Here is a 54,991-nt window from a genome sequence, read left to right on the forward strand (position 1 = left end):
GATGGTAGTGTGGGGTCTCCCCATGCGAGAGTAGGTCATCGTCAGGCACTTATTCCGAGAAAACCCCGAGTTCACTGAACTCGGGGTTTTTTCATGTCTGGACCTCGGAAGGGCCAGTCGGCCTTGCCGACGCTAGCGATATGGTCGTCGGCCGGGGGTGAGGCAATGGAGAGGGTCAGAGCTTGGGAGTCGGGAGTCCGCCGATAGATGATAACGAGGTGGGTGTTACGATTTCCGGGTCCTGCCCCCATCCGCTAGAATGTCTCATTTCCCGTCAGGGGCATTAGCATGACCATCGGTGACCTGATCCGACTGCTGAGCGATGGCGAGTTTCATTCCGGCGAGCAACTGGGGGTGCAGCTGGGCGTGTCGCGTGCGGCAGTATGGAAGCAGCTGCAGAAACTGGAGTCCCTGGGCATTCCCATGGAAGCGGTGAAGGGGCAAGGCTATCGCCTGGTCGAGCGCCTGGAGCTGCTCGATGGGAGCGCCATCGTGTCAGGCCTCTCGCGGGAGGCTCGCCCACATCTCACGCAGCTGTTCGTCGAGGAGACCCTGCCATCCAGCAATGCCTACCTGCGCGAGCGCTTCGCCCAGGGGGCAGGACATGGTGAGGTATGTCTGGTGGAGCAGCAGAGCGAGGGGCGAGGCCGTCGGGGTCGTGCCTGGGTGACGCCCTGGGGCCGCACCCTGATGCTCTCTATCGGTTGGCGGGTAGAGGCCGGTGTGGCGTCCCTCGAGGGGTTGAGCCTGGCGCTGGGGGTGGCTCTCGCCAGAGTGCTGGAGCGTCACGGGGCCAGGCCTCAGCTCAAATGGCCTAATGACGTCTTGCTGGAGGGCCGTGACGGCTCGCTCGGCAAACTGGCGGGAATTCTGGTCGAGATCAGTGGTGATGCCGCCGGTCCCTGCGAGGTAGTCGTCGGTATGGGTATTAATGTCGATCTGCCCCTGGTGTTTCGTGAGAGCATCGACCAGGACGTCGCCGCGGTCCATGATCAGGCGCCGGGGCTCTCGCGCAATGGCCTGGCTGTGGAATTGCTGGATGAACTGCTGCCGCTGCTGGCGAACTTCGAGCAACAGGGTTTCGCCGCCTGGAAAGATGACTGGAACGCCCGACATGCCTACGCTGGCTGCGAGGTGGACATCCTTCAGCGGGGAGATCGCGAGACGGCGGTCGCCGGGGACGTTGATAGTGCCGGTAACCTCTGGGTACGACAGGGAGAGCGGCAGTTGCGACTTGCCGGCGGCGAAATCAGCGTGCGGAGACGGGCATGATCCTGGATCTGGATATCGGCAACACCCTGTCGAAGTGGCGACTCAAGGATGCCGACAGCAGCGAGATTCGCTCTCGAGGGGCGGTCTGGACTCGAGAGGAGTGGAGGCCGGGTGCCGATATCCCCGATCTCGACGTGGTTGAGGCGGTGCGCATCTCAAGCGTGGCACGCAAGGCGGTACTGGAGGAAACGGTGGGGTTGTTGCGCCGGCGGGTCGGCACCGTCCATGTGGCCCGTCCTGCCCATGAGGCCCTGGGTGTCTCCAATGGCTACGAGGAACCCGGCAAGCTCGGTGTGGATCGCTGGATGGGCGTCTTGGCGGGCTACCAGCTGGCGGGAGGCTGTTGTGCGGTGGATTGCGGCAGCGCCATTACCATCGACTTCGTGCTGCCCGGCGGGCGGCATCTCGGGGGCTATATTATCCCTGGGCTACGCCTGATGAAGGAGAGCCTCAAGCTGGGCACTCGCAACGTGGCCATCGATCCGGACAGCGAGGCCGAAGAGCTGCTCGAGCCGGGAAGGCGCACCGTCGAGGCGGTCAATCATGGCATCTATATGGCGGCGGTCAGCGCGGTCAATCGCATCTACAGCGAGGTGTGCGACCAGCAGGATGTTGCGCTGCCGATGCTGATGACCGGCGGTGACGCCCGGGTGGTGTCGCGGGGCATCCAGGTGCCCCATGCGGTCTGGCCGGACATGGTCTACGGCGGACTCGAGGCCTGCTTCCCGTTGACGGCGTCGGAGCGGGCGGGGCGCTTGTCTGGGGCGCCTCGAGTGCCTTCTCCAGTTGCGATGGAAAAGATACGTGCCGCGCTTGCATTCTCGATGCTGCTTTGACAGAATGCGCCGCGTTCCGGCGGTGAAAGGCGTCACGCCCGATCAAGATGCTGAGAAAACAGAGACTTGACACCGGAATCAAAGGCGGTAGAATACATCGCCAGTTGGAGGGGTTCCCGAGTGGCCAAAGGGAGCAGACTGTAAATCTGCCGCGAAAGCTTCGAAGGTTCGAATCCTTCCCCCTCCACCAGGTTCAGCTGCACCCGACGCGTCGGGTGCGAGCAGCAAGAGTGGATCGGCGGGCATAGTTCAATGGTAGAACCTCAGCCTTCCAAGCTGATGATGCGGGTTCGATCCCCGCTGCCCGCTCCAGGTATCGGTCGATGATACCAGCGTTTGTGCTCATGTAGCTCAGGGGTAGAGCACACCCTTGGTAAGGGTGAGGTCGACGGTTCAAATCCGTCCATGAGCTCCATGTCGAGAAGGCGAGCCACGGCTCGCCTTTTCTTTTTCTGCCCTTGGCGATGTTGTGTCGCAGGGGGGTTGTCAGGCGGAAAGGGTTTGGCTATCATAGCGCCCGCTGTCGTGAAGGCTGCCTGCAAAGGGCGGTCACGGAAGCAGATACAGGCCAGTAGCTCAATTGGCAGAGCAGCGGTCTCCAAAACCGCAGGTTGGGGGTTCGATTCCCTCCTGGCCTGCCAGTCTTCCCCAGGCTGGTGATATTTCATATACTTTAATGTTTCGATTGCCGTACCCTGAGGAGTCCCGTTTTCATGAAGCATAACGCCGAGGTGCAGGAGTCGCGCCACGACGGACTCAAGTGGGCGGTTATCGTCACTTTGCTGGTCCTTGCCGTGGTCGGCAATACCTATTTTGCGGATCAGGCACTTCTCTATCGTGTGCTCGGTGTCGTCGTGCTCAGTGCGGCGGCGGCACTGGTGGCGCTGACCACGACCAAGGGTCGTGATCTGCTTGAGCTCGCCAGGAGTGCGAAGAAGGAAATTCAGCGCGTCGTATGGCCGACACGCCCCGAGACCGTGCAGACCACCGCCATCGTGCTGGTGGCCGTGCTGGTGGTCGGGTTGATGCTGTGGCTGATCGACACCCTTCTTGGCTGGGCGATGTCCGGCGTCATCGGTTAGGAGTTTTCATGTCCAAGCGTTGGTATGTCATCCACGCCTACTCCGGCTTCGAGAAGCATGTCATGCGCTCGCTCACCGAGCGCGTGAAGATGTACGGCATGGAGGATCGCTTCGGCGAGATCCTGGTGCCGACCGAAGAAGTCGTCGAGGTGCGTGACGGCAAGCGTCGCAAGAGCGAGCGCAAGTTCTATCCCGGCTACGTGCTGGTCGAGATGGAGATGGATGACGAGACCTGGCACCTGGTCAATGAGACACCGCGCGTCATGGGTTTCATCGGCGGAACCAAGGAAAAGCCTGCGCCCATCTCCCAGCGTGAAGCGGACGCAATCCTCAGTCGGGTGAAGGACGGTACCGAGAAGCCGCGGCCCAAGACGCTGTTCGAGCCGGGCCAGTCGGTTCGCGTTGTCGACGGGCCCTTCGCAGACTTCAACGGGGTCGTCGAGGAGGTCAACTATGACAAGAGCCGCGTTCAGGTCAGTGTATTGATCTTCGGGCGTTCCACGCCTGTCGAGCTGGAGTTTGCCCAGGTCGAGAAGGAGTAAGCCTCCGACCTCACTGTTTTCGTGACGGCCGCCTGCGGGTGGTCGTGTAACCCGGGGAGCCGAAAGGCGCTACTACCCAACTGGAGTCCATCATGGCCAAGAAAGTACAGGCTTACATCAAGCTGCAGGTGGCAGCTGGCAAGGCCAACCCGAGTCCCCCCGTGGGCCCCGCGCTGGGTCAGCACGGTGTCAACATCATGGAGTTCTGCAAGGCGTTCAACGCCGCGACCCAGGACATCGAGCCGGGTCTGCCGACGCCCGTGGTCATCACCGTCTATTCCGACCGCAGCTTCACCTTCATCACCAAGACCCCGCCCGCGGCGGTCCTGCTGAAGAAGGCGGCTGGCATCAAGTCCGGCTCCGGCGAGCCGAACAAGAACAAGGTCGGTACGGTGACCCGCGAGCAGCTCGAGGAAATCGCCAAGACCAAGGAGCCGGATCTGACGGCTGCCGACCTCGACGCCGCGGTGCGTACCATTGCCGGTAGCGCCCGCAGCATGGGCCTGAACGTGGAGGGTCTCTGATCATGGCCAAGCTTACCAAGCGCGCACAGCAGATTCGCGAGAAGGTTGACGCCAACAAGGCCTACTCCCTCGACGAGGCCGTGGCCCTGCTCTCTGAGCTGTCCACCGTCAAGTTCAAGGAGTCCCTGGACGTCGCCATCAACCTGGGCGTCGACCCGCGGAAATCCGACCAGGTCGTGCGTGGCGCCACCGTCATGCCCAACGGTACCGGCAAGGACGTGCGTGTCGCCGTCTTTACCCAGGGTGCCAACGCCGATGCTGCCAAGGAAGCCGGTGCCGACATCGTCGGCATGGACGACCTGGCCGAGCAGGTCAAGAAGGGCCAGCTCGACTTCGACGTGGTCATCGCCTCGCCGGACGCCATGCGCGTCGTCGGCCAGCTGGGTCAGATCCTCGGTCCGCGCGGCCTGATGCCGAACCCCAAGGTCGGCACCGTAACTGCTGACGTCGCCACCGCGGTCAAGAATGCCAAGGCCGGTCAGGTGCGCTTCCGTACCGACAAGAACGGCATCATTCATACTACTCTTGGCAAGGTCGACTTCGATGCTGCCGCCATCCAGGGCAACCTGGAGGCGCTGGTCGCCGACCTCAAGAAGCTCAAGCCGAGCACGTCCAAGGGTATCTATCTGAAGAAGGTCACCCTGTCCACGACCATGGGGCCGGGTCTGACCATCGATCATTCCGCCCTGGCCTGATAGGGCGACGATCGAGACGATTGCAGGAACTTTGCGGTCCCCATGCCGGGCTATCCTCGCCGGCGGGGCACCGTCAAAGACCGCAGGTGCCGCTCCTCTCCGGAAGAGCAGCTTAATCTTCCCCCGGGAAGGCCTGCGCAGATGGTGTTGCCGCCAGATTTCTGGTGAGCACCATCACCCAGGACTCCCGACCTCCGGTCGGGAGAGATGGTAACCACCGGAATCCTCATGCGAGGTTCCGGCACGAAGGAGTGATCACTGTGCCACTAGCACTCGAAGGCAAGAAGGCAATCGTTGCCGAGGTCAGTGAAGCGGCCAAGGATGCGCTCTCCGTCGTAGTTGCCGACTCTCGTGGCGTCGCGGTCAGCGCGATGACCGACCTGCGCAAGCAGGCCCGCGAGAATGGCGTGCAGATCCGTGTTGTCCGCAACACCCTGGCACGCCGCGCCCTGTCCGGAACTCCCTGGGAGATTCTGGACGAGACCTTCTCCGGTCCGACCATGCTGGCCTTCTCCTATGAGCATCCGGGTGCTGCCGCCCGTCTGTTCAAGGAGTTCGCCAAGGGTCAGAAGGAGTTTGAGGTCAAGGCGCTGGCCTACGAAGGTGAGCTGATCCCGGCAAGCGACATCGACCGTCTGGCAACTCTGCCGACTTACGATGAGGCGATCGCCAAGCTGATGTCCGTCATGAAGGAAGCTTCTGCCGGCAAGCTGGTCCGTACCCTCGCTGCGCTGCGTGACCAGAAGCAGCAAGAGGCCGCCTGAACGGCGAACTCCTGCTCTCAGCCTGAATCGAACATTGAATCCCCGAGCCATCGCGATGCCGAGGCTCCCGCAAAGTTAGGAATCTAGACAATGGCACTGACCAAAGAAGACATCATCAACGCCGTCGCCGACATGTCCGTGATGGAAGTGGCAGAGCTGATCGAGGCCATGGAAGAGAAGTTCGGTGTCTCTGCTGCCGCTGCCGTCGTGGCCGGCCCGGGTGGCGGTGAAGCCGCTGCCGAGGAAGAGCAGACCGAATTCGACCTGGTGCTGACCGGCGCTGGCGACAAGAAGGTCAACGTGATCAAGGCCGTCCGCGAGATCACGGGCCTGGGCCTGAAGGAAGCCAAGGGTGCCGTCGACGGCGCTCCGGCAACCATCAAGGAAGCCATGTCCAAGGACGACGCCGAAGCAGCGAAGAAGAAGCTGGAAGAAGCCGGCGCGAGCGTGGAGCTCAAGTAACCCTTGTGCCCATGGCTTCACGCGCTGCGTAAGCTTCCACGGCTGGTGGCGGGTCACCCGCTGCCGGCCTTTTTCTGTTGTCACTAGACGGTTGCCCTCGGGCCACCGCTAGCCGAATTTCGACGGCGAGCCTCCTGATGGAAGCTTGCCGTCAGCGCCTGACGGAGCCGCGTACCCGTCGGGTGACGCCGACACGCATCGGTCACCCATGGTGAACAAGCTGGGGAATACAGATGGCTTACTCATACACTGAGAAAAAACGCATCCGCAAGGATTTCGGCAAACTGCCCCAAGTGATGGATGTGCCTTACCTGCTGGCCATCCAGCTTGATTCCTACTACGAGTTTCTCCAGCAGGATCGCTCACCCGAAGAACGCCTGGAGATCGGCCTGCACGCCGCCTTCAAGTCGGTCTTCCCGATCGCGAGCTTCTCTGGCAATGCCGCCCTGGAGTATGTCAGCTACCGTTTCGGCACGCCGGCCTTCGATGTCAAGGAGTGCCAGCTGCGTGGCGTCACCTATTCGGCCCCCCTGCGCGTCAAGGTCCGCCTGATCATCTACGACAAGGAGTCGTCCAACAAGGCGATCAAGGACATCAAGGAGCAGGAAGTCTACATGGGGGAGATCCCCCTGATGACCGAGAACGGTACCTTCGTCATCAATGGTACCGAGCGGGTCATCGTCTCCCAGTTGCACCGTTCGCCCGGCGTGTTCTTCGACCACGACAAGGGCAAGAGTCACTCGTCCGGCAAACTGCTCTACTCTGCCCGCGTGATTCCCTACCGCGGTTCCTGGCTCGACTTCGAGTTCGATCCCAAGGACAGCGTCTTCGTGCGCATCGACCGTCGTCGCAAGCTGCCCGCCTCGGTGCTGCTGCGCGCCCTGGGGATGAGTGCCGAGGAGATCCTTGGCGAGTTCTTCGACATCAGCACCTTTCACATCGAGAAGGAAGGTTTTGCCGTCGAGCTGGTGCCGTCACGCCTGCGTGGAGAGACCGCCACTTTCGACATCAAGGATGGTGACGGCAACGTCATCGTCGAGGAGGGGCGTCGGGTCACCCAGAAGCATATCCGCCAGCTGGAGAAGGCCGGCCTCGAGCGCCTCGACGTGCCGATGGACTACCTGTTCGGCAAGACCCTGGCCAAGGATCAGGTCGACCCGAACACCGGTGAACTGATCTGCCCCTGCAACACCGAGGTCACTCCGGAACTGCTGGAGAAGATCGGCCAGGCCGGCATCACCACCCTCGAGACCCTCTATACCAACGATCTCGACTGTGGTCCCTTCATCTCCGATACCCTCAAGCTGGATACCACCGGGTCCCGCCTCGAGGCGCTGGTCGAGATCTACCGCATGATGCGTCCCGGCGAGCCGCCCACCAAGGAGGCCGCCGAGACACTGTTCAACAACCTGTTCTTCAGCGAGGACCGCTACGACCTGTCGGGCGTCGGTCGCATGAAGTTCAACCGCCGCCTGCGTCGTGACAGCGACACCGGCTCTGGCGTTCTCGACAAGCGCGACATCCTCGATGTGCTCAGCGAGATGATCGCCATCCGCAACGGCTTCGGCGACGTCGACGACATCGACCACCTGGGCAACCGCCGCATCCGCTGCGTCGGTGAGATGGCCGAGAATCAGTTCCGTGTTGGCCTGGTGCGCGTCGAGCGCGCCGTCAAGGAGCGCCTCTCCATGGCCGAGAGCGAAGGCCTGATGCCCCAGGACCTGATCAACGCCAAGCCGGTCGCGGCGGCGGTCAAGGAGTTCTTCGGGTCCAGCCAGCTCTCGCAGTTCATGGACCAGAACAACCCGCTCTCCGAGGTCACCCACAAGCGTCGTGTCTCCGCGCTCGGCCCGGGCGGCCTGACCCGCGAGCGGGCCGGTTTCGAGGTGCGCGACGTTCACGCCACCCACTACGGCCGCCTCTGCCCGATCGAGACGCCGGAAGGCCCGAACATCGGCCTGATCAACTCGCTGGCCACCTACAGTCACACCAACAGCTATGGCTTCCTCGAGACGCCATATCGCAAGGTAGTGGATGCTCAGGTGACCGACGACGTGGTGCACCTCTCGGCTATTGAAGAGGGTGACTTCGTCATCGCCCAGGCGTCCGCGACGGTGGACGAGTCAGGCAAGCTGGTCGACGACCTGGTGCAGGTACGCCATCGTGGCGAAACCACCTTCATGCGCCCCGAGCAGGTGACCCTGATGGACGTGTCGCCGCGCCAGGTAGTCTCCGTGGCGGCGGCACTGATCCCGTTCCTCGAGCACGATGACGCCAACCGCGCCCTGATGGGGGCGAACATGCAGCGCCAGGCGGTGCCGACCCTGCGCGCCGACAAGCCTCTGGTGGGCACCGGCATGGAGCGCTTCGTGGCCCGCGATTCCGGTGTCTGCGAGGTGGCTCGTCGTGGCGGGCTGATCGACTCGGTCGACGCCAAGCGCATCGTGGTGCGGGTCAGCGAGGACGAGATCATCGGCGGCGAAGCCGGCGTCGACATCTACAACCTGACCAAGTACCTGCGTTCGAACCAGAATACCTGCCAGAACCAGCGCCCGATCGTGCGTCCCGGTGACCGGGTGAGTCGCGGCGACATCCTGGCCGATGGTCCCTCCGTGGACATGGGCGACCTGGCCCTGGGCCAGAACATGCGCATCGCCTTCATGCCCTGGAACGGCTACAACTTCGAGGACTCCATCCTGCTCTCCGAGCGGGCGGTCCAGGAAGATCGCTTCACCACCATCCACATCCAGGAGCTGACCTGCGTCTCCCGCGACACCAAGCTGGGGTCGGAGGAGATCACCTCCGACATCCCCAACGTCGGCGAGTCGGCGCTGGGCAAGCTGGACGAGGCCGGTGTGGTCTACATCGGGGCCGAGGTGGGCGCCGGTGATATCCTGGTCGGCAAGGTCACTCCCAAGGGCGAGACCCAGCTGACGCCGGAAGAGAAGCTGCTGCGCGCGATCTTCGGCGAGAAGGCCTCCGACGTGAAGGATACCTCCCTGCGTGCCCCCACCGGCATGAAGGGAACCGTCATCGACGTCCAGGTCTTCACTCGTGACGGCGTGGAGAAGGATTCCCGTGCGCTTTCCATCGAGCAGATGCAGCTCGACGAGGTCCGCAAGGACCTCCAGGAGACCTACCGCATCGCCGAGGACGCCACCTTCGAGCGCCTGAAGCGCACCCTCTCCGGTCAGGCCGTCAATGGCGGCCCTAAGTTGAAGAAGGGCGACGTGCTCTCCGACAGCTACCTCGAGGAGCTGCCGCGTCAGCAGTGGTTCAAGCTGCGCATGCAGGACGAGACGTTCAACGAGTTGCTGGCCCAGGCCGACGAACAGCTCGAGAACCGTCGCAAGGAGATGGACGAGCGGTTCGAGGACAAGAAGCGCAAGCTCACCCAGGGCGACGACCTGGCGCCGGGCGTGCTGAAGATCGTCAAAGTCTACCTGGCGATCAAGCGCCGCCTGCAGCCGGGCGACAAGATGGCCGGCCGTCACGGCAACAAGGGCGTCATCTCGGCGATCATGCCCATCGAGGACATGCCCTTCGACGACAACGGCGAGCCCATCGATGTGGTCCTCAATCCGCTGGGCGTTCCGTCGCGGATGAACGTCGGTCAGATCCTCGAGACTCACCTGGGCATGGCGGCCCGTGGTCTAGGGGTCAAGATCGAGCACATGTTACGCGACGCCCGCGAGCAGCAGGTCGGCCAGATTCGCGACTTCCTGGGGCAGGTCTACAACTCCACCCAGGGGACCCGCGTCGAGGATCTCGACTCGCTCTCCGATGAAGAGGTGATCGCCTTGGCGAAGAACCTCAAGGGTGGCGTGCCGATGTCAACGCCGGTGTTCGATGGCGCCCAGGAGGGCGAGATCAAGCACCTGCTGCGCCTCGCCGACCTGCCGGACTCCGGCCAGATGGCGCTGTATGACGGGCGTACCGGCGATGCCTTCGACCGTCCGGTGACGGTGGGTTACATGTACATGCTCAAGCTCAACCACCTGGTGGATGACAAGATGCATGCGCGTTCCACCGGGTCCTATTCGCTGGTCACCCAGCAGCCGCTGGGCGGCAAGGCGCAGTTCGGGGGTCAGCGTTTCGGGGAGATGGAGGTCTGGGCCCTGGAGGCCTACGGCGCGGCCTACACGCTCCAGGAGATGCTCACCGTCAAGTCCGACGACGTGGAGGGTCGCACCAAGATGTACAAGAGCATCGTGGACGGCGACCACACCATGCAGGCGGGCATGCCGGAATCCTTCAATGTGCTGGTGAAGGAAATCCGCTCGCTGGGCATCGATATCGAGCTGGAAAGCTGAGGCTGCACCGCCTGCGCTTCACAGAATGACGGTCCGCGGGGGCGGCAACGCCCCCGCCCATGACAACTCCGCAACGGAGCCGACCCCATGAAAGATTTGGTGAAAGTCCTCAAATCGCAGTCGCAGTCCGAAGAGTTCGACGCGATCAAGATCACGCTGGCGTCGCCGGACATGATTCGCAGCTGGTCCTACGGCGAGGTCAAGAAGCCGGAGACCATCAACTACCGCACCTTCAAGCCGGAGCGGGATGGCCTGTTCTGCGCCAAGATCTTTGGCCCGGTGAAGGACTACGAGTGCCTGTGCGGCAAGTACAAGCGCATGAAGCACCGCGGCATCATCTGCGAGAAGTGCGGCGTCGAGGTGACCAAGGCCGCGGTGCGCCGCGAGCGCATGGGCCACATCGAACTGGCGAGCCCGGTCGCGCACATCTGGTTCCTCAAGTCGCTGCCGTCACGCATCGGCATGTTCCTGGACATGACGCTGCGTGACATCGAGCGGGTGCTCTACTTCGAGAGCTTCATGGTCATCGATCCTGGCATGACCACCCTCGAGCGGGGACAGCTGCTCAACGACGAGCAGTACTTCGAGGCCCTCGAGGAGTTCGGTGACGACTTCGACGCCCGCATGGGTGCCGAGGCGGTCCAGGCGCTGCTCAAGGACATCGACCTCGAAGAGGAGATCGGCCGCCTGCGTGAGGAGATCCCGCAGACCAACTCCGAGACCAAGATCAAGAAGCTCTCCAAGCGCCTCAAGCTGCTGGAGGCCTTTCAGGGCTCGGGCAACGACCCGGCGTGGATGGTCATGGAGGTGCTGCCGGTCCTGCCGCCGGATCTGCGTCCGCTGGTGCCGCTGGATGGCGGCCGCTTCGCGACCTCCGATCTCAACGACCTCTACCGTCGCGTGATAAACCGCAACAATCGCCTCAAGCGGCTGCTGGACCTCAATGCGCCGGACATCATCGTGCGCAACGAGAAGCGCATGCTGCAGGAATCGGTGGATGCGCTGCTCGATAACGGCCGTCGCGGCCGGGCCATCACCGGCTCCAACAAGCGTCCGCTGAAGTCGCTCGCCGATATGATCAAGGGCAAGCAGGGGCGTTTCCGCCAGAACCTGCTCGGCAAGCGCGTAGACTACTCCGGCCGTTCGGTGATCACCGTCGGCCCGACCCTGCGCCTGCACCAGTGCGGCCTGCCGAAGAAGATGGCGCTGGAGCTGTTCAAGCCGTTCATCTACTCCAAGCTGCAGTCCCTGGGCTATGCCTCCACCATCAAGGCCGCCAAGAAGATGGTCGAGCGCGAGCTGCCGGAGGTGTGGGACATCCTCGCCGACGTCATCCGCGAGCATCCCGTGCTGCTTAACCGCGCCCCGACCCTGCACCGCCTCGGCATCCAGGCCTTCGAGCCGCTGCTGATCGAGGGCAAGGCGATCCAGCTGCACCCGCTGGTGTGTGCCGCCTACAACGCCGACTTCGACGGTGACCAGATGGCGGTGCACGTGCCGCTGACCCTGGAAGCCCAGCTCGAGGCCCGCGCGCTGATGATGGCCACCAACAACGTGCTGTCACCGGCCAACGGCGAGCCGATCATCGTGCCGTCCCAGGACGTGGTACTGGGTCTGTACTACATGACCCGCGAGCGTATCAACGACAAGGGCGAGGGCATGGTGTTCTCCGGCCTCGACGAGGTGGAGCGCGCCTTCGGCACTCAGAGCGTGTCGATGCATGCCCGCGTCAAGGTTCGCCTGGACGAGGTCGAGTTCGACGAGGAGACCGGCGAGCAGAGCCACCACCGTCGCATCTACGACACCACCGTCGGTCGGGCGCTGCTGTTCCGCATCCTCCCCGATGGCGTGCCCTTCGAGCTGGTCGATCAGCCGATGAAGAAGAAGGCGATCTCCAAGCTGATCAACGAGGTGTATCGCCGCGCCGGTCTCAAGCCGGCGGTGATCTTCGCCGACCAGCTGATGTACACAGGCTTCCGCATGGCCACCTGGTCCGGTGCCTCCATCGGCGTCAACGACTTCGTCATCCCGGACGAGAAGGCCGAGATCGTCGATGCGGCCGAGGACGAGGTGAAGGAGATCGAGGACCAGTTCTCCTCCGGTCTCGTCACCGCCGGCGAGAAGTACAACAAGGTCATCGACATCTGGGCCCGGGCCAACGACCAGGTCGCCAAGGCGATGATGGCCGGTATCTCCAAGGAGACCGTGGTGGACCGCGACGGCAAGGAGGTCGAGCAAGACTCCTTCAACAGCGTCTTCATCATGGCCGACTCCGGCGCCCGGGGTAGTGCCGCCCAGATCCGCCAGCTGGCGGGCATGCGTGGCCTGATGGCCAAGCCGGACGGCTCGATCATCGAGACACCCATCGTCGCGAACTTCCGCGAGGGCCTGAACGTCCTCCAGTACTTCATCTCGACCCACGGCGCGCGCAAGGGCCTGGCAGACACGGCACTCAAGACCGCCAACTCCGGTTACCTGACCCGCCGCCTGGTCGACGTGGCCCAGGACATGGTCATCACCGAGCCGGATTGCGGCACCGACAAGGGCCTGACCCTGCATCCGGTGATCGAGGGCGGCGACATCATCGTCTCCCTGGCTCAGCGCGTGCTGGGCCGAGTGGTCGCCCAGGACGTGGTCGACCCGGCCAGCGAGGACGTGCTGATTCCGCGTGGCACCCTGCTTGACGAGGCCTGGTGTGCCGAGCTCGACACCATGGGCGTCGACGAGATCGTGGTCCGCTCGACCATCACCTGCCAGACCGCCCACGGCGTCTGCTCCTCCTGTTATGGACGTGACCTTGCGCGCGGCCACCAGGTGAATATCGGCGAGTCCGTGGGCGTCATCGCCGCCCAGTCCATCGGCGAGCCGGGCACCCAGCTGACCATGCGGACCTTCCACATCGGCGGTGCGGCCTCCCGTGCCTCCGCAGTGGACAGCGTCCAGGTCAAGCACGGCGGCAAGGTGCGCCTGCACAACATCAAGCACGTCGAACGCAGCGACGGCAAGCTGGTGGTGGTCTCCCGTTCCAGTGCCCTGGCCGTCGCCGACGACCATGGTCGCGAGCGCGAGTATTACAAGCTGCCTTACGGGGCCGAGCTGGACGTCCGCGACGGCGACAGCGTCGAGGCCGGCCAAGCCGTGGCCAAGTGGGACCCGCACACTCACCCGATCATCGCCGAGGCCGAGGGCCAGGTGCAGTACGCCGACCTCGACGAGGGTGTCACCATGCACCGCAGCGTGGACGAGATGACCGGTCTCTCCTCCATCGAGGTGATCGAGTCGGCGGCACGCCCCATGGCGGGCCGCGACAAGCGACCGCTGATCATGCTCACCGATGCGGCCGGCAAGGCGGTCACCGTCACCGGTTCGGACACTCCGGTGCAGTACCCGCTGCCCGGCAAGGCCATCATCACCGCCGACAACGGCGCCGACATTGGCGTCGGTGAGGTAGTGGCCCGCATCCCGGTAGAAGCCACCGGCAACAAGGACATCACCGGCGGTCTGCCGCGGGTCGCCGACCTGTTCGAGGCGCGCAAGCCGAAGGAGCCGGCTATCCTCGCCGAAATCAGCGGCGTGATCAGCTTCGGCAAGGAGACCAAGGGCAAGCGGCGCCTGACGATCACCCCGGAAGACGGTGATCCCTTCGAGATGCTGATCCCGAAGTGGCGCCAGATCGCGGTGTTCGAGGGCGAGTCGGTCGAGAAGGGTGAAGTGATCTCGGACGGCCCGAGCAACCCTCACGACATCCTTCGTCTGCTGGGTATCGCCGAGTTGGCCAAGTACATCACCACCGAGGTGCAGGATGTCTACCGCCTGCAGGGCGTTGGCATCAACGACAAGCACATCGAGGTGATCGTGCGTCAGATGCTGCGCAAGGTGGAGATCACCGATGCCGGCGACAGCGACTTCATCCCGGGCGACCAGGCCGAGCTGGTCCGCGTGCTCGAGCAGAACGCCCTGCTGGAGCCGGAGGACAAGTTCCCGGCGAAGTACCAGCGGCTGCTGCTGGGTATCACCAAGGCCAGCCTTGCCACCGAGTCGTTCATCTCCGCGGCCTCCTTCCAGGAGACCACGCGTGTGCTGACCGAGGCGGCGGTGACCGGCAAGCGTGACTACCTGCGTGGCCTGAAGGAGAACGTGGTGGTGGGTCGCCTGATCCCGGCGGGTACCGGCCTCACTCATCACGCGGAGCGTCGCCGCAAGCGTGAAGACGCCGAGCGGATGCTCCACCCGTCGGCCTACGACGTCGAGCAGGAGCTGGGCGCCCAGCTCACCGCGCTGGATTCGGACGACGACGAGATCTGACGCTCGCGTCCCGCCCTGCGCCTTCCCCGGGAAGGCGCAGGGCTTGACGACGCGCCGTGTCAGCCATTAGAATGCGCAGCCTTTAACAGTGGGGCGGGTGCGCCCGCACCCGCTGAGAAAGGCAAGGCAACCCATTGGAGTCAGCTACACACCATGGCAACGATCAATCAGCTCGTGCGCAAGCCGCGCAAGCGTCAGGCCGCCAAGAGCGACGTGCCTGCGCTTCAGGCCTGCCCGCAAAAGCGCGGTGTCTGCACCCGCGTCTACACCACTACCCCGAAGAAGCCGAACTCTGCACTGCGTAAGGTGTGCCGTGTTCGCCTGACCAACGGCTTCGAGGTCTCCTCGTACATCGGTGGTGAAGGCCACAACCTTCAGGAGCACTCCGTGGTCCTGATTCGCGGCGGTCGTGTAAAGGACCTTCCCGGTGTGCGTTATCACACCGTGCGTGGCGCCCTGGATACCTCCGGCGTGCAGAACCGCAAGCAGGGCCGTTCCAAGTACGGCACCAAGCGTCCGAAGGTCTGATCGGCCTCGAACGCTGCAGTCACATATTTTGATCACGGTCTGATAAGAGTAAGGTCGAGCACGGTCTGTCGTCTCACGAGAGATCGGGCGTCTCGGGTTTACCTGAAGGATCCTTTAATGAGGGCTTATCATGCCTAGAAGAAGAGTTGCGGCCAAGCGCGACATCCTGCCGGATCCCAAGTTCGGAAGTGAGCGCCTGGCGAAGTTCATGAACCACCTGATGATCAGCGGCAAGAAGTCCGTAGCTGAGCGCATCGTCTACGGTGCGCTGGACAAGGTTGCCGAGCGTAGCAAGGAAGAGCCGCTGGAGATCTTCGACAAGGCGCTGGAAACCATCCAGCCCATGGTCGAGGTCAAGTCCCGCCGTGTCGGCGGTGCGACCTATCAGGTGCCGGTGGAAGTTCGCCCATCACGTCGTCAGGCCCTGGCCATGCGCTGGCTGGTCGACGCGGCCCGTCGCCGTGGCGAGAAGACCATGGTGCAGCGCCTCGCTGGTGAGATGCTCGACGCCGCCGAAGGCAAGGGCTCGGCCGTCAAGAAGCGTGAAGACGTGCATCGCATGGCAGAAGCCAACAAGGCCTTCTCTCACTACCGCTTCTAAGTGCGTCGTTTCCAACGCATCGCCAACCAACGGGGAGTTCCAACGTGGCTCGCAAGACTCCGCTAAAGCGTTATCGCAACATTGGTATCGTTGCACACGTCGACGCCGGCAAGACCACCACTACCGAGCGCGTCCTGTTCTATACCGGCCTGTCCCACAAGGTCGGTGAGGTCCATGAGGGCGCTGCCACCATGGACTGGATGGAGCAGGAGCAGGAGCGTGGTATCACCATCACCTCCGCGGCGACCACCTGCTTCTGGCAGGGCATGAACAAGCAGTTCGATGAGCACCGCATCAACATCATCGATACGCCGGGGCACGTCGATTTCACCATCGAGGTAGAGCGTTCCCTGCGTGTGCTCGACGGTGCCGTCGTGGTGCTGTGTGGCTCCTCCGGTGTCCAGCCGCAGACCGAGACGGTCTGGCGTCAGGCCAACAAGTACGAAGTTCCACGCATGGTCTTCGTCAACAAGATGGACCGGGTAGGCGCCGACTTCTTCATGGTGGTCGACCAGCTCAAGTCTCGTCTCGGCGCCAACGCCGTGCCAATCCAGATCAACTGGGGCACCGAGGACGAATTCAAGGGCGTCATCGACCTCATTCAGATGAAGGCGATCCTCTGGGACGAGGACAACTTCGGGATGAATTACGACCTGGTGGATATCCCGGCCGAGCTACAGGAGACCGCCGAGAAATTCCGCGAGGAGATGGTCGAGTCCGCCGCCGAGGCCTCCGAAGAGCTGATGGAGAAGTACCTCGAAGAGGGTGAGCTCTCCATCGAGGAGATCAAGGCCGGCCTGCGTCGTCGTACCCTCGACAACGAGATCGTCCTGGTCACCTGTGGCTCGGCGTTCAAGAACAAGGGCGTGCAGGCCGTGCTGGATGGCGTCATCGAGTACATGCCTTCACCCACCGAGGTCAAGGCCATCGAGGGTGAGCTGGACGACAAGGATGGCACCATCGCCACCCGTGAGGCGGACGACAGTGCGCCCTTCGCCGCCCTGGCCTTCAAGATCGCCACCGACCCGTTCGTGGGCACCCTGACCTTCATCCGCGTCTACTCGGGCGTGCTCAAGTCCGGGGACAGCATCTTCAACTCCGTCAAGGAGAAGAAGGAGCGCGTCGGTCGTATCGTCCAGATGCACGCCAACTCCCGCGAGGAGATCAAGGAAGTGCTGGCCGGCGACATCGCCGCCTGCATCGGCCTGAAGGACGTCACCACCGGCGACACACTGTGCGATCTGAACGACAAGATCGTGCTGGAGCGCATGGAGTTTCCGGATCCGGTCATCTCTGTAGCCGTGGAGCCGAAGTCCAAGGCCGATCAGGAGAAGATGGGTGTCGCACTGGGCAAGCTGGCCCAGGAAGACCCCTCCTTCCAGGTGCGCTCCGATGAGGAGACCGGCCAGACCATCATCTCCGGCATGGGCGAGCTTCACCTCGACATCCTCGTCGACCGCATGCGCCGCGAGTTCAAGGTCGATGCCAACATCGGCAAGCCGCAGGTGGCCTATCGCGAGACCATTCGTCACAAGGTCGAGCAGGAAGGCAAGTTCGTTCGTCAGTCCGGTGGCCGCGGCCAGTACGGTCATGTGCATCTGCGCATCGAGCCGTTGACCGCCGAGGACAAGGGCGACGACGAGGAAATGCACTTCAAGTTCGCCTCGGAGATCGTTGGCGGCGTGGTTCCCAAGGAATACGTGCCGGCCGTCGAGAAAGGGGCCTACGAGCAGCTGCAGAACGGTGTCATCGCGGGTTACCCGATGATTGACGTCAAGGTCACGCTGTTCGACGGTTCCTACCATGACGTGGACTCGAACGAGACCGCGTTCAAGGTGGCCTCTTCCATGGCGGTAAAGGAAGGTGCCCGTAAGGCGAAGGCCGTGCTCCTGGAGCCGGTGATGAAGGTCGAGGTCGTGACCCCCGAGGAGTTCATGGGTGATGTCATGGGCGATCTGAACCGCCGTCGTGGCCTCGTCCAGGGCATGGATGACTCCTCCATGGGCAAGGTCATCCGCGCCACGGTACCACTGGCTGAGATGTTCGGTTATGCGACCGACCTGCGCTCTCAGACCCAGGGCCGAGCAAGCTACGTCATGGAGTTTGCGAACTACGAAGAGGCGCCGTCCAGCGTCGTTGAAGCCGTCATCAACCAGAACGGTTAACCGTTAGCTAACGTAAAGAGGTTATAGCAGTGGCTAAGGAAAAATTTGAACGTTCCAAACCGCACGTCAACGTCGGTACCATCGGTCACGTCGACCACGGCAAGACCACGCTGACTGCGGCCCTGACTCGCGTTTCCGCCGAGGTGTTCGGTGGCGACTGGAGCGAGTTCGACGCCATCGACAATGCTCCAGAAGAGCGTGAGCGTGGTATCACCATCGCCACCTCTCACGTGGAGTATCAGTCCGAGACGCGTCACTACGCTCACGTCGACTGCCCGGGGCACGCTGACTACGTCAAGAACATGATCACCGGTGCTGCCCAGATGGACGGTGCCATCCTGGTTGTGTCTGCTGCCGACGGCCCCATGCCGCAGACTCGCGAGCACATCCTTCTGTCTCGCCAGGTCGGTGTCCCGTACATCGTCGTGTTCCTGAACAAGGCCGACATGGTCGATGACGACGAGCTCCTCGAGCTGGTCGAGATGGAAGTCCGCGAGCTTCTCGACGAGTACGACTTCCCGGGTGACGACACCCCGATCATCACCGGTTCCGCCCTGATGGCCCTGGAAGGCAAGGACGACAACGGCATGGGCACCACCGCCGTTGCCAACCTGATCAAGGCCCTGGACGAGTACATCCCGGAGCCGGAGCGTGCCATCGATCAGCCGTTCCTGATGCCGATCGAGGACGTCTTCTCCATCTCCGGTCGCGGTACCGTGGTCACTGGTCGTGTCGAGCGTGGCGTGGTCAAGGCCGGCGAAGAAGTCGAGATCGTCGGTATCAAGGACACCGTCAAGACCGTCGTCACCGGCGTCGAGATGTTCCGCAAGCTGCTCGACGAAGGTCGTGCCGGTGAGAACGTCGGCGCCCTGCTGCGCGGCACCAAGCGCGACGACGTCGAGCGTGGTCAGGTCCTGGCAAAGCCGGGCACCATCACCCCGCACACCGAGTTCGAGGCCGAGGTGTACGTGCTGTCCAAGGACGAGGGTGGTCGTCACACTCCGTTCTTCAAGGGCTACCGTCCGCAGTTCTACTTCCGGACCACCGACATCACCGGTACCTGTGAACTGCCGGAAGGCGTCGAGATGGTCATGCCGGGCGACAACGTCAAGATGGTTGTCACCCTGATCGCCCCGATCGCCATGGATGACGGCCTGCGCTTCGCCATCCGCGAAGGCGGCCGCACCGTCGGCGCCGGCGTCGTGGCCAAGATCCTCAAGTAAGCCTTTCGCTGCTTGAACGATCGAAGGGGGCTCCGCGAGGAGCCCCCTTTCTGCGCACCGTAAGTGAGTGTTTGACTCTTGCTTCCGGCGTGCCTATAATGCGCATCCTTTGAATGCGTGGGTTGACGGCTCGCGCCGTCAGTATCCATTGGAGTTAGGGCAAATGCAGAACCAGAAGATTCGCATTCGGTTGAAGGCTTTCGACCATCGCCTGATCGACCAGTCCGCCGCGGAGATCGTAGAAACCGCCAAGCGTACAGGCGCCCAGGTCCGTGGTCCGATTCCTCTGCCGACCAATCGCGAGAGCTATACCGTGCTGATCTCTCCGCACGTCAACAAGGACGCGCGCGACCAGTATGAGATTCGCACTCACAAGCGGGTGCTCGATATCGTCGAGCCCACCGAAAAGACCGTTGATGCCCTGATGAAGCTCGACCTCGCCGCCGGCGTGGACGTGCAGATCAAGCTCGACTGATACCACACTAGACACTCGCGGCCCAGCGTTCGCCCGCTCCACAGGAAGGCGTCCAGCAGCCGCCGCGCCGAGATGGCGCCACACAATGTGCTAGTGGAATGCTCTGGAAAGGGCAGCCATAGCGGGTGACAGCCCCGTACACTATAGGAGACTGAGAATGACTATCGGTTTAGTCGGTAGGAAGGCGGGTATGACCCGTGTCTTCACCGAAGACGGCGCATCCGTGCCCGTGACCGTGATCGAGGTTGATCCCAACCGCGTGACTCGCGTGAAGTCCGTCGAGTCCGACGGCTACGCCGCGGTTCAGGTGACAGCCGGCTCCCGCAAGGCCAAGCATCTGTCGAAGGCCCAGGCTGGGCAATTCGCCAAGGCAGGTGTCGAGGCCGGCCGTTCACTGATGGAGTTCCGCCTGAGCGAAGGCGACGAGGCTCCGGAAGTGGGCGGCGAGCTCACCGTATCCCTCTTCGAAGCTGGTCAGATGATCGACGTGACCGGCACCTCCAAGGGCAAGGGTTTCCAGGGCGCCGTCAAGCGCTGGAACTTCCGCACCCAGGACAATACCCACGGTAACTCCCTGTCGCATCGTGCGCCGGGCTCCATCGGCATGTGCCAGACTCCGGGCCGCGTGTTCAAGGGCAAGAAGATGGCCGGCCAGATGGGCAATGTTCGTTGTACCGTGCAGAGCCTGGAAGTCGTCCGTGTCGACGCCGAACGCAATCTGCTGCTGATCAAGGGTGCCGTGCCTGGCGCCACCGGCAGTGATGTCATCGTGCGCAGCGCCGTCAAAGCAGGCTGAAGGGGAACTTACCGATGAATCTGAATCTTGCAGGTGAAGGCGCCGGTACTGTCGAAGTGTCCGATGCCACCTTTGGCAAAGAATTCAATGAAGCTCTGGTGCACCAGGTCGTCACCGCCTATCTGGCCGGTGGTCGTCAGGGTACCCGTGCCCAGAAGAATCGTTCCGATGTGCGTGGCGGTGGCAAGAAGCCGTGGCGCCAGAAGGGCACCGGTCGTGCCCGTGCCGGTACCATCCGCTCGCCGATCTGGCGCAGCGGTGGCGTGACCTTTGCGGCGCGTCCTCAGGACCACTCCCAGAAGGTCAATCGCAAGATGTACCGTGCGGCCATGCGCTCGATCCTCTCCGAGCTGGTCCGTCAGGAGCGTCTGGTGGCCGTCGATGCGTTCGCCGTCGAGGCCCCCAAGACCAAGCAGCTGGCCACCAAGCTCGAGGAGCTGGGTCTGGAGAAGGTGCTGATCGTCACTGAAGAGATCGACGAGAACCTGTACCTGGCCGCCCGCAACATCCCGAACGTGGATGTGGTGGACGTTGCCGCCGCCGATCCGGTGAGCCTGGTTGCCTTCGACAAGGTGCTGGTCACCGTCTCCGCTCTGCGTAAATTCGAGGAGAAGCTGGCATGAACCAGGAACGTGTATTCAAGGTTCTGCTCGGTCCGCACGTGACCGAGAAGGCCGCCATGGCCGCCGAGCGCAACCAGTACGTGTTCAAGGTGGCAGGCGACGCGACCAAGCCCGAGATCAAGGCTGCCGTTCAGGAGCTGTTCGGCAAGAAGGTCGACCGTGTTCAGGTGCTGAACATGAAGGGCAAGACCAAGCGCACAGCGCAGGGTCTGGGTCAGCGCAAGGGTTATCGCAAGGCGTACGTGACATTGGCCGCCGGCGAGACGCTTGAAGACTTCTCTGGCGCCGAATAAGGGCAGGAGTACGGATCATGGCAATCGTCAAGACTAAACCCACATCCGCCGGTCGTCGCCACGTCGTCAAGATCGTTGGTGAGGAACTGCACAAGGGCCGCGCCTACGCGCCGCTGCTTGAGAAGCAGTCCAAGTCCGGTGGCCGTAACAATTACGGTCGCATCACCACCCGCCACGTGGGCGGTGGTCACCGTCATCATTATCGGATCATCGACTTCAAGCGCACCAAGGATGGCGTTCCCGCCACCGTCGAGCGCCTGGAGCATGACCCGAACCGCAGCGCACATATTGCCCTGCTCAAGTACCTCGATGGCGAGCGTCGCTACATCATCGCGCCCAAGGGCGTGAGTGCCGGCGACCGTCTCGAGTCCGGCGTCAACGCACCCATCAAGAAGGGCAATGCGCTGCCGCTGCGTAATATCCCGCTGGGTTCCACCGTGCACTGCATCGAGCTCAAGCCCGGCAAGGGCGCCCAGCTTGCACGCAGCGCCGGCACCAGCGCCCAGCTGGTCGCCCGCGAAGGCAACTACGCCACCCTGCGTCTGCGCTCCGGCGAGATGCGCAAGGTGCTGGCCGAGTGCCGCGCGACCCTGGGGGAAGTGAGCAACTCCGAGCACAGCCTGCGTCAGCTTGGCAAGGCCGGTGCGAAGCGCTGGAGAGGAGTGCGCCCGACCGTTCGCGGCGTGGCCATGAACCCGGTGGATCACCCGCACGGCGGCGGCGAAGGCCGCAGCAGTGGCGGTCGTCATCCGGTGTCTCCGTGGGGTGTCCCCACCAAGGGCCACAAGACCCGCAAGAACAAGCGCACCGACAAGCTGATCATCCGTCGCCGCAAGGCCCGGAAATAAGATCCAACGCCAAGACATCAAGAGGTAACGGCTGTGCCACGTTCACTGAAGAAAGGTCCCTTTATTGACCTTCATCTGCTGAAGAAGGTTGAGACGGCAGTGGAGAAGAGCGACCGCAAACCGATCAAGACCTGGTCGCGTCGCTCCATGATCCTGCCCAATATGGTCGGGCTCACCATTGCGGTCCATAACGGTCGCCAACACGTCCCGGTGCACGTCTCCGAGGAAATGGTTGGCCACAAGCTGGGCGAATTCGCTGCTACCCGCCTCTATCGCGGTCATGCGGCGGACAAGAAAGCCAAACGGTAAGCCAGAGAGGATTGAGAGATGGAAGTCACAGCAAAGCTGCGTGGCGCTCGTTTATCCGCCCAGAAGGCCCGTTTGGTGGCTGACCAGGTGCGCGATAAACCGGTCGCCGAGGCGCTCGACCTGCTGACCTTCTCGCCGAAGAAGGCAGCGAAGCTGGTCAAGAAGGTGCTGCAGTCCGCCATCGCGAATGCGGAAGAAAACAACGGTTTGGATATCGACGAGCTGCGTGTCTCGACCATCTGCGTCGATGAGGGCATGACGCTCAAGCGCATCCGTCCGCGCGCCAAGGGCCGTGCGGATCGCATTCTGAAGCGCACCTGCCACATCACCGTCAAGGTAGCCGAGAAGTAGGAGTCGACCAGATGGGTCAGAAAGTACATCCAACAGGCATTCGCCTGGGTATCGTGAAGGACCATAACTCGGTGTGGTATGCCGAGCGCGGCGCCTATGCCGACAAACTGAACAGCGACCTCGAAGTGCGTCGCTTCCTGGAAGAGCGCCTGAAGAATGCGTCCGTGAGCCGCATTACCATCGAGCGCCCGGCCAACAACGCCCGCATCACCATTCACACTGCCCGTCCGGGCATCGTGATCGGCAAGAAGGGCGAAGATGTCGACCGGCTGCGTCGTGACGTCACCGCGATGATGGGCGTGCCCGTGCACGTCAACATCGAGGAAGTCCGCAAGCCGGAACTCGACGCCAAGCTCGTCGCGCAGAACATCGCCGGCCAGCTCGAGCGTCGCGTGATGTTCCGTCGTGCCATGAAGCGTGCCGTCCAGAACGCCATGCGCCTTGGCGCCGGCGGCATCAAGGTGCAGCTCTCCGGTCGCCTCGGCGGCGCGGAAATCGCCCGCACCGAGTGGTACCGCGAAGGTCGTGTCCCGCTGCATACCCTGCGCGCGGACATCGACTACGCCACCTACGAAGCCAAGACCACCTACGGCATCATCGGTGTCAAGGTCTGGGTCTTCAAGGGTGAAATCCTCGGGGGCATCGAGGAGGTTCGTGCCAAGGCGAAACAGCCGCAGGCCGCACCCTCCAAGAAGAAAGGTTCCAGGTAAGGGGAGAGCGAGTCGATGTTACAACCTAAGCGCATGAAGTTCCGCAAGGTGCAGAAAGGCCGCAACCGTGGCCTGGCGCATCGCGGAAGCAAGGTGAGCTTCGGCGAGTATGGCCTCAAGGCCACTGGCCGGGGTCGTGTCACCGCCCGTCAGATCGAGGCCGGTCGTCGTGCCATCACCCGTCACGTAAAGCGTGGCGGCAAGATCTGGATCCGTGTCTTCCCGGACAAGCCGATTTCCAAGAAGCCTCTGGAAGTCCGTATGGGTAAGGGCAAGGGCTCCGTCGAGTACTGGGTCGCCCAGATTCAGCCGGGTCGGGTCTTGTACGAGATCGAAGGCGTTTCCGAGGAGCTGGCTCGCGAGGCATTCGCCCTGGCTGCCCAGAAGTTCCCGGTCTCCACCACCTTTGTGAAACGGACGGTGATGTGATGAAAGCCCAGGAAATTCGTGAAAAGTCAGCAGAGCAGCTCAAGGAGCAGCTTTTCGAGCTCCTTCGCGAGCAGTTCAACCTGCGCATGCAGAAGGCCACCGGTCAGCTGAGCCAGACTCATCTGCTCAAGCAGGTTCGTCGGGATATTGCCCGCGTGAAGACTGTGCTCAACGAGAAGGCAGGTGACTGAGATGGTCGAAGAGAAGAAAGCCCGTACGCTCACCGGCAAGGTGGTGAGCGACAAGATGGAAAAGTCCATCGTTGTGATGATCGAGCGTCGTGAGCGCCACCCGATCTACGGCAAATACGTCAAGCGCTCCACCAAGCTGCACGCCCACGACGAGTCGAATCAGGCCAAGGCCGGCGACACGGTCTCCATCCAGGAGTGCCGTCCGCTGTCGAAGAACAAGTCCTGGACCCTGATCGAAGTCGTCGAACAGGCCAAGGGTTGATCGGCTAACGCCTGTCAAGCCAGTGCAGTCAGATTAGGTTTGGAGAAAACCGATGATTCAGACTCAGACAATGCTGGATGTCGCCGACAACAGCGGAGCGCGCCGGGTGCAGTGCATCAAGGTGCTAGGCGGTTCACACCGTCGCTACGCCCGTGTCGGTGATGTCATCAAGGTCACGGTGAAGGAAGCCATTCCGCGTGGCAAGGTCAAGAAGGGCCAGGTCCTCAAAGCGGTGGTGGTTCGCACCCGTAGTGGCGTCCGTCGTAGCGACGGTTCGCTGATCCGCTTCGATGGAAATGCGGCTGTCTTGTTGAACAACACCAACGACCAGCCGATCGGAACCCGTATCTTCGGGCCGGTGACGCGTGAGCTTCGCAACGAGAAGTTCATGAAGATCATTTCCTTGGCGCCTGAAGTGCTGTAAGGAGCGAGGCGGATATGCAAAAGATCAAACGTGACGATGAAGTGATCGTCATCGCCGGCAAGGACAAGGGCAAGCGCGGCACTGTCAAGCGGGTTCTCGAAAACCGCTTCGTGGTGTCCGGTGTGAACATGATCAAGCGTCACACCAAGCCCAACCCGATGGCGGGCAATCAGGGCGGTATCGTCGAGCGCGAGGCATCGATTCACGCGTCCAACGTGGCCATCTTCAACCAGGAGACCGGCAAGGCGGATCGTGTCGGCTTCGAGGTTAAGGAAGACGGTACCAAGGTACGTATCTACAAGTCGACGCAGTCGCAGATCGACGCCTAACGCGAGTCGGATAGCAAAATGGCGAACTTGAAAGAACGTTATCAGAACGAGGTGATGGCTAAGCTCCAAGAGGAGTTCAGCTATGCCAACGTGATGCAGGTACCCCGGGTCACCAAGGTAACCCTGAACATGGGTATCGGCGAGGCGACCAGCGACAAGAAGCTGATCGATAATGCCATCGGTGACCTGGAGAAGCTCTCCGGTCAGAAGCCGCTGGTGACCAAGGCACGCAAGTCCATCGCGGGCTTCAAGGTGCGTGAAGGCTGGCCGATCGGGATCAAGGTGACCCTGCGCTCCGAGCGCATGTGGGACTTCCTCGATCGCCTGGTGAATATCGCGATCCCCCGCGTTCGTGACTTCCGTGGTCTCAACCCGAAGTCCTTCGACGGTCGTGGCAACTACTCCATGGGGGTGCGTGAGCAGATCATCTTTCCGGAGATCGAGTATGATAAGATCGACCGGATCCGTGGTCTGGATGTCACCATCACCACCACCGCCAAAACCGATGAAGAAGGTCGTGCGCTATTGAGCGCGCTGAACTTCCCGTTCAAGAAATAAGGGTGGGATCATGGCAAAGAAAAGCATGGTAGAACGCGAGCTCAAGCGCACGAAGATGGTGGAGAAGTATGCCACCAAGCGTGCCGAGCTCAAGGCGGTCATCCAGGACGTGAACACTTCTGACGAAGAGCGCTTCGACGCGCAGCTCAAGCTGCAGCAGTTGCCGCGTGACTCCAGCCCGGTGCGTCAGCGCAATCGCTGCCGTATCACTGGCCGTCCGCATGGCTACTACAACAAGTTCGGTCTCGGCCGTAACAAGCTGCGTGAAGCCGCCATGCGTGGCGATGTGCCCGGACTCAAGAAGTCCAGCTGGTAACGCCACGCAGAATCATCAGGAGCGCAACGTAAATGAGCATGCAAGACACTCTGGCGGATATGTTTACCCGTATCCGCAATGCGCAGATGGCCACCAAGGAAACGGTTTCCATGCCGTGTTCCAAGCTGAAGGTTGAGGTGGCCCGTGTGCTGAAGGAAGAGGGCTACATCGGCGAATTCGCCGTCAGCGAGTCCGCCAAACCCGAGCTGACCGTGAACCTCAAGTACTTCGAGGGTAAGCCGGTCATCGAGCACCTTCAGCGGGTTTCCAAGCCGTCCCTTCGCCAGTACAAGGGAAAGGACGCGCTGCCGAAGGTCGCCGAAGGTCTGGGCGTCGCCATTGTCACCACTTCCAAGGGAGTGATGACGGATCGTGCGGCACGTCAGGCGGGTGTCGGTGGTGAAGTCATCTGCACCGTATTCTAGGAGTTTGGAATGTCCCGCGTAGCCAAATATCCGGTCAAATTGCCCGCAGGCGTCGAGGTCAAGCTCGACGGTGACCAGCTGTCCGTCAAGGGCGGCCAGGGCACCCTCTCCATGACCGTTCACCACGATGTGGTGATCGGCCAGGAAGAGGGACAGCTGACCTTCCAGCCGAGCGAAAATGCGAAGAGCTGGGCAATGGTCGGTACCACCCGTGCCCTGGTCCAGAACCTGGTCACCGGTGTCAGCGAGGGCTTCACCAAGAGCCTCGAAATCATCGGCGTCGGTTATCGTGCCCAGGCCAAGGGCCAGACGCTCAATCTTACACTGGGCTTCTCGCACCCGGTCGACTACAAGCTGCCTGAAGGTGTTACGGCGGAAACGCCGAAGAACACCGTGATCGTGCTGAAGAGCGCGGACAAGCAGGCGCTCGGCCAGTGTGCCGCGGAAATCCGCGCCTTCCGTCCTCCCGAGCCCTACAAGGGCAAGGGTGTCCGGTACGCCGACGAGCAGGTGCGTCGCAAAGAAGCCAAGAAGAAGTAAGGCAGGGTTATGAACGCGAAGAAAGAATCTCGTCTCCGTCGTGCCCGCCGTGCTCGCGCCAAGATCCGCGAGCTGGGCGTGTATCGCCTGTGCGTCAACCGTACCCCCCGCCACATCTACGCGCAGATCATCTCGCCGGATGGTGGCAAGGTCCTCGCCAGCGCTTCCACGCTGGACAAGGCCCTGCGCGAGGGTGCGACCGGCAACGCCGATGCCGCCTCCAAGGTGGGTGCGCTGATTGCCGAACGTGCCAAGCAGGCTGGCATCACCCAGGTGGCCTTCGATCGTGCCGGCTTCAAGTACCACGGTCGTGTGAAGGCCTTGGCTGACGCCGCTCGTGAAGGCGGCCTGGAATTCTAAAGGGTTTTACGATGGCGAAGAACGAACAGCAAAACGGCGATCTGCAGGAAAAGCTCGTGCAGATCAACCGTGTCGCCAAGGTGGTCAAGGGTGGCCGAATCTTCGGTTTCACCGCTCTGACCGTCGTGGGAGACGGTAACGGTCGTGTTGGCTTCGGTCGCGGCAAGGCACGTGAAGTGCCGGTGGCGATCCAGAAGGCCATGGACCAGGCGCGTCGCAACATGGTCAAGGTGAACCTCACCGGTGGCACTCTGCAATACCCGGTCAAGGCCCGTCACGGCGCCTCCAAGGTATACATGCAGCCGGCCTCCGAAGGTACCGGGATCATCGCCGGTGGTGCCATGCGCTCCGTGCTCGAGTTGGCAGGCGTGCATAACGTCCTGGCCAAGTGCTACGGCTCCACCAACCCGGTGAACGTGGTGCGGGCGACCGTCAATGGTCTGGCCTCCCTGCAGTCGCCGGATGACGTGGCCGCAAAGCGCGGTCTGTCTGTCGAAGCGATCACGGGGTAAGCACCATGTCAGCAACGATCAAGGTTACCCAGACCCGCAGCACCATCGGCGTACTGGCCAAGCACAAGGCCACCATCAATGGCCTCGGCCTGCGTCGCATCGGTCACACGGTTGAACTGGAAGACACCCCTGCCGTCCGCGGCATGATCCACAAGGTCAACTACCTTGTGCGTGTTGAGGGAGAGTAATCCATGAAACTCAATAGCCTGAGCCCGGCACCGGGTTCCAAGCACGCCGAGAAGCGCGTCGGCCGTGGCATCGGCTCCGGTCTGGGCAAGACCGGTGGCCGCGGCCACAAGGGTCTGAAGTCGCGCAGCGGCGGCAGCGTGAAGCCCGGTTTCGAGGGCGGTCAGATGCCGCTGCAGCGGCGCCTGCCCAAGTTCGGCTTCACCTCCGCGAAGTCGCTGGTGTCCGAGGAAGTCCGCCTGGCCGAGCTGGCCCGGGTCGCGGGTGATGAAGTCACCCTGGACACCCTCAAGGAAGCCAACGTGCTCAAGGATTCCACCAAGCATGCGAAGGTGATCCTTTCCGGCGAACTGAACAAGGCGGTCACGGTCCGCGGCATCAAGGTCACCAAGGGTGCCCGTGCCGCGATCGAAGCCGCCGGCGGCAAGGTAGAGGACTAAATGGCCAAGTCAGGAAACATGCCGGCGATGGGCAGCGGTCTGAGTGAACTCTGGGCGCGTCTGCGCTTCGTGCTCCTCGCCATCGTGGTCTACCGTATCGGTGCCCACATCCCCGTTCCCGGTATCAATCCTGACCAGCTTGCTGCCTTGTTCAGGGAGCAGCAGGGCACCATCCTGGGCATGTTCAACATGTTCTCGGGGGGGGCCCTGGAGCGCATGAGTATCATGGCGCTGGGCATCATGCCCTACATATCTGCGTCGATCATCATGCAGCTGATGACTGCGGTCTCGCCTCAGCTCGAGCAGCTGAAGAAGGAAGGCGAGGCCGGCCGCCGCAAGATCAGCCAGTACACCCGCTACGGCACGGTGCTGCTGGCCCTGGTTCAGGCCACCGGCATGTCGGTGGGCCTGGCCAGTCAGGGGATCGCCTACTCGGCCGACTTCAGTTTCTACTTCACCGCCATCGTGACCTTCGTCACCGGCGCGGTGTTTCTGATGTGGCTGGGCGAGCAGATCACCGAGAAGGGCATCGGCAACGGCATCTCGCTGCTGATCTTCTCCGGGATCGTCGCCGGCCTTCCGGGTGCCGTGGGTCAGGCCTTCGAGCTGGCCCGCAACGAAGGGGCGTGGAACGTCCTTCCGCTGCTGGCCTTGACCGCGCTGGGCATCGCCACGGTGGCCTTCGTGGTATTCATCGAGCGCGGTCAGCGCCGCCTCACGGTGAACTATCCGCGTCGCCAGGTAGGCAACAAGATGTATGCCGGTCAGAGCAGCTACCTGCCGCTCAAGGTCAACATGGCGGGCGTGATTCCGGCGATCTTCGCCTCGAGCATCCTGCTGTTTCCGGCCTCGCTGGGACAGTGGGTCGGGGCCGGCGACGGGATGGAATGGCTGCAGAGCGCTTCCCAGGCCTTGGGGCCGGGTCAGCCGCTCTACATCTTGCTTTTCGCCGCGGCGGTGGTATTCTTCTGCTTCTTTTACACAGCGCTGGTCTTCAATCCCAAGGATGTCGCTGACAACCTCAAGAAGTCAGGGGCCTTCCTCCCGGGCATTCGCCCCGGCGAGCAGACGGCTCGCTATATCGACAAGGTCATGACACGTCTGACCCTGTTCGGTGCGCTCTACATCACTGCGGTTTCCCTGATGCCCCAGTTCCTGATCGTGGCCTGGAACGTGCCGTTCTTCTTCGGCGGTACCTCGCTGCTGATCGTGGTAGTGGTCATCATGGACTTCATGGCCCAGGTGCAGTCGCACCTCATGTCGAACCAGTACGAGTCGGTGATGAAGAAGTCCAACCTGAAAGGCTACGGTAGCGGCGGCATCATGCGCTGAGGCGCGCCGCTGGCGATTTGGTGCGCCGTGAGCCGGTTGTCGGCTCACGGCGCGAGCCAACTTTGGAGATGGAACGATGAAAGTCCGAGCTTCCGTGAAGAAAATGTGCCGCAACTGCAAGATCATTCGTCGCAATGGCGCCGTGCGCGTCATCTGTACCGAGCCGCGGCACAAGCAGCGCCAGGGCTGAGCCCTTCGCTGCACTTAACCGGGTGCCGGCATGCCCTTGTCCTCGAGCGAGGAAAAGGGTATGCTGTTGCGCCTTTTGTAGATGATTAATCGAGCAAGCCGCTCAAATTTCGGAGTAAGCTGATGGCCCGTATTGCAGGCGTCAATATCCCGGACAACAAGCATGCGGCGATCTCGCTGACCTATATCTTCGGGATTGGCCGTACTCGCGCACAGGACATCTGTGTCGCGACCGGCATCGCGCCGAACAGCAAGATCCAGGAACTGTCCAGTGAAGATCTGGATACCCTGCGGTCTGAAGTCGGCAAGTACACCGTGGAAGGTGACCTGCGTCGTGATGTCACGCTTAACATCAAGCGTCTCATGGACCTGGGTTGCTATCGTGGTCTGCGTCATCGTCGTGGTCTTCCGCTGCGTGGTCAGCGTACCAAGACCAATGCGCGTACCCGCAAGGGCCCGCGCAAGCCGATCCGCAAATAACACGCACGTTCTGGCGTAAAGACAGGAATAGACATCAACATGGCTAACCCGCGTAGCAACCGTAAAAAGGTTAAAAAGCAGGTAGTGGATGCCATCGCGCATATCCATGCCTCTTTTAACAACACGATCATTACGATCACAGACCGCCAGGGCAACGCCCTTTCCTGGGCGACTGCCGGTGGTTCGGGTTTTCGTGGTTCTCGCAAGAGCACCCCGTTCGCTGCTCAAGTGGCAAGCGAACGTGCAGCGACCGCTGCAGCCGAGTATGGTGTGAAAAACGTCGACGTGCTGGTCAAGGGCCCCGGTCCTGGCCGTGAATCCGCCGTGCGCGCGCTCAATGCCGCCGGCTTCCGCGTGCAAAGCATCACCGACGCGACGCCCATTCCCCACAATGGCTGCCGTCCGCCGAAGAAACGCCGCGTTTAAGGAGACAGATTCATGGCTCGTTACATTGGACCGAAGTGCAAACTGTCTCGTCGTGAGGGGACCGATCTCTTCCTCAAGAGCGGTATCACTCCCTTCGAGAAGAAGTGCAAATCCGAGCAGATTCCGGGTGTGCACGGCCAGCGCCGTCAGCGTCTTTCCGACTACGGCTTGCAGCTTCGCGAGAAGCAGAAAGTACGTCGCATGTATGGCGTACTCGAGAAGCAGTTCCGCAACTATTACAAGGAAGCAGCCCGCCTGAAGGGCGCGACCGGTGAGTTGTTGCTGCAGCTTCTCGAATCCCGACTGGACAACGTCGTCTACCGCATGGGCTTCGGCTCCACGCGTTCAGAGTCGCGTCAGCTGGTCAGCCACAAGGGGATTGCCGTCAATGGCAAGACCGTCAACGTGGCGTCCTACCAGGTCAAGCCTGGTGACGTGGTCTCCGTGCGTGAGAAGGCGAAGAACCAGGCACGCATCCAGACCTCCCTGGCCATCGCCGCCAACCGCGGCGACGTGGTATGGGTCGAGACCGATGCCAAGAAGATGGAAGGCACTTTCAAGGCCCTGCCTGAACGCGGTGACCTGTCTGCCGACATCAACGAAAACCTGATCGTCGAGCTGTACTCCAAGTAAGCGACCCTCGCGTCGTGTCGCTCCTCGTCCGCGGGGGGCGAACAGAGTACCGACAATCCGTTTGGCAGCCTGATAGGTGTTCATATGCAGCGTTCAGTGACAGAGTTTCTCCGTCCTCGCGACATCAAGGTCGAAGAGATCAGCGCACACCACGCCAGGATCGTGCTCGAGCCCTTCGAGCGTGGCTTCGGCCACACGCTGGGCAATGCCCTGCGTCGCATCCTGCTCTCGTCCATGCCCGGCTGTGCCGTGGTGGAGGCCGAGATCGCCGGTGTCGAGCATGAGTACAGCGCGATCGAGGGCGTCCAGGAAGATGTCATCGAAATCCTCCTGAACCTCAAGGACGTGGCGCTCCGGATGCATAGCCGCGACGAGGCGGTGCTCTCGCTGAACAAGCAGGGTCCGGCCGTCGTGACTGCGGGGGATATCGCACTCGACCATGATGTCGAGGTCGTCAACCCCGAGCATGTCATCGCCCATGTCAACGAGGGGTCCGAGCTGAAGATGCAGCTCAAGGTCGCTCGTGGCCGCGGCTATGAGCCGGCGGACGCCCGTGGCGATGCCGACGATGAGTCTCGCGCCATCGGTCGCCTGCAGCTGGATGCTACCTTCAGCCCCGTACGCCGGGTTTCCTACGCGGTCGAGGCCGCGCGTGTCGAACAGCGTACCGACCTCGACAAGCTGATCATCGACCTGGAGACCGACGGCACCCTGGATCCGGAAGAGGCGATCCGTCGCAGCGCGACCATCCTGCAGGAGCAACTGGCCGCGTTCGTCGACCTGGAAGCCGACAAGGAACAGGAAGTGGTGGAGGAAGAGGATCATATCGATCCGATCCTGCTGCGCCCCGTAGACGATCTCGAGTTGACCGTTCGCAGCGCCAACTGCCTTAAGGCCGAGAACATCTACTACATAGGGGATCTGATCCAGCGCACCGAGGTGGAGCTGCTGAAGACCCCCAATCTCGGCAAGAAGTCCCTGAATGAGATCAAGGACGTGTTGGCCGCCCGCGGGCTTTCCCTGGGCATGCGGCTGGAGAACTGGCCGCCGGCAAGCCTGAAGGACGACAAGGCCTCCGCGTGAGCCTCGACTCGAGTCCCAGTTTGGTAAGGAATCACAACCATGCGTCATCGTAAGAGTGGTCGTCACCTGAATCGCACCAGCACGCATCGCCAGGCCATGTTCAAGAACATGTCCGTCTCGCTGGTCGAGCACGAAGTGATCAAGACAACCCTGCCCAAGGCCAAGGAGCTGCGTCGCGTCATCGAGCCGCTGATCACCCTGGCCAAGCAGGACAGCGTCGCCAACCGTCGTCTGGCCTTCAGCCGCACCCGCTCAAAGGAAGCGGTCGGCAAGCTCTTCAATGAGCTGGGTCCGCGTTACGCCGAGCGTCCGGGCGGTTACGTCCGTATCCTCAAGTGCGGGTACCGCACCGGCGACAACGCCCCCATGGCCTTCGTCGAACTGGTCGACCGTCCGGTCGTCGAGGAAACCGCCGCCGAGGAGTGATCCTTGGCTGGTGACCCTCACGTCCCGACACCAGAACCGGCTCCCCCAGGGAGCCGGTTTTTTTTCGCCCGGCTTCGCTGGTAGTCGGAAGCCGTAAGCTAGAAGCCGTAAGCCATAAGAAAACCCCGTCAGGCTTTGCCCGCGGGGTCGTATGCTTTGCTTACAGCTGGTTGTCGGTTATCACGCAGTGGTCTCCGGCTCGTCATGACGGGCCCTGGTGCGTTCCAGAAGCGGCTTGAGGAAGCGGCCGGTATGCGACACCTCCTGGCGAGCCACCTGCTCGGGAGTGCCCTCGGCGATGATCCGCCCGCCACCGGAGCCGCCCTCCGGGCCGAGATCGATCAGCCAGTCGGCGGTCTTGATCACGTCCAGATTGTGCTCGATCACCACGATGGTGTTGCCGTGGTCGCGCAGGCGGTGCAGCACCGTGAGCAGTTGGCGGATATCCTCGAAGTGCAGGCCGGTGGTGGGCTCGTCGAGGATATAGAGGGTCTTGCCGGTGTCGCGCTTGGCCAGCTCGCGTGCCAGCTTGACCCGCTGGGCCTCGCCGCCGGACAGGGTAGTGGCGCTCTGTCCCAACCGGATATACGAGAGGCCGACGTCCAGCAGGGTCTGCAGGCGGCGGGCGATGGCAGGCACCGGCGAGAAGAACTCCAGCGCCTCCTCGACGGTCATCTCCAGCACCTCGTGGATGCTCTTGCCCTTGTAGGCGATCTCCAGGGTCTCGCGGTTGTATCTCTTGCCCTTGCAGACGTCGCAGGGCACGTAGATGTCCGGCAGGAAATGCATCTCCACCTTGATCATCCCCTCGCCCTGGCAGGCTTCGCAGCGTCCGCCCTTGACGTTGAAGGAGAATCGACCCGGCTTGTAGCCCCGGGAGCGCGCCTCCTGGGTGCCGGCGAACAGCTCGCGGATCGGCGTGAAGATGCCGGTATAGGTGGCCGGGTTCGAGCGCGGAGTGCGTCCGATGGGGCTCTGGTCGATGTCGATGACCTTGTCGAGATGGTCGAGACCCTCGATACGATCATGGGCCTCGGGCGTCAGGCTGGTGGCGCGGTTGAGTTCCCGGGCGGCGATGGGCATGAGGGTGGCGTTGATCAGCGTCGACTTGCCGGAACCGGAGACGCCGGTGATGCAGACGAAGAGGCCCAGCGGTAACTCCAGGGTGACGTCCTGGAGGTTGTTGCCGCGGGCGCCGGTGAGACGCACCACCTTCTCGGGGTTGCCGGGAATGCGCCACGGCGGGACCTCGATGCGCCGGGTGCCGGACAGGTACTGGCCGGTGAGGGAGTCGGGCGTCGCCATGATGTCCTGCGGGGTACCCTGGGCGACGATCCGTCCGCCGTGGACCCCGGCCCCGGGGCCGATGTCGAGCACGTGGTCCGCGGCGCGGATGGCTTCCTCGTCATGCTCGACCACGATCACGGTGTTGCCGAGATCCCGCAGGCGCTCCAGTGTCTGCAGCAGTCGGTCGTTGTCGCGCTGGTGCAGGCCGATGGAGGGCTCGTCGAGGATGTACATCACGCCGACCAGGCCGGCGCCGATCTGGCTTGCCAGGCGGATGCGCTGGGCCTCTCCGCCGGAGAGGGTCTCGGCGCTGCGCTCCAGGTTGAGGTAGTCCAGCCCCACGTTGACCAGGAATTCCAGGCGGGCCTGGATCTCGTTGACGATCTTCACGGCGATCTCGCCCTTGCGCCCCGGGAGGGTCAGCTCGCCGAAGTAGCTGAGTGCCTCGCCGATAGGCAGGTGGACGAGCTCGGGGAGGGGGCGGTCGTCGATGTAGACGTGCCGCGACTCTCGACGCAACCGCGAGCCTTGGCAGGTCGGGCAGGGCTGCACGGCGATGTGGCGGGCCAGATCCTCGCGGACCATGCTCGACTCGGTCTCGCGATAACGGCGCTGCATGTTGGGCAGTACGCCCTCGAAGGGGTGCTCGCGGGTGACCTGGCGGCCACGGTCATTGACGTAGTGGAAGGCGATGTCGTCGCTACCGCTGCCATTCAGGATAACCTCGCGTTCGTGGCGCGCCAGGTCCTGCCAGGGCGTCTCCAGGGTGAAGCGATAGTGGTCGGCGACGGCCTGCAACTGATTGAAGTAGTAGACGCTGCGCCGGTCCCAGCCCTTGATCACACCCTCTGCCAGAGACAGCTCGGGATGGCTGATCAGCTTGTCGGGGTCGAAGAACTGCTGCACGCCCAGGCCGTCGCAGGTGGGGCAGGCGCCGGCCGGATTGTTGAAGGAGAACATGCGAGGCTCGAGTTCGGCGATGGAGTAGCCGCACACCGGGCAGGCGAATCGCGCCGAGAAGGCGAGTTCCTCCTCCTCACCGTCCATGAAGTGGATCATGGCGGTGCCATCGGCCAGGTTAAGGGCCGTCTCGAAGGATTCCGCCAGGCGCTGCTGGAGCCCCTCGCGTACCTTGATACGGTCGACCACCACGCTGATGTCGTGCTTCTTGTTCTTGTCCAGTGGAGCGATGTCGTCGAGCTCCAGCACCTGGCCATCGACCAGTGCTCGCACGAAGCCCTGGGCGCGCAGCTCACTGAGCAGCTGCAGGTGTTCGCCCTTGCGGCCCTTGACCACCGGAGCCAGCAGCATCAGTTTGCTGCCCTCGGGCAGGGCCAGTACCTGGTCAACCATCTGCGAGACCGTCTGGGCCTCCAGGTCCTCGCCGTGCTCGGGGCAACGCGGGGTGCCGGCCCGGGCGAACAGCAGGCGCAGGTAGTCGTAGATCTCGGTGATGGTGCCCACGGTGGAACGCGGATTGTGGGAGGTGGACTTCTGCTCGATGGAAATCGCCGGCGACAGCCCCTCGATATGGTCGACGTCGGGCTTCTCCATCATCGACAGGAACTGGCGCGCGTAGGTGGAGAGCGACTCCACGTAGCGCCGTTGGCCCTCGGCATAGAGGGTGTCGAAGGCCAGCGACGACTTGCCCGAGCCGGAAAGCCCCGTGACCACGATCAGCTTGTCACGGGGCAGTTCGACGTCGATGTTCTTCAGGTTGTGGGTGCGCGCACCCCTGACCAGGATTGTGTCCATTCCCACCTCGGCGGACGCGGCAAAACCTCGATTATACGGGGCGGGCCATGCCGGCAGCAAAGCGCCGCCCCCATCGGCTTTCCCTGCGGGGTGGCGAGCCGCTAGAATGTGCGATCCACCTCCGGGCCCGAGGGCCCGTCCACGGAATGTCGAACCGTTATGCGAAAGGTCTCAGGACTGCTGTTAGCCTCCGAGCGTCGCGCCATCACCGGGCTGGCCGGGCTCTATGCTACGCGCATGCTCGGGTTGTTCATGGTGCTGCCGGTGCTGGCCCTGTATGCCGATGACCTGAAGGGGGCCACGCCGCTGCTGGTGGGACTGGCGCTGGGTATCTATGGCCTGACCCAAGCGGTGTTGCAGATCCCCTTCGGGCTGCTCTCCGATCGCCTGGGGCGCAAGCCGGTGATCGCCGCCGGTCTCCTGCTGTTCATGTTCGGCAGCCTGGTGGCCGCCCAGGCCGACACCATCGGCGGGGTGATCCTCGGGCGTTGCCTGCAGGGCAGTGGCGCGGTGGCTGCCGCCATCATGGCACTGCTCGCCGACCAGACCCGCGAGCAGGTGCGCACCGCCGCCATGGCCACCATCGGGCTTTCCATCGGCGTGGCTTTCGCCGTGGCCATGGTGCTGGGCCCCTGGCTCGCCGCGGATGTCGGCCTGTCGGGCGTCTTCTGGTTCACCGCCGGCCTGGCGGTGCTGGGCCTGGTGGTGCTCTGGAAGCTGGTGCCGCCTGCGCCTCGCCGTGTGCGTCATCGCGACGTGGGCATGGACCGCGACCAGCTGCGCAGCATCCTGGTGCGTGGTGACCTGTGGCGCCTGGACCTCTCGATCTTTGCCCTTCACCTGGTACTCATGGCGATCTTCGTCGCCGTGCCCTTTCGGCTGGTGGACTCGGGCATCCCCGTCGAGCGCCATGGGCTGACCTATCTCGGCGTCATGCTGCTGGCCTTCGTGGCCATGGTGCCGCTGGTGATCATCGCCGAGAAGTGGCGTCGCATGAAGGCCATGTGCCTGTCCGCGATCACCGGCATCACCCTGAGCCTGTTCGGGCTGGCCGGCCTGGGAGAGGGTGTCTGGGCGCTGTTCGGCTGGCTGCTGCTGTTCTTCATCGCCTTCAACCTGCTCGAGGCCACGCTGCCCTCCATGCTCAGCAAGCTGGCGCCGGCAGGCGCCAAGGGTACCGCCATGGGCATCTACTCCACGAGCCAGTTCCTGGGCGCCTTCCTCGGCGGTGTGCTGGGCGGCTGGCTGTCCCAGCAGTGGGGGCTATCCGCGGTCTTCATCGGTTGCGGCCTGCTGGGACTGGCGTGGCTGGCGGTGATGGCCCGCATGGCGCCCCCCCGCCACCTGTCCAGCGAGGTGGTGGCGCTCGACGACAATGAACAGGATGATGCCCTTGATACACTGATGGCGCGTTTTGCCGACGTGGCCGGGGTGGAGGACGTGCTGGTCGTTCCCGAGGAGCGTCTGGCCTACCTGAAGGTGGACCGGCAGTGCCTCGATGAGCAGGCCCTGGCGCGTCTCACCGGTTCCGGGAATCACCACAGTCGCGCCTGAGCCGCGTATGATTCAGCCAGGGCGCCGTTCGACCGCCTTTCAACGCATTTCATGACAACAAGGAGTTCCTCATGGCCCGTGGCATCAACAAGGTCATCCTCATCGGCAACCTCGGCCAGGATCCCGAGGTGCGCTTCACTCCCTCCGGCACCGCCGTGGCCAACCTCAACCTGGCCACCACCGACACCTGGATGGACAAGCAAAGCGGCCAGCGCCAGGAGCGCACCGAATGGCACCGGGTCGTGCTGTTCAACAAGACCGCCGAGATCGCCCAGCAGTACCTCAAGAAGGGCAGCAAGGTGTATATCGAGGGCCGCCTCCAGACCCGCAAGTGGCAGGACCAGAACGGCCAGGACAAGTACAGCACCGAGATCGTCGCCAACGACATGCAGATGCTTGATGGTCGCGGTGACGGCGGCGGTCAGCAAGCAGGCATGCCCCCACAGGGTGGGCAGCCCCAGCAAGGGGGAGGCTTCGGCGGCAATCAGCCTCCTCAGCAGGGCGGCAACAACTATGGTGGTGGAAATCAGGGTGGTGGGAATCAGGGCGGTGGGAATCAGGGCGGTGGAAATCCTGGCGGTGGCCAGTCCCAGCGTCCTGCACAGCAGCCGGCCCCCCCGCAGCAGGGCGGCAACTATGGCGCCCCGGATCCGGGCAGCTTCGATGATTTCGATGACGAGATCCCGTTCTGACGTTGACCGGGGATTAGCCGAGGAGATGCCGTGAAGCTGCTGATTCTGGAGGCTGGCCACTGCCTGAGCCTGGCGATGGCCCGCGAGGCCAATCGGCGCAGCGACACCGAGCTCACCATCGAGCCGTCGCTGCAGGTCACGCCCGCGCTTCTCGCGGAGCTGCGCCCGGATGCACTGGTGATTCCACCCCTGTCCCGGCCGATCAGCGCCGAGCCGGCGGCCGTCACCTCGCATGCCGAGGCGGTCGAGGCCTGCATGGAGGCTTGTCGCGAGGCGGGTGTCCCGCTGGTGTGGTGTGTCTCCGACCAGCTCTACGAGGACGGCTTCGCCGTCCCCATCGAGGAGCACGTGATTCCCGAGCCCCGGGATGAGAGCCTGAGGCGGCTGGTTCGCACGGGAGACCGAATCCGGGCCGAGTATCCCCACCACCTGATCGTGCGCCTGGGGCCGCTGTTTGCCCTGGAAGGCAGCCACGCATGGCTGGGCGAGATGCTCGATACCTTCATCGATGGCGGCGAGGTGCGGGCGGAATCCGACGTGATCTTCTGCCCGACCTCGGCGGATGCCGTGGCCATGGCGCTGATCGGTATGCTGCAGCAGCAGCACTGCGGCGCCATCGCCTGGGGCAGTTACCACCTGGCCGGTACCGAGCCGGTGAGCGCCTACACCTTCGTCTCGATGGTGCGTACCCAGCTCGCCACGCGGCTGGAGGGTCTTGGCGAACGGGTAGAGCTGGGCAACGTCAAGGCGCTGAACCACCATCACGACCAGCCGCTGCGCCGGGTGCTGAACTGTCGGCGTGTGCTGGATGTGTTCGGGGTCCATCAGAAGCCCTGGCGCCTGGAGGTCGGCCGCATGCTGGATGCCTGGTGTCTGGTAAGGGAAGAGGAGTCGGTACAACGATGAATGTGATCCGCAGCCTGTTCTTCTATGCCGGCTACTTCCTGGCCATGCTCCTGAGCGGGCTGCTGCTGTTGCCCCTGGCGCCTTTTCTACCGCTGCGCTCGCGCTATCGGCTGCTGAATCTCTACAACCATGTGGTGATCGCCTGGTTCAGCATTACCTGCGGGGTCCGCTATGACTTCCGCGGTCGCGAGCATGTGCCCGAGGGGCCCTGCGTGATCCTCTCGAACCACCAGTGCGAGTGGGAGACCATCTACCTGCAGCTGATCAAGCCACCGGTGTGCACGGTCCTCAAGCAGGAGTTGCTGAATTTCCCGATCTTTGGCTGGGGGCTGCGCCTCCTGAAGCCGATCGCCCTGGACCGTTCCAGGCCTGCGAGGGCCATGAAGCAGGTGCTCATTCAGGGCAAGGCTCGCCTCGATGAGGGGCTGTCTGTACTGATCTTTCCGGAGGGCACCCGGGTGCCGCCGGGGGAGCGCCGCCGCTACAACAAGAGCGGCGCCGTGATCGCCTGCCGTGCCGGGGTGCCGGTGCTGCCGGTGGCCCACAATGCCGGCGAGCGCTGGCCGGGGCGGCATTGGGTCAAGAATCCGGGGCGCCTGTCGCTGGAGATCGGCCCCCCGATCGAGACCGACGGCCGCACGGCGGAAGCGGTGCTGGTGGACGTCGAAGCCTGGATCGAGGGACGCCTGACACAGATATCCGATGTGCCACGGCCAGCGAGCGAGCCTGCCCGAAAGACCCGTGAGCCGCCAGGCGAGTCGCAAGCGAATCCACCCATGAGGCCATAAACGAAGAAGGCGCCCCAAGGGGCGCCTTCTTCGCGTTCGCGGGTGCGAAAGTCCTGGGCGTCAGTCGCTGAACTTCTCCAGCACCAGGCAGGCGTTGGTGCCGCCGAAGCCGAAGCTGTTGGACAGCACGCGCATCACGTCGGCGTCGTCACGGCGCTCGGTGACGATATCGAAGCCAGCCGCCTGCTCGTCCAGCTGCTCGATATTGGCCGAGGCGGCGATGAAGCGATGCTCCATCATCAGCAGCGAGTAGATGGCCTCCTGCACACCGGTCGCCCCCAGCGAGTGGCCGGTCAGCGACTTGGTCGAGCTCATCGGCGGAGTTCGGTCGCCGAACACCTGGCGGATCGCCTTCAACTCGGCTACATCGCCCACCGGGGTGGAGGTGCCGTGGGTGTTGACGTAGTCGATGTCGCCATCGACCGTGGCCATGGCCTGACGCATGCAGCGGGCCGCGCCCTCGCCGGACGGAGCGACCATGTCGTAGCCGTCGGAGGTGGCGCCATAGCCCACCACCTCGGCATAGATCTTCGCGCCGCGGGCGCGGGCGTGCTCGAGGTCCTCGAGCACCAGCATGCCGCCGCCGCCGGCGATGACGAAGCCGTCACGGGCCTGGTCATAGGGGCGCGAGGCCTTCTCCGGCGTCTCGTTGTAGTGGGTCGACAGCGCACCCATGGCATCGAAGAGGCAGGAGAGGGTCCAGTGTTCCTCCTCGCCGCCACCGGCGAATACCACGTCCTGCTTACCGAGCTGGATCTGCTCGACGGCACTGCCGATGCAGTGGGCCGAGGTGGCGCAGGCCGAGGAGATCGAGTAGTTGACGCCCTTGATCTGGAACGGCGTCGCCAGGCAGGCCGATACGGTGCTGCCCATGGTACGGGTGACCCGGTAGGGGCCTACGCGGCGCAGGCCCTTCTCGCGCATGACGTCGGCGGCTTCGACCTGGTTGGCGCTGGACGCGCCGCCGGAGCCTGCGATCAGGCCGGTACGCTCGTTCGATACCTGTTCCGGAGTGAGGCCGGAGTCCTCGATGGCCTGGGCCATGGAAACATAGGCATAGGCGGCGGCATCGCCCATGAAGCGGCGCAGCTTGCGATCGATCAGTGCGTCCAGATCGATTTCGACACTGCCGGCCACCTGGCTGCGAAAGCCACGTTCAGCGTACTCTTCCTTGAAGCGAATGCCCGAGCGCCCGTTCCTGAGCGCCTCCAGAACCTGTTTTGCATCGTTGCCCAGGCAGGACACGATGCCCAGGCCAGTGACTACCACTCGTCGCATGGGAGCCTCCTGTTCAGAAATTCGCGGTGGAGGTGAACAGGCCGACGCGCAGGTCGTTGGCCTGATAGATGTCGCGGCCGTCGACGGCTACGGTGCCGTCGGCGATGCCCAGGATCAGGCGCCGGGTGATGATGCGCTTGATGTTGATGCGGTAGGTGACCTTCTCGGCCTCGGGAAGGATCTGGCCGGAAAACTTGACATCGCCGCAGCCCAAGGCGCGGCCACGTCCGGGGTGGCCGAGCCAGCCCAGGTAGAATCCCACCAGCTGCCACATGGCGTCCAGACCCAGGCAGCCGGGCATCACCGGATCCCCGGGGAAGTGGCATTCGAAGAACCACAGGTCGGGGTGGATATCCAGCTCGGCGATCAACTCGCCCTTGCCGTGATCCCCGCCTTCCTCGTGGATATGCATGATGCGATCGAGCATCAGCATGTTAGGGGCCGGCAACTGTGCATTGCCCGGACCGAACAGCTCGCCGCGCGAGCAGGCCAGCAGTTCTTCGCGATCAAAGGAGTGTTGCTTGGTCACTGAATCGTTCCGAGTGTCGAGATTGTTTTGTGCCGAAAGCGGCCTGTGGCCACTGGGCGGCTGTGCCTAGTCTACTGTCCACACTCGATGAATGCACGCCATGGGCGAGAGAAGTGGGAGTGGCCTCAGTGGGCTCGCACTGTGCCGGCCTCGGCACCGCCGAGATGGCGCGCCAGGATCAGGCAGATCAGTGCCCAGGCCATCGCCTCGGCGGGCAGCAGCCAGGGGGCGAGCTCGACTCCGGCCAGCCGGGCGCCGGCATAGTAGGAGAGCGGGCCGCTTGTGGCCCCCCCGAGCAGGGCCAGCCAGGGATATTGCCAGAGCCAGGCCAGCGAATGGTGGACCAGGGTGGCGAACAGCGGCCAGAGCAGCCACAGCCAGGGTGGCAGCACGCCGAGTGCCCTGGCCTCGTCACCGAAGGCGAAGCCTCCTGCCAGTGCCAGGCCGCCGTCGAACGCCAGCCCCAGCAATGCGAATCCAGCCAGCCATCGCCACTCCCCGGGGTGGGCCAGCCAAGCGAGATGCAGGGTGATGATCATCGCAACGGCCACGAGCCCGATCGTCGAGCCTCCCAGCACGCAGGCGAACCAGCCCGCCTGGAACGCGGCCAGGTTGTAGAGCATCCGGCCGGCGCCGGAGGATACGCCAAGGCTCACACGTCACCCGTTAGAGGTGACGGCCGTGCGCCGGGCTTGGCCAGCAGCAGCTGGCAGGTGCCGATGGTGCGCTCCATGAAGCCTCCCTCGCAGTAGCAGAGGTAGTAGCGCCACATGCGGATGAAGCGTTCGTCGTAGCCGAGCTTGCGCACCGTCTCGAGACTCGCCTCGAAGCGGTGGCGCCACTCACGCAGGGTCCGGGCGTAGTGCAGGCCGATCTCGTCCAGGTCGGTGATGTTGAGCGAGGTGTGGCGGGTCAGGCCGTCGAGGATGGCGCGGTGTGACGGCAGGAAGCCACCCGGGAAGATGTAGCGCTTGATGAAGTCCATCTCGCGCTTGGCCTCCTCGTAGCGCTGGTCGCGAATGGTGATCGCCTGCAGCATCGCCTGGCCGTCGTCGGTGAGTAGTCGGTCCAGGGTCGCCAGGTAGGTGCCGAGGTACTGGTGGCCCACCGCCTCGATCATCTCTACCGAGATCAGCCGGTCGAAGCGTCCCTCGAGCTCGCGGTAGTCCTGCTGGAGCAGGGTGATGCGATCGCCGAGCCCCTCCTCCTCGATGCGCCTGGCGGTGAAGGCGTGCTGCTCAGCGGAAATGGTGGTGGTGGTGACGCGGCAGCCGCGTGTCTTCGCCGCATGGATGGCCAGTCCCCCCCAGCCGGTTCCGATCTCCAGCAGGTGGTGGTGGGCCTGGACATCGAGCTTCTCCAGCATCAGGTCGAGCTTGTGGGTCGAGGCCTCCTCCAGGCTTGCCTCGGCATGGGGGAAGACCGCGCTGGAGTACATGCGGTGGTCGCGGTCGAGGAAGGTGGAGAACAGTGCATTGCCGATGTCGTAGTGGGCGGCGATGTTGCGCCGTGACCCGCGCAGGCTGTTGCGCTGCAGGCGGTAGAGAGCGCCCAGCAGCCAGCGGCCGAGGCGGGCGGTGCCGTTCTCCATCTCGCCGTTGACCCGTTCCAGGTTGGCGGCGAACAGGCGTACCAGGGCCACCGGGTCGTCGGCATCCCAGTCACCGTCCATGTAGGCCTCGGCGGCGCCCACGGTGCCACCCAGTGCCAGGCGTTTCCACGCCCGGTGGTGGCGGACCACCAGGGTCACCTTGAGCGGACCTCCCCGGCCCAGGCGGTGTCGTTGGTGACCGTCGATCAGGGTGATGTCCCCGCCTTCCAGGCGGTCAAGCTGGGCCAGCACCCGCGGCTTGAGCCAGCGAGTCAGTCGGTCGCCCTCGGGGGTCAGGGGGCGGGTGGTGGCGGAGCGAAGCGTGTTCACGACGAGCTCTCCTCACGGGAAGGGTGGTCTTGTCCGGGATGGTCTTGTCCGGGGTGGCCATAAACCGGGATGCGCTTGAGAAACAGCCGCAGCGCCTCGAAGTGGATGCCTGCCAGCGTCTTCAGGTTCATCCAGGGCTGGCGAGCCAGGGTGGCGAGCAGCACGCCGCGGGTCGCCGGGCGGCCCTGCAGGGTCAGGGTGGCATCGAAGTGGCGCTCGCCGTCCTTCCAGGCCTCCATGTGCATCGACAGCGATTCGCCGGGGGTGTCGAAGCGCCAGCGGTAGGTCATGTCCATGGGGTTGAAGGGCGAGACGTGCATGGCCTTGTCGAACTCGGCCACGTGGCCATGTGGCCTGGGCGCCACGGCGCAGGCATAGCGGGTCCGCTCCCCCCAGGGGGTGTTGCTGACCTCGCCGAGCAGGGCGCGCAGTTCGCCTCGGGCGTCGAAGGCATAGTAGAACGAGACCGGATTGAAGCCGAGCCCCAGGGTGCGCAGCTGGGTCAGCACGCAGATGCGCCCATCAGGGGCGCTGCCCAGTTGGCGCTCGAGCTCCTCGCGCACGGCCTGCTTGAGGGGGCGGTCCTGGGGGCCGAGGTAGTCCTCGCGGCGAAAGCGCGCCAGGGCCGGTCGCCGGGCACTGAAGGCGGGCACCTTGTCGAACAGCTCGGGTAGCTCGTCCAGGTCGAGCCAGGCCATCCAGACGTCATATTCGAAGGCGTGCGGACGCGGCAGGGAGCGGCGATGGTGCAGGCTGCCCCGATAGATCCGCGAACGCGGTGCGCGCATCATGCTGCGCTCTCCTCGGTCGCCGGCGATCGTGTCCTGGCCTTGACGTCACGCGGGGTGTCCTCGTCGCAGCCCAGGTCGCGGGCCACCCGCAGGGCGCTCCATACCCCGTCTTCATGGAAGCCGTTGCGCCAGTAGGCGCCGCAGAAGTGGGTGCGGTGTGTCGGCCCGGAGATCTCGGCATGGCGGGCTTGGGCCGTCTGGCCGGCGAGGGTGAACTGGGGGTGGGCATAGGTGAAGCGGCCCAGCACCTTGTCGGGGTCGATGGCGGCGCCGTCGTTGAGCGTGACGCAGAAGGTATGCGGGGCGTCGATGCGCTGCAGGATGTTCATGTCGTAGGTGACCGAGACCCGGGCATCGTCGCCGCGGCCATCGAGCCGGTAGTTCCAGCTCGCCCAGGCGCGTCGCCGGCGTGGCAAGAGACGGGTATCGGTGTGCAACACCACCTCGTTGTCCTGGAAGGGCAGGGCGCCGAGGATCTCGCCCTCGGCATCGCTCGGGTCCTCCAGCAGCGCGAGGGCCTGGTCGGCATGGCAGGCCAGCACCACCTGATCGAAGGACTCCACGCCGGCATCGCTGCGCACCTCGACCCGGTCGGCGTGACGGCGGATGCCGCGAATCGGGGTCGCCAACCGGATGCGCTCGGCATAGGGAGCGGTCAGCGCCGGTATGTAGGAGCGTGAGCCCCCTACGAGGGTGTACCACTGGGGACGGTCATTGACCGACAGCAGGCCGTGATGGCGGAAGAAGCGCACGAAGAACAGCAGCGGGAAGTCGCGCAGGTCGCGGATGCTCGCCGACCAGATGGCGGCTCCCATGGGCAGAAGGTAGCGGTGTTGGAAATCGGCGTCGTAGCCGCCGGCATCGAGCCAGGTCCCCAGAGTCATGGCCGGGTCCAGCCTGCCTTCCTCCAGCGCCCGGGTCGCCTCGCGGTTGAAGCGCAGGATATTGCTCAGCAGGCGGTGGAAGCTCGGGCGCAGCAGGTTGCGGCGCTGGGCGAAGAGGCTCGCCAGGGTGTGGCCGTTGTATTCGAAGTCGCGGGTCGTCTCGTGAACGGAGAAGCTCATCTCGGTGGGTTGGGCGGCGACGCCGAGGCGTTCGAGGAGGCGCTGGAAGTGCGGGTAGGTCCAGTCGTTGAAGACGATGAAGCCGGTATCGATGGCGTACTGCCGTTCCCCCAGTGTGACGTCCATGGTGGCGGTATGGCCGCCCAGGCGATCCTCGGCCTCGAAGAGCGTCACCTCATGACGGCTCGACAGGTACCAGGCGGCCGCCATGCCGCCGATGCCGCTGCCGATCACCGCAATGCGTTGGGCGGCACTGCGATGGGCATCACCCTGAGCATCACGCACGGGTTGGAAGGAGGCGGTCATGGGCGGGTCTCCTGGGGTGTGTCCTGTCGGGTCATGCGCAGCCCCAGGCGGTAGCGCAGGGACGCGGGCAGGATGCCCAGCAGTCGGACCAGCAGCGTGAAGCGTCGCGGGAAGTGGATGTCCAGGCGGCGTCTTTCCAGGCCGGAGAGGATCGTCTCGGCGGCCTCGTCGACGGTGACGCGCATGGGCATGGGGAAATCGTTGCGGTCGGTGAGCGGGGTCTTCACGAAGCCGGGATGTATCAGGCTGACCCCGATGCCTTCGCCTGCCAGGTCCAGGCGCAGCGATTCCATGAAGTGGCTCAGGGCCGCCTTGGAGGCACCGTAGGCCTCGGCCCTAGGCAGTGGCAGATAGGCCGCGGCGCTGGAGGTCGCGGCCAGCTGCGGGTGGCCACCCTCCTCCCGGGCCTGGCGCAGCAGCGGCAGGGCGGCATCAACGCAATAGACGGCGCCGAAGAAGTTGGGGGCGAAGACACGTTCGACGAGGTCGACATCGAAGTCGCTTGCGTCGAGATACTCGCAGGTGCCGGCATTGAGTATCGCCAGGTCCAGTCCACCGAAGGCCTGCCCCAGCCGCTCACCGGCCTCTCGGACGGCCTGACGATCCGCCACGTCGAGTGGCAGCATCAGAGCATTGTCGTGACCGGCGGCAAGTTCGGCCAAAGCCGAGTCGCTGCGGGCGCTCAGTGCGACCCTATGCCCCTGTTCGAGCAGGCGTTCGGCGAGCGCACGGCCTATGCCCGAGGTGGCCCCCGTCAGCCAGATACGCTGCCTGTCGCTCGCCTTCTTCATGCGCTGTCCCCATCCTCGGTGGCCGTCACCGGCCCAGTTGTCGCTTCACCAGTCGCACTGCACCGCCCAGCAGGGGCAGGCGTTCGTAGAGCATGGCGCCCACATCGAAGTAGTCCCTGTGCCTGGCTACCCTGCCATCCGATGCGAAGGTCAGGTGCGAGCATCCCTCCACCTCGACGCGGCGTCCGCCATCGAGCCTAGGATGCACCAGTTCCATGGTCCAGGTTACGAATGCCTTCTCGTCTCGCTGAAGGGTCTCGTGAAAAATGAAACCACACGATGTCACATTGTCGTACAGGTTCTGGAAATAGGCCTCCAGTGCCTCACGTCCCTCGATATGGTGCAGCGGGTCGGTGAAGATCACCTCGTCAGTGTATACCTCGAAAAGCCTCTTTGTACAGGTCTTGTCAAGCTTGTTGAAGAAGGCGCAGAAGGCCTCCAGGTCCGGTGTATTTTGCATTCAGGGGCCTCCCGCCATGCGTGGGTGGATTCACTCCGCCTTCAGGGCCTTGAAGGCTTCCAGGGCACGCGCCCGTGCGGCTCGGTGGTCGACGATGGGGGCCGGGTAGTCGACGCCGCCGAGCAGGTCGTTCGTGGGTGCGTGGCGGGCCTTCTTCGGCAGCCCGGCAAGTTCGGGCAGCCACTGGGCCAGGAAGTTGCCGTCGGGGTCGAAGCGTGTGGACTGGGTGGTGGGGTTGAAGATGCGGAAGTAGGGGGCGGCGTCTGTGCCGGTGGAGGCCGCCCATTGCCAGCCGCCGTTGTTGGCGCAGAATTCCCCGTCCACCAGGTGGCGAAGGAAGAAGGCCTCGCCGCGCCGCCAGTCGATAAGCAGGTGCTTGGTGAGGAACATGGCGGTGACCATGCGCAGCCGGTTGTGCATCCAGCCGGTGGCCACGAGCTGTCGCATGGCGGCATCGACGATGGGGTATCCGGTGCGCCCCTCGCACCAGGCCGTGAAGCTCGCCTGGTCATTTCGCCAGGCGAGTGCCTCGGTATGCCGCTGGAAGGCACGATGGCGGCAGACCCGCGGGAAGCCGACGGCCACGTGGTGGTAGAACTCCCGCCATACCAGTTCGTTGACCCAGGTCGTCAGCCCGGCGTCCCCCTCGGCCAGTGCGCCGTGATTCTCGGTGAGCACCGCCTGCAGGCATTGGCGGTGGGAGATCATGCCCAGCGCCAGATAGGGCGACAGCTCGCTGGTGCCATGAATCGCAGGGAAGTCGCGCTGGCGCTGATAGTGGCGTCCGCGGAAGCGCAGGAAGCGTTCCAGGCGGTCGGCGGCGGGGTCCTCGCCGGCGGGCCACAGGTGTGCATCGACCGGGGTGTCATCGAGGGGGGGCAGGTCTGGCAGGGGGTTGGATTCGATGGACAGGCGCGGCTGGGGCGCCGGGGTGTCGTGCAGGGCGATGCGCTCCGGGGTCAGCTTGCGGTGCCAGGCCTTGGCAAAGGGCGTGAAGACCCCGTAGTAGTCTCCCTTGCCGGTGAGCAGCTCCCCAGGGGCGAAGGCCACGGCGTCGTGGTGGCCGGTGGCCGTGAGGCCCGCCTGTTCGAAGGCGGCGATCACCGCGGCGTCGCGGCGCTGTTCGTCCAGCGGATATTCGCGGTTGAAGTGCAAGGCACGGGCCCCGACCCGCTGCGCGATGTCCAGCAGCGTCGCCGGGGCCTCGCTGAAGTCGCCGATATCGCGGTGCAGCAGCGGGATGCCGAGACCCGTCAGGCTGGCGTTCAGGGCCGCCACGCCGCGGCCCCAGAAATCGAGCTTGTTGGCGCCATGGCCGTGGCGCTGCCAGTGAGGAAGGCTGCGCAGGAAGACGGCCACCACGGGGCCTTTTCGGGCGGCCGCGGTCAGGGCGGTGTTGTCCTGGAGGCGCAGGTCGCTGCGGAACCAGACGAGCACGGGGGCAGGCATGGGCGGCTCCGGTTCAGCGGACGGGAAGTCTGGCCTGGAGGCGCTGCATGGCCTCGTCGAGATCATCCCCCAGCACATACACCCGAGTCTCCTCCAGATCGGCCTCGCGGATGCGTGCCATGGGGCCGCAGGCCATCAGCGGTACCTCGAGCTGCTCGGCCAGTCGTGGCAGCTGGCGCCTGACCAGATCGGCCTTCTCGGCCTTGCCACTGGCCATCAGCAGGCCGGCCGCCTGGAAGCGCTCCACCGCCAGCGGCAGCTCACTGGAGGGCAATGGGGCATCGAAGAGCTGGACGCGATAGCCGCGGTCGCTGGCGGCGAGTGCCGCAAGCAGGACCCATAGCGGAGAGGGGTCGTCCGGCAAGGGGACGATCAGCAGCACAGGGCCAGTGGCCAGCCGATTGGCATGCAGCAGCCGGGTCCCGATGCGGGTGCGCAGGAAGGCCTCCAGGGTACGGCGCTGCAGGGTGTCGCCCAGCTGGTCTCCCCAGCCCTCCTCGAGTTGGCGAACCACCGGCTGCCACAGTTCGGCCAGGCAAGTCGGGACCGGGTAGAGGGCCAGCGACTGGTTGAACAGCTCCTCCAGACGGTCGAGGTCGAGCGCCTGCAGGGCGTTGTTCAGCTGGCGACGTTGGCCCGCCCAGTCGCCGGCCGCCGGCGCCGGGGTCTCCGCCGTCTCCGGCTGGTCGAGCAGTTCGCGGACCTGGCTGACTGGCACGCCGCGATTGAGCCATTGCAGGATGCGCTCGACTCGCTCGATGTCCTCGCGGGCATAGAGGCGATGTCCCTTGGGGGTCCGCTGAGGCTTGATCAGGCCATAGCGACGCTCCCAGGCGCGCAGGGTGACGGAGTTCACCCCGGTCAGACGGGAGACCTCGCGGATCGGGTAGAGCGGCGTGTCGGCCGGGCGTCTTGGCTCGTCAGTCATGAGCGTGCCGACTCCCCTGCCTGCTCGGCGACCACAGCCGCCAGGGCTTCGACGAAGGCCGGGTGCTTGCCGACCGGTGGCAGCAGGGTCAGGTCGATGCCGGGATGGGCGGCGGTCAGCGCCTCGACCTGGCCGGGCACGTCCTTCCTGAGGTGGCGTCCGGCGGCGAAGAACAGCGGCAGGATCTCGGCACGCTCGACCCCGTCCTCCGCCAGTTCGGCCACCGTGGACTCGAGGGACGGCTCGCTGAGCTCCATGTAGGCCAGTCGCAGCGGTGTCGACAGGCGGCCGGTCAGGGCCTCGGCGAAGTGTTCGAAGGGCGCTCGCCAGTTCGGGTCGCTGGAGCCGTGGGCGAGCAGGATCAGGGCGTAGGACATGGAAGTCTCCGGTCGCGAAGGGGAGTCAGGGAGCGTCGGCCGCCAGGGCCTCGCCGAGATGGTGGCCGGAGAGCCAGGCGTCCTCGACCCGCGGCCCGCGCCAGCCATCGCCGCACAGCGCCAGGCCCGCGGGCGACCGGCGGTGGTCGAGGTTGACCGCCTCGCCGGCGGCGAAGACGTCCGGCTGGGCGTAGCGCCAGAGATGGGCCCCCAGGGAGGTCGATGCGGGCAGTTCGACGCCTGCCGGCAGGTGCTCGCGGAAGGCATCGAGCAGCCGTCTGGCGGCGGTCTCGGTGTCGAGGTCCAGATGTTCCTCGCTCCACTCCAGTCGTGCCAGCAGGCTCAGGCTCTCGCCCTGGCCGTGACGGCCTGGCTTGTGGTCGTTGCGGCTGACGAAGCGCAGCGGATCGCCGGCCGGCGAACGGCCAGGGTCTGCCGCCAGGCGTACCGCCTGCCAGTCGTCATCGACCCCCGGCAGGGACGGCAGCGGGGCATCGAAGCATGCCCATGCGGCCCAGCAGGGGCGCTGGATGATGGCCTCGCAGGCGTCCGCGAGGGCCGGCTCATGCGGCAGCAGCAGGGCCCGGGACTGGGGAGGCGGCGTGGCGATCACCACGCGATCGAAGGGGCCATGGCGTTCGTCGTGCTGATCCACCAGCCACCATTGTGACCCCTTGGGTTCAAGGCGTTCGATCCGGGTGCCGGAGACCACCTCGAGCCCCTCGGCGAGATGTCGGGTCACGGCGCTCATGCGGGGAACGCCGATGAGGCGCTCGACATCGTCCTGGTGGCGTTGCCAGCCCGATTCGCTCGCCTCCCATAGGGAGTCCGGCCAGGAGGCGACGACACCCGCCTTGCGCCAGGCGATCACCTGGCGGTGGAAAGACGGGTCGCGCACGCTGAAGAACTGGGCCCCCAGGTCGACCCTGGCATCCTTCAGGCGACGGCTCGACATCCGTCCCCCCGGGCTGCGAGCCTTGTCGAACAGGCGCACCGGCAGGTTGTGTGCCTTCAGGGCTAGTCCACAGGCGATGCCGGCGATGCCGGCACCGATGATGGCGGTGGAAGCGGGTGCGTGGGGCATGAGCATCTCGTGCAGTCAACGGCGTTCATCGCTAGACTAGCAGAAGTGTACAACGACTGTATAACTCATGGTGTCTTGTCATAACGGCTTGGGGAGGGATTCCGGATGCGTGTGCTGATCACGGGCGGCAGCGGTTTCGTCGGGCAGCGGCTCTGTCGGCGGCTGAAAGAGGCCGGACATCGCCTGCTGGTGGTGTCGCGGGAGCCTGACAAGGTGCGGGACCGCCTGCCGGAGGGCAGCGACATTCGCCGTTCGGTGCTGGATTTCGTCGATACTCCGCCGGATGCCATCGTCAATCTGGCCGGGGAGTCGATCGCCGGCAGGCGCTGGAGCGAGGAGCAGAAAGAGCGATTGATCGATTCCCGGGTCAACATCACCGGCGACCTGGTCACACTCTGCGAGCAGCTTCAGTCCACGCAGGGGCGGACGCCGAAGGTGATGGTCTCGGCCTCGGCCATGGGCTACTACGGCGACCAGGGGGATCGCGAGGTCACCGAGCAGACGCCACCCCACGACGAGTTCGCCCACCGCCTCTGCAAGCGCTGGGAGGATGCGGCCAGTGCGGCCGAGAAATTCGGCGTCCGGGTCGCCCTGCTGCGCATCGGCCTGGTGCTCGACGCCGGCGGCGGCAGCCTGAAGAAGATGCTCCCGCCCTTCAAGATGGGGTTGGGCGGTCGCTTCGGTGACGGCAAGCAGTTCATGCCCTGGATACATCGCGAGGATCTGGTCAGCGCGATCCTTTTCCTGCTCGAGCGCCCCGATCTGGAGGGCCCTTTCAACGGCAGCGCCCCCCACCCGGTCACCAATGCCGAGTTCACTCGCATCCTGGCGAAGCAGCTGGGCCGCCCTGCGCTGATGCCGATGCCGGCCATCGCCCTGGAGACCGCCTTCGGGGAGATGTCGAGGCTGCTGCTGACCGGCGCCGACATGCGCCCTGCGCGGCTGCTGGAGGCCGGCTTCGAGTTCCGCTTCCCGACCCTGGACAAGGCCCTGGCCGCTATCCTCGGCTGAGGCCATCCCGCTTTAGCCAACGGGCCCCGTCGGCGTCGCCGGCGGGGCCCGTGGGTCTTTAGGGGGGCAGTCGGCTGTCAGCGGGCGTCATCGCCCACCGTGACGATCACCCTCACCGCATCCAGACGCAGTCGACTGCCCTCGATGGCGGTGTCCAGCTCGGCGCGCTCATGGCGCAGCGCCTCGAGCTCATCCGCGCGCACCGCGGGGTTGAGACGCGAGAGGGCCTCGAGGCGGCTCAGTTCGGCGTCCAGCTCGGCGCGCATGCGCACCTGGGCGGCCTCGACGATGCTCGGCAGTTCCCGCTCGGCCTCTGCCTCGGCGCCGTCGAGCAGCTCGCGCAACTGGTCGTGGCGGCTCTTGATCAGGTCCCGGGCGACCGCCTTCTTGACCTTCTGCACCGCCTTGGAGAGGCCGGTGAAGGATATCTTGTCGGTCAGGTTGGCCCCCGACTCGTCGAGCAGTACCCGAACCGCCGTGGGCGGCAGGAAGCGGTTGAGGTGCAGGCGTCGGGGGGCCGGACAATGGGTGCGGAACACCAGCTCGACCATCAGCCGGCCGGCGGGGATGGCGGGGTGCTTGAGCAGGGCCAGCGCCGTGTTGCCCATGGCGCCGTCGAGGATCCGGCCCATCATCTCCCGCAGCAGCGGATGTTCCCAGGAGAGGCGCTGGACATCGTCCCGGGCCAGGGCACGTGCCCGGGAGTAGGTGGCCGAGAAGCCCTCTTCGCCCTTCACCAGGCCCGGCAGGCCGTCGAGCATCTGCGGGCTCGGCTGCAGGTGCAGGATGCCACCGCCCAGCTCCTGGCTGTCGACGCCGAAGATGTCCATCGCCTGATCCAGGTAGCGGCCTAGCGCTCGGTCGGCGTCGAGTTCCCGGATCGATTCGGTGACCGCCTCGGCACGCTCATGGCGGCAGGCATTCAGCTCGAGCAGGCGGTTGCGGCCGGCATCTCGCTCGGCCAGGCGTGCCTCGAACAGGGCACGGGTCTCCTCGATCACCTCGGCGAGGCTCTCGTCGTCGAGCAGGCTGTCGGCCAGGGTGTCGCCGAAGGCGGCGTGGATCTCGCTGCCCAGGCCATGGGGCGCGCTGAAGGCATCCATGCCCTGGTGGTACCAGCGCAGCAGCTTCTCGCCGGGGCTGCCGGCGAAGACCGGCACATGGATCTCGATGGCGTGGCGCTGACCGATGCGGTCGAGACGGCCGATGCGCTGCTCGAGCTGGTCCGGCTGCAGCGGCAGGTCGAACATCACCAGGTGCCGACAGAACTGGAAATTGCGCCCCTCGGAGCCGATCTCCGAGCACAGCAGCACCTGGCAGCCCTCCTCCTCGTCGGCGAAGGCCGCCGCGGCGCGGTCTCGCTCCACCAGCGAGAGGCCCTCATGAAACACCGGGGCGTGGTAGCCGCCGAGGACCCGCAGGCCCTCGGCGAGCCCCTGGGCCGTCTCTCGGTCATGGGCGATCACCAGCACCTTGTCGTCGGCGAAGCCCGCCTCGCCATCGTCGGCGAGGCGCTCAAGAAGCCAGGTCACGCGCGGGTCGAACTGCCACCAAGGCTCGGTGTTGAGCGGGTCCTTGGTGAGCGCCCGGTACATGGTGTCGGGGTAGATCAGGACGTCCGGGTGATCGAGGCCGGTCTCGATCAGCAGTTCGTCCAGGTAGTCCTCGTCGCGAGCCAGGCGGCGCAGTACCCGACGGTAGGGAGAGGGTGTCTCGAGTTCCGCGATGTGCAGGCGACGCTCCGGGAAGCCGCCCACATGGCGGCGGCTGTTGCGGAACATCACCCGGCCCGTGCCGTGGCGGTCCAGCAACTGGTCGCGCAGCTGGTCCCGGGCCGCGGCGCGCTGGTCGTCGCTGCGCTCCGGGTCGGCCAGGGTATCGAGCAGGGCCAGGCTGTCGGCCTCGTGGATCACCGCGGCGACCCGCTCGCGGTCGGCCGCCTCGCCGGGCAGGCGATCCAGGGCGTCGATCGCCTCGGCGACTTCCACATAGTGGGCCTCCTCCTCGCGGAAGGCCTCTAGGCTGTGGTAGCGGTCCGGGTCGAGCAGGCGCAGCCGGGCGAAATGGCTTTCGAGGCCCATCTGTTCCGGGGTGGCCGTGAGCAGCAGCATGCCGGGCACCTGCGCCGCCAGCCGCCCCACGCAGGCGTAGCCGGGCCCGCTCTGCTGCGGGCTCCAGTCCAGGTGGTGGGCCTCGTCGACGATCAGCAGGTCCCAGTCGCAGTCCAGAGCCTGCTGCTGGCGGTGAGGGTTGGCGAACAGCCAGTCCTGGCTTGCCAGTACCAACTGGCCGGTCTCGAAGGGGTTGGCATCGCCGTGGGCCTGGCTCTGCTGCTCGTCGAGCAGGGTGACCTCCAGAGCGAAGCGGCGCAGCAGCTCCACCAGCCACTGGTGAGTCAGGCTCGCCGGCACCAGGATCAGCGCCCGCTCGGCGCGGCCGGTGAGCAGCAGTCGGTGGAGGATCAGACCGGCCTCGATGGTCTTGCCCAGCCCCACCTCGTCGGCCAGCATCACCCGCGGGGCATGGCGGCGGGACACCTCGTCGGCGATATATAGCTGGTGGGGGATCAGGTCGATGCGCGGGCCGGCCAGGCCCAGCGCCGGGTTCTGCTCGATGCGCTGGAAATGGTGCAGGGTGCGAAAGCGCAGGTCGAACCAGTCGTTGCGGTCGACCTGGCCGGTGAGCAGCCGATCACGGGCCTGGTCGAACTGCATGGTGTCGGCGAGCCGCGCCTCGGGCAACTCGCACAGCTCGCCGGCGTC

Annotated in this window: 61 protein-coding genes and 4 tRNA genes (1 of these 65 cut by a window edge); 51 read left to right on the forward strand and 14 right to left on the reverse strand. The window is 64.3% G+C overall.

What is annotated here, in order from left to right; translation table 11 throughout:
- The first annotated feature begins 288 nt into the window (after positions 1-288).
- From ABE960_RS14105 to rplQ, 46 genes are all read left to right on the forward strand, one after another.
- Entirely contained in the window at positions 289-1,272 is a 984-nt protein-coding gene (locus ABE960_RS14105) for a biotin--[acetyl-CoA-carboxylase] ligase (protein ID WP_349762942.1), read from the forward strand.
- The gene (locus tag ABE960_RS14110; RefSeq protein ID WP_349762943.1) at positions 1,269-2,108 is read left to right on the forward strand and encodes a type III pantothenate kinase; all 840 of its coding nucleotides are present in this window, start codon (positions 1,269-1,271) and stop codon (positions 2,106-2,108) included. Before ABE960_RS14105 ends, ABE960_RS14110 begins: the two co-directional genes overlap by 4 nt.
- A 106-nt stretch (positions 2,109-2,214) precedes the next feature.
- Positions 2,215-2,298, forward strand: a tRNA-Tyr gene (locus tag ABE960_RS14115).
- 48 nt (positions 2,299-2,346) lie between these two features.
- Positions 2,347-2,420, forward strand: a tRNA-Gly gene (locus ABE960_RS14120).
- 28 nt (positions 2,421-2,448) lie between these two features.
- Positions 2,449-2,523, forward strand: a tRNA-Thr gene (locus ABE960_RS14125).
- A gap of 150 nt (positions 2,524-2,673) precedes the next feature.
- Positions 2,674-2,749, forward strand: a tRNA-Trp gene (locus ABE960_RS14130).
- A 72-nt stretch (positions 2,750-2,821) separates the two neighbouring features.
- Positions 2,822-3,190, forward strand: a complete 369-nt coding sequence (gene secE, locus ABE960_RS14135; protein ID WP_349762944.1) for a preprotein translocase subunit SecE — start codon at positions 2,822-2,824, stop codon at positions 3,188-3,190.
- An 8-nt stretch (positions 3,191-3,198) separates the two neighbouring features.
- Entirely contained in the window at positions 3,199-3,732 is a 534-nt protein-coding gene (gene nusG, locus ABE960_RS14140) for a transcription termination/antitermination protein NusG (protein WP_349762945.1), read from the forward strand.
- Positions 3,733-3,824: 92 nt separating this feature from the next.
- The gene (gene rplK / locus ABE960_RS14145; RefSeq protein ID WP_089714436.1) at positions 3,825-4,256 is read left to right on the forward strand and encodes a 50S ribosomal protein L11; all 432 of its coding nucleotides are present in this window, start codon (positions 3,825-3,827) and stop codon (positions 4,254-4,256) included.
- 2 nt (positions 4,257-4,258) lie between these two features.
- Positions 4,259-4,951 carry a 50S ribosomal protein L1 gene (gene rplA, locus ABE960_RS14150; protein WP_349762946.1) on the forward strand — a complete coding sequence of 231 codons (693 nt, stop codon included), beginning with the start codon at positions 4,259-4,261 and terminating at the stop codon, positions 4,949-4,951.
- A 260-nt stretch (positions 4,952-5,211) separates the two neighbouring features.
- Positions 5,212-5,715 (forward strand): 50S ribosomal protein L10, encoded by a 504-nt coding sequence (gene rplJ, locus ABE960_RS14155; protein WP_349762947.1) that lies wholly within the window; start codon positions 5,212-5,214, stop codon positions 5,713-5,715.
- A gap of 90 nt (positions 5,716-5,805) precedes the next feature.
- On the forward strand, positions 5,806-6,177 hold the full coding sequence (gene rplL / locus ABE960_RS14160; protein WP_349762948.1) for a 50S ribosomal protein L7/L12: 372 nt from the start codon (positions 5,806-5,808) through the stop codon (positions 6,175-6,177).
- A gap of 233 nt (positions 6,178-6,410) precedes the next feature.
- Entirely contained in the window at positions 6,411-10,490 is a 4,080-nt protein-coding gene (gene rpoB / locus ABE960_RS14165) for a DNA-directed RNA polymerase subunit beta (RefSeq protein WP_349762949.1), read from the forward strand.
- 87 nt (positions 10,491-10,577) lie between these two features.
- Positions 10,578-14,795 (forward strand): DNA-directed RNA polymerase subunit beta', encoded by a 4,218-nt coding sequence (gene rpoC, locus ABE960_RS14170; RefSeq protein ID WP_349762950.1) that lies wholly within the window; start codon positions 10,578-10,580, stop codon positions 14,793-14,795.
- A gap of 153 nt (positions 14,796-14,948) precedes the next feature.
- Positions 14,949-15,323, forward strand: coding sequence for a 30S ribosomal protein S12 (gene rpsL, locus ABE960_RS14175; protein WP_089714423.1), 375 nt, complete (start codon positions 14,949-14,951; stop codon positions 15,321-15,323).
- Positions 15,324-15,453: 130 nt separating this feature from the next.
- The gene (rpsG, locus tag ABE960_RS14180; protein ID WP_349762951.1) at positions 15,454-15,924 is read left to right on the forward strand and encodes a 30S ribosomal protein S7; all 471 of its coding nucleotides are present in this window, start codon (positions 15,454-15,456) and stop codon (positions 15,922-15,924) included.
- Positions 15,925-15,968: 44 nt separating this feature from the next.
- Positions 15,969-18,089, forward strand: coding sequence for an elongation factor G (gene fusA / locus ABE960_RS14185; protein ID WP_349762952.1), 2,121 nt, complete (start codon positions 15,969-15,971; stop codon positions 18,087-18,089).
- Positions 18,090-18,118: 29 nt separating this feature from the next.
- Entirely contained in the window at positions 18,119-19,312 is a 1,194-nt protein-coding gene (gene tuf, locus ABE960_RS14190) for an elongation factor Tu (RefSeq protein ID WP_349762953.1), read from the forward strand.
- A gap of 163 nt (positions 19,313-19,475) precedes the next feature.
- Positions 19,476-19,787 (forward strand): 30S ribosomal protein S10, encoded by a 312-nt coding sequence (gene rpsJ / locus ABE960_RS14195; protein ID WP_349762954.1) that lies wholly within the window; start codon positions 19,476-19,478, stop codon positions 19,785-19,787.
- 157 nt (positions 19,788-19,944) lie between these two features.
- Positions 19,945-20,583, forward strand: coding sequence for a 50S ribosomal protein L3 (gene rplC, locus ABE960_RS14200; protein WP_349762955.1), 639 nt, complete (start codon positions 19,945-19,947; stop codon positions 20,581-20,583).
- A gap of 14 nt (positions 20,584-20,597) precedes the next feature.
- Positions 20,598-21,206 carry a 50S ribosomal protein L4 gene (rplD, locus tag ABE960_RS14205; RefSeq protein ID WP_349762956.1) on the forward strand — a complete coding sequence of 203 codons (609 nt, stop codon included), beginning with the start codon at positions 20,598-20,600 and terminating at the stop codon, positions 21,204-21,206.
- Positions 21,203-21,499, forward strand: a complete 297-nt coding sequence (rplW, locus tag ABE960_RS14210) for a 50S ribosomal protein L23 (protein ID WP_280548497.1) — start codon at positions 21,203-21,205, stop codon at positions 21,497-21,499. The genes rplD and rplW overlap by 4 nt, the downstream gene beginning before the upstream one ends.
- Before the next feature lie 17 nt (positions 21,500-21,516).
- Complete coding sequence (gene rplB, locus ABE960_RS14215; RefSeq protein WP_349762957.1) at positions 21,517-22,347, forward strand: 50S ribosomal protein L2; 831 nt, start codon at positions 21,517-21,519, stop codon at positions 22,345-22,347.
- 33 nt (positions 22,348-22,380) lie between these two features.
- Positions 22,381-22,656 carry a 30S ribosomal protein S19 gene (rpsS, locus tag ABE960_RS14220; RefSeq protein ID WP_040183133.1) on the forward strand — a complete coding sequence of 92 codons (276 nt, stop codon included), beginning with the start codon at positions 22,381-22,383 and terminating at the stop codon, positions 22,654-22,656.
- An 18-nt stretch (positions 22,657-22,674) separates the two neighbouring features.
- Positions 22,675-23,007, forward strand: coding sequence for a 50S ribosomal protein L22 (gene rplV, locus ABE960_RS14225; RefSeq protein ID WP_349762958.1), 333 nt, complete (start codon positions 22,675-22,677; stop codon positions 23,005-23,007).
- Positions 23,008-23,018: 11 nt separating this feature from the next.
- Positions 23,019-23,717: a 30S ribosomal protein S3 gene (rpsC, locus tag ABE960_RS14230; RefSeq protein ID WP_349762959.1), complete on the forward strand. Its 699-nt coding sequence runs from the start codon at positions 23,019-23,021 to the stop codon at positions 23,715-23,717.
- A 15-nt stretch (positions 23,718-23,732) separates the two neighbouring features.
- The gene (rplP, locus tag ABE960_RS14235; protein ID WP_071943806.1) at positions 23,733-24,146 is read left to right on the forward strand and encodes a 50S ribosomal protein L16; all 414 of its coding nucleotides are present in this window, start codon (positions 23,733-23,735) and stop codon (positions 24,144-24,146) included.
- Complete coding sequence (rpmC, locus tag ABE960_RS14240; RefSeq protein WP_089797139.1) at positions 24,146-24,337, forward strand: 50S ribosomal protein L29; 192 nt, start codon at positions 24,146-24,148, stop codon at positions 24,335-24,337. The genes rplP and rpmC overlap by 1 nt, the downstream gene beginning before the upstream one ends.
- A gap of 1 nt (position 24,338) precedes the next feature.
- A complete protein-coding gene (rpsQ, locus tag ABE960_RS14245) occupies positions 24,339-24,599 on the forward strand; it encodes a 30S ribosomal protein S17 (protein WP_349763066.1) in 261 nt (86 codons plus the stop codon).
- Positions 24,600-24,651: 52 nt separating this feature from the next.
- On the forward strand, positions 24,652-25,023 hold the full coding sequence (rplN, locus tag ABE960_RS14250) for a 50S ribosomal protein L14 (protein ID WP_349762960.1): 372 nt from the start codon (positions 24,652-24,654) through the stop codon (positions 25,021-25,023).
- A 14-nt stretch (positions 25,024-25,037) separates the two neighbouring features.
- A complete protein-coding gene (gene rplX / locus ABE960_RS14255; RefSeq protein WP_349762961.1) occupies positions 25,038-25,352 on the forward strand; it encodes a 50S ribosomal protein L24 in 315 nt (104 codons plus the stop codon).
- Positions 25,353-25,370: 18 nt separating this feature from the next.
- The gene (rplE, locus tag ABE960_RS14260; protein WP_349762962.1) at positions 25,371-25,910 is read left to right on the forward strand and encodes a 50S ribosomal protein L5; all 540 of its coding nucleotides are present in this window, start codon (positions 25,371-25,373) and stop codon (positions 25,908-25,910) included.
- Between the two features lie 10 nt (positions 25,911-25,920).
- The gene (rpsN, locus tag ABE960_RS14265) at positions 25,921-26,226 is read left to right on the forward strand and encodes a 30S ribosomal protein S14 (protein WP_349762963.1); all 306 of its coding nucleotides are present in this window, start codon (positions 25,921-25,923) and stop codon (positions 26,224-26,226) included.
- Positions 26,227-26,258: 32 nt separating this feature from the next.
- The gene (rpsH, locus tag ABE960_RS14270) at positions 26,259-26,651 is read left to right on the forward strand and encodes a 30S ribosomal protein S8 (protein WP_349762964.1); all 393 of its coding nucleotides are present in this window, start codon (positions 26,259-26,261) and stop codon (positions 26,649-26,651) included.
- A 9-nt stretch (positions 26,652-26,660) separates the two neighbouring features.
- The gene (rplF, locus tag ABE960_RS14275) at positions 26,661-27,191 is read left to right on the forward strand and encodes a 50S ribosomal protein L6 (protein ID WP_349762965.1); all 531 of its coding nucleotides are present in this window, start codon (positions 26,661-26,663) and stop codon (positions 27,189-27,191) included.
- A 9-nt stretch (positions 27,192-27,200) separates the two neighbouring features.
- Entirely contained in the window at positions 27,201-27,551 is a 351-nt protein-coding gene (rplR, locus tag ABE960_RS14280) for a 50S ribosomal protein L18 (RefSeq protein ID WP_089848238.1), read from the forward strand.
- 11 nt (positions 27,552-27,562) lie between these two features.
- Complete coding sequence (rpsE, locus tag ABE960_RS14285; RefSeq protein WP_349762966.1) at positions 27,563-28,063, forward strand: 30S ribosomal protein S5; 501 nt, start codon at positions 27,563-27,565, stop codon at positions 28,061-28,063.
- A gap of 5 nt (positions 28,064-28,068) precedes the next feature.
- Entirely contained in the window at positions 28,069-28,251 is a 183-nt protein-coding gene (gene rpmD / locus ABE960_RS14290; RefSeq protein ID WP_349762967.1) for a 50S ribosomal protein L30, read from the forward strand.
- Between the two features lie 3 nt (positions 28,252-28,254).
- On the forward strand, positions 28,255-28,689 hold the full coding sequence (rplO, locus tag ABE960_RS14295; RefSeq protein ID WP_349762969.1) for a 50S ribosomal protein L15: 435 nt from the start codon (positions 28,255-28,257) through the stop codon (positions 28,687-28,689).
- Complete coding sequence (gene secY, locus ABE960_RS14300; RefSeq protein WP_349762970.1) at positions 28,690-30,021, forward strand: preprotein translocase subunit SecY; 1,332 nt, start codon at positions 28,690-28,692, stop codon at positions 30,019-30,021. It begins immediately after the preceding gene.
- Between the two features lie 76 nt (positions 30,022-30,097).
- On the forward strand, positions 30,098-30,211 hold the full coding sequence (gene rpmJ, locus ABE960_RS14305) for a 50S ribosomal protein L36 (RefSeq protein ID WP_031384759.1): 114 nt from the start codon (positions 30,098-30,100) through the stop codon (positions 30,209-30,211).
- A gap of 122 nt (positions 30,212-30,333) precedes the next feature.
- On the forward strand, positions 30,334-30,690 hold the full coding sequence (gene rpsM / locus ABE960_RS14310; protein ID WP_349762971.1) for a 30S ribosomal protein S13: 357 nt from the start codon (positions 30,334-30,336) through the stop codon (positions 30,688-30,690).
- A 39-nt stretch (positions 30,691-30,729) separates the two neighbouring features.
- Complete coding sequence (rpsK, locus tag ABE960_RS14315) at positions 30,730-31,116, forward strand: 30S ribosomal protein S11 (protein WP_040183105.1); 387 nt, start codon at positions 30,730-30,732, stop codon at positions 31,114-31,116.
- A 12-nt stretch (positions 31,117-31,128) separates the two neighbouring features.
- Positions 31,129-31,749, forward strand: coding sequence for a 30S ribosomal protein S4 (rpsD, locus tag ABE960_RS14320; protein WP_349762972.1), 621 nt, complete (start codon positions 31,129-31,131; stop codon positions 31,747-31,749).
- 84 nt (positions 31,750-31,833) lie between these two features.
- Complete coding sequence (locus ABE960_RS14325; protein WP_349762973.1) at positions 31,834-32,832, forward strand: DNA-directed RNA polymerase subunit alpha; 999 nt, start codon at positions 31,834-31,836, stop codon at positions 32,830-32,832.
- 39 nt (positions 32,833-32,871) lie between these two features.
- Complete coding sequence (gene rplQ / locus ABE960_RS14330) at positions 32,872-33,258, forward strand: 50S ribosomal protein L17 (RefSeq protein WP_349762974.1); 387 nt, start codon at positions 32,872-32,874, stop codon at positions 33,256-33,258.
- Positions 33,259-33,438: 180 nt separating this feature from the next.
- On the opposite strand, the gene uvrA is transcribed toward rplQ, so the two are convergent.
- Entirely contained in the window at positions 33,439-36,300 is a 2,862-nt protein-coding gene (gene uvrA, locus ABE960_RS14335; RefSeq protein WP_349762975.1) for an excinuclease ABC subunit UvrA, read from the reverse strand.
- A 159-nt stretch (positions 36,301-36,459) separates the two neighbouring features.
- On the opposite strand from uvrA, the gene ABE960_RS14340 reads away from it, so the two are divergent.
- From ABE960_RS14340 to ABE960_RS14355, 4 genes are all read left to right on the forward strand, one after another.
- A complete protein-coding gene (locus ABE960_RS14340) occupies positions 36,460-37,854 on the forward strand; it encodes an MFS transporter (protein ID WP_349762976.1) in 1,395 nt (464 codons plus the stop codon).
- A 71-nt stretch (positions 37,855-37,925) separates the two neighbouring features.
- Positions 37,926-38,546, forward strand: coding sequence for a single-stranded DNA-binding protein (gene ssb / locus ABE960_RS14345; protein ID WP_349762977.1), 621 nt, complete (start codon positions 37,926-37,928; stop codon positions 38,544-38,546).
- A 30-nt stretch (positions 38,547-38,576) separates the two neighbouring features.
- Complete coding sequence (locus ABE960_RS14350; protein WP_349762978.1) at positions 38,577-39,452, forward strand: sugar nucleotide-binding protein; 876 nt, start codon at positions 38,577-38,579, stop codon at positions 39,450-39,452.
- On the forward strand, positions 39,449-40,240 hold the full coding sequence (locus ABE960_RS14355) for a lysophospholipid acyltransferase family protein (protein ID WP_349762979.1): 792 nt from the start codon (positions 39,449-39,451) through the stop codon (positions 40,238-40,240). Before ABE960_RS14350 ends, ABE960_RS14355 begins: the two co-directional genes overlap by 4 nt.
- A gap of 60 nt (positions 40,241-40,300) precedes the next feature.
- On the opposite strand, the gene fabB is transcribed toward ABE960_RS14355, so the two are convergent.
- From fabB to ABE960_RS14415, 12 genes are all read right to left on the reverse strand, one after another.
- Positions 40,301-41,518 (reverse strand): beta-ketoacyl-ACP synthase I, encoded by a 1,218-nt coding sequence (gene fabB, locus ABE960_RS14360; RefSeq protein ID WP_349762980.1) that lies wholly within the window; start codon positions 41,516-41,518, stop codon positions 40,301-40,303.
- Positions 41,519-41,531: 13 nt separating this feature from the next.
- The gene (gene fabA / locus ABE960_RS14365) at positions 41,532-42,047 is read right to left on the reverse strand and encodes a 3-hydroxyacyl-[acyl-carrier-protein] dehydratase FabA (protein WP_349762981.1); all 516 of its coding nucleotides are present in this window, start codon (positions 42,045-42,047) and stop codon (positions 41,532-41,534) included.
- Positions 42,048-42,172: 125 nt separating this feature from the next.
- Positions 42,173-42,703 (reverse strand): DUF2878 domain-containing protein, encoded by a 531-nt coding sequence (locus ABE960_RS14370; RefSeq protein ID WP_349762982.1) that lies wholly within the window; start codon positions 42,701-42,703, stop codon positions 42,173-42,175.
- On the reverse strand, positions 42,700-43,968 hold the full coding sequence (locus ABE960_RS14375; RefSeq protein WP_349762983.1) for a class I SAM-dependent methyltransferase: 1,269 nt from the start codon (positions 43,966-43,968) through the stop codon (positions 42,700-42,702). Before ABE960_RS14375 ends, ABE960_RS14370 begins: the two co-directional genes overlap by 4 nt.
- On the reverse strand, positions 43,965-44,759 hold the full coding sequence (locus ABE960_RS14380) for a DUF1365 domain-containing protein (protein ID WP_349762985.1): 795 nt from the start codon (positions 44,757-44,759) through the stop codon (positions 43,965-43,967). Before ABE960_RS14380 ends, ABE960_RS14375 begins: the two co-directional genes overlap by 4 nt.
- Positions 44,756-46,129: an NAD(P)/FAD-dependent oxidoreductase gene (locus ABE960_RS14385; RefSeq protein ID WP_349762986.1), complete on the reverse strand. Its 1,374-nt coding sequence runs from the start codon at positions 46,127-46,129 to the stop codon at positions 44,756-44,758. Before ABE960_RS14385 ends, ABE960_RS14380 begins: the two co-directional genes overlap by 4 nt.
- Positions 46,126-46,920 (reverse strand): SDR family NAD(P)-dependent oxidoreductase, encoded by a 795-nt coding sequence (locus ABE960_RS14390; protein ID WP_349762987.1) that lies wholly within the window; start codon positions 46,918-46,920, stop codon positions 46,126-46,128. The genes ABE960_RS14385 and ABE960_RS14390 overlap by 4 nt, the downstream gene beginning before the upstream one ends.
- Positions 46,921-46,945: 25 nt before the next feature.
- Complete coding sequence (locus tag ABE960_RS14395) at positions 46,946-47,380, reverse strand: nuclear transport factor 2 family protein (RefSeq protein ID WP_349762989.1); 435 nt, start codon at positions 47,378-47,380, stop codon at positions 46,946-46,948.
- Positions 47,381-47,410: 30 nt separating this feature from the next.
- Entirely contained in the window at positions 47,411-48,829 is a 1,419-nt protein-coding gene (gene phrB, locus ABE960_RS14400; protein WP_349762990.1) for a deoxyribodipyrimidine photo-lyase, read from the reverse strand.
- Between the two features lie 13 nt (positions 48,830-48,842).
- Positions 48,843-49,757, reverse strand: coding sequence for a MerR family transcriptional regulator (locus tag ABE960_RS14405; protein WP_349762991.1), 915 nt, complete (start codon positions 49,755-49,757; stop codon positions 48,843-48,845).
- Positions 49,754-50,134 carry a sirohydrochlorin chelatase gene (locus tag ABE960_RS14410; protein ID WP_349762992.1) on the reverse strand — a complete coding sequence of 127 codons (381 nt, stop codon included), beginning with the start codon at positions 50,132-50,134 and terminating at the stop codon, positions 49,754-49,756. The genes ABE960_RS14405 and ABE960_RS14410 overlap by 4 nt, the downstream gene beginning before the upstream one ends.
- A gap of 25 nt (positions 50,135-50,159) precedes the next feature.
- Positions 50,160-51,218 carry an NAD(P)/FAD-dependent oxidoreductase gene (locus tag ABE960_RS14415; RefSeq protein WP_349762994.1) on the reverse strand — a complete coding sequence of 353 codons (1,059 nt, stop codon included), beginning with the start codon at positions 51,216-51,218 and terminating at the stop codon, positions 50,160-50,162.
- Between the two features lie 105 nt (positions 51,219-51,323).
- Between ABE960_RS14415 and ABE960_RS14420 the strand changes: the two genes are divergently transcribed.
- Positions 51,324-52,229 carry a TIGR01777 family oxidoreductase gene (locus ABE960_RS14420; RefSeq protein WP_349762995.1) on the forward strand — a complete coding sequence of 302 codons (906 nt, stop codon included), beginning with the start codon at positions 51,324-51,326 and terminating at the stop codon, positions 52,227-52,229.
- Between the two features lie 77 nt (positions 52,230-52,306).
- Here ABE960_RS14420 and rapA read toward each other — a convergent pair whose 3' ends face one another.
- Positions 52,307-54,991, reverse strand: the 3' portion of a protein-coding gene (gene rapA, locus ABE960_RS14425; RefSeq protein WP_349762996.1) for an RNA polymerase-associated protein RapA. It continues 264 nt past the right edge of the window; the window shows 2,685 of its 2,949 coding nt (coding positions 265-2,949); its start codon lies off the right edge, out of view; it ends in the stop codon at positions 52,307-52,309.

Origin of the sequence: Halomonas aquatica (assembly GCF_040196335.1) — a bacterium.
Lineage (GTDB): Bacteria > Pseudomonadota > Gammaproteobacteria > Pseudomonadales > Halomonadaceae > Halomonas > Halomonas aquatica.

Coding starts and splice junctions, on each gene's coding strand:
- rpmD (WP_349762967.1), top strand. CDS start 28,069: ATGTCAGCAACGATCAAGGTTACCCAGACCCGCAGCACCATCGGCGTA.
- rplA (WP_349762946.1), top strand. CDS start 4,259: ATGGCCAAGCTTACCAAGCGCGCACAGCAGATTCGCGAGAAGGTTGAC.
- secY (WP_349762970.1), top strand. CDS start 28,690: ATGGCCAAGTCAGGAAACATGCCGGCGATGGGCAGCGGTCTGAGTGAA.
- rplN (WP_349762960.1), top strand. CDS start 24,652: ATGATTCAGACTCAGACAATGCTGGATGTCGCCGACAACAGCGGAGCG.
- rplO (WP_349762969.1), top strand. CDS start 28,255: ATGAAACTCAATAGCCTGAGCCCGGCACCGGGTTCCAAGCACGCCGAG.
- ABE960_RS14380 (WP_349762985.1), bottom strand. CDS start 44,759: ATGATGCGCGCACCGCGTTCGCGGATCTATCGGGGCAGCCTGCACCAT.
- ABE960_RS14340 (WP_349762976.1), top strand. CDS start 36,460: ATGCGAAAGGTCTCAGGACTGCTGTTAGCCTCCGAGCGTCGCGCCATC.
- rpoC (WP_349762950.1), top strand. CDS start 10,578: ATGAAAGATTTGGTGAAAGTCCTCAAATCGCAGTCGCAGTCCGAAGAG.
- rpsC (WP_349762959.1), top strand. CDS start 23,019: ATGGGTCAGAAAGTACATCCAACAGGCATTCGCCTGGGTATCGTGAAG.
- uvrA (WP_349762975.1), bottom strand. CDS start 36,300: ATGGACACAATCCTGGTCAGGGGTGCGCGCACCCACAACCTGAAGAAC.
- rplQ (WP_349762974.1), top strand. CDS start 32,872: ATGCGTCATCGTAAGAGTGGTCGTCACCTGAATCGCACCAGCACGCAT.
- rpmC (WP_089797139.1), top strand. CDS start 24,146: ATGAAAGCCCAGGAAATTCGTGAAAAGTCAGCAGAGCAGCTCAAGGAG.
- ABE960_RS14410 (WP_349762992.1), bottom strand. CDS start 50,134: ATGTCCTACGCCCTGATCCTGCTCGCCCACGGCTCCAGCGACCCGAAC.
- rpmJ (WP_031384759.1), top strand. CDS start 30,098: ATGAAAGTCCGAGCTTCCGTGAAGAAAATGTGCCGCAACTGCAAGATC.
- rplK (WP_089714436.1), top strand. CDS start 3,825: ATGGCCAAGAAAGTACAGGCTTACATCAAGCTGCAGGTGGCAGCTGGC.
- rplX (WP_349762961.1), top strand. CDS start 25,038: ATGCAAAAGATCAAACGTGACGATGAAGTGATCGTCATCGCCGGCAAG.
- rpsD (WP_349762972.1), top strand. CDS start 31,129: ATGGCTCGTTACATTGGACCGAAGTGCAAACTGTCTCGTCGTGAGGGG.
- rplR (WP_089848238.1), top strand. CDS start 27,201: ATGAACGCGAAGAAAGAATCTCGTCTCCGTCGTGCCCGCCGTGCTCGC.
- ABE960_RS14385 (WP_349762986.1), bottom strand. CDS start 46,129: ATGACCGCCTCCTTCCAACCCGTGCGTGATGCTCAGGGTGATGCCCAT.
- ABE960_RS14405 (WP_349762991.1), bottom strand. CDS start 49,757: ATGACTGACGAGCCAAGACGCCCGGCCGACACGCCGCTCTACCCGATC.
- rpsJ (WP_349762954.1), top strand. CDS start 19,476: ATGCAGAACCAGAAGATTCGCATTCGGTTGAAGGCTTTCGACCATCGC.
- phrB (WP_349762990.1), bottom strand. CDS start 48,829: ATGCCTGCCCCCGTGCTCGTCTGGTTCCGCAGCGACCTGCGCCTCCAG.
- ABE960_RS14110 (WP_349762943.1), top strand. CDS start 1,269: ATGATCCTGGATCTGGATATCGGCAACACCCTGTCGAAGTGGCGACTC.
- ABE960_RS14395 (WP_349762989.1), bottom strand. CDS start 47,380: ATGCAAAATACACCGGACCTGGAGGCCTTCTGCGCCTTCTTCAACAAG.
- ABE960_RS14355 (WP_349762979.1), top strand. CDS start 39,449: ATGAATGTGATCCGCAGCCTGTTCTTCTATGCCGGCTACTTCCTGGCC.
- ABE960_RS14105 (WP_349762942.1), top strand. CDS start 289: ATGACCATCGGTGACCTGATCCGACTGCTGAGCGATGGCGAGTTTCAT.
- rpsM (WP_349762971.1), top strand. CDS start 30,334: ATGGCCCGTATTGCAGGCGTCAATATCCCGGACAACAAGCATGCGGCG.
- rpsG (WP_349762951.1), top strand. CDS start 15,454: ATGCCTAGAAGAAGAGTTGCGGCCAAGCGCGACATCCTGCCGGATCCC.
- rpsH (WP_349762964.1), top strand. CDS start 26,259: ATGAGCATGCAAGACACTCTGGCGGATATGTTTACCCGTATCCGCAAT.
- rpsK (WP_040183105.1), top strand. CDS start 30,730: ATGGCTAACCCGCGTAGCAACCGTAAAAAGGTTAAAAAGCAGGTAGTG.
- rpsN (WP_349762963.1), top strand. CDS start 25,921: ATGGCAAAGAAAAGCATGGTAGAACGCGAGCTCAAGCGCACGAAGATG.
- nusG (WP_349762945.1), top strand. CDS start 3,199: ATGTCCAAGCGTTGGTATGTCATCCACGCCTACTCCGGCTTCGAGAAG.
- ABE960_RS14325 (WP_349762973.1), top strand. CDS start 31,834: ATGCAGCGTTCAGTGACAGAGTTTCTCCGTCCTCGCGACATCAAGGTC.
- ssb (WP_349762977.1), top strand. CDS start 37,926: ATGGCCCGTGGCATCAACAAGGTCATCCTCATCGGCAACCTCGGCCAG.
- rplF (WP_349762965.1), top strand. CDS start 26,661: ATGTCCCGCGTAGCCAAATATCCGGTCAAATTGCCCGCAGGCGTCGAG.
- rpsL (WP_089714423.1), top strand. CDS start 14,949: ATGGCAACGATCAATCAGCTCGTGCGCAAGCCGCGCAAGCGTCAGGCC.
- ABE960_RS14415 (WP_349762994.1), bottom strand. CDS start 51,218: ATGCCCCACGCACCCGCTTCCACCGCCATCATCGGTGCCGGCATCGCC.
- rplV (WP_349762958.1), top strand. CDS start 22,675: ATGGAAGTCACAGCAAAGCTGCGTGGCGCTCGTTTATCCGCCCAGAAG.
- rpoB (WP_349762949.1), top strand. CDS start 6,411: ATGGCTTACTCATACACTGAGAAAAAACGCATCCGCAAGGATTTCGGC.
- rplP (WP_071943806.1), top strand. CDS start 23,733: ATGTTACAACCTAAGCGCATGAAGTTCCGCAAGGTGCAGAAAGGCCGC.
- ABE960_RS14390 (WP_349762987.1), bottom strand. CDS start 46,920: ATGAAGAAGGCGAGCGACAGGCAGCGTATCTGGCTGACGGGGGCCACC.
- fabB (WP_349762980.1), bottom strand. CDS start 41,518: ATGCGACGAGTGGTAGTCACTGGCCTGGGCATCGTGTCCTGCCTGGGC.
- rplD (WP_349762956.1), top strand. CDS start 20,598: ATGAATCTGAATCTTGCAGGTGAAGGCGCCGGTACTGTCGAAGTGTCC.
- rplE (WP_349762962.1), top strand. CDS start 25,371: ATGGCGAACTTGAAAGAACGTTATCAGAACGAGGTGATGGCTAAGCTC.
- ABE960_RS14420 (WP_349762995.1), top strand. CDS start 51,324: ATGCGTGTGCTGATCACGGGCGGCAGCGGTTTCGTCGGGCAGCGGCTC.
- rplL (WP_349762948.1), top strand. CDS start 5,806: ATGGCACTGACCAAAGAAGACATCATCAACGCCGTCGCCGACATGTCC.
- rpsQ (WP_349763066.1), top strand. CDS start 24,339: ATGGTCGAAGAGAAGAAAGCCCGTACGCTCACCGGCAAGGTGGTGAGC.
- rplW (WP_280548497.1), top strand. CDS start 21,203: ATGAACCAGGAACGTGTATTCAAGGTTCTGCTCGGTCCGCACGTGACC.
- rplB (WP_349762957.1), top strand. CDS start 21,517: ATGGCAATCGTCAAGACTAAACCCACATCCGCCGGTCGTCGCCACGTC.
- rpsE (WP_349762966.1), top strand. CDS start 27,563: ATGGCGAAGAACGAACAGCAAAACGGCGATCTGCAGGAAAAGCTCGTG.
- secE (WP_349762944.1), top strand. CDS start 2,822: ATGAAGCATAACGCCGAGGTGCAGGAGTCGCGCCACGACGGACTCAAG.
- rplC (WP_349762955.1), top strand. CDS start 19,945: ATGACTATCGGTTTAGTCGGTAGGAAGGCGGGTATGACCCGTGTCTTC.